Source organism: Aquamicrobium sp. YD-1-mutant5, from assembly GCF_059509755.1.
In genome coordinates, this window is sequence record NZ_JCAKKP010000001.1 from 226,824 (window position 1) to 282,026 (window position 55,203).

At 60.8% G+C, this 55,203-nt stretch carries 58 protein-coding genes (2 of these 58 running past the window's edge); 42 read left to right on the top strand and 16 right to left on the bottom strand.

Annotation, left to right across the window (positions count from 1 at the left end):
- The 11 genes from eno to AC5XE7_RS01095 all read left to right on the top strand — a co-directional run.
- Positions 1-767, top strand: partial view of a phosphopyruvate hydratase gene (eno, locus tag AC5XE7_RS01045; RefSeq protein ID WP_495364501.1) — the 3' portion only. It extends 508 nt beyond the left edge of the window; the window shows 767 of its 1,275 coding nt (coding positions 509-1,275); its start codon lies off the left edge, out of view; it ends in the stop codon at positions 765-767.
- A gap of 147 nt (positions 768-914) precedes the next feature.
- Positions 915-1,226 carry an FtsB family cell division protein gene (locus AC5XE7_RS01050; protein ID WP_495364500.1) on the top strand — a complete coding sequence of 104 codons (312 nt, stop codon included), beginning with the start codon at positions 915-917 and terminating at the stop codon, positions 1,224-1,226.
- 182 nt (positions 1,227-1,408) lie between these two features.
- The gene (gene pdhA / locus AC5XE7_RS01055; RefSeq protein ID WP_287945197.1) at positions 1,409-2,449 is read left to right on the top strand and encodes a pyruvate dehydrogenase (acetyl-transferring) E1 component subunit alpha; all 1,041 of its coding nucleotides are present in this window, start codon (positions 1,409-1,411) and stop codon (positions 2,447-2,449) included.
- A 12-nt stretch (positions 2,450-2,461) separates the two neighbouring features.
- Positions 2,462-3,865: a pyruvate dehydrogenase complex E1 component subunit beta gene (locus AC5XE7_RS01060; RefSeq protein WP_495364498.1), complete on the top strand. Its 1,404-nt coding sequence runs from the start codon at positions 2,462-2,464 to the stop codon at positions 3,863-3,865.
- 18 nt (positions 3,866-3,883) lie between these two features.
- Positions 3,884-5,260, top strand: a complete 1,377-nt coding sequence (locus AC5XE7_RS01065) for a pyruvate dehydrogenase complex dihydrolipoamide acetyltransferase (RefSeq protein WP_495364497.1) — start codon at positions 3,884-3,886, stop codon at positions 5,258-5,260.
- Positions 5,261-5,266: 6 nt separating this feature from the next.
- Entirely contained in the window at positions 5,267-5,869 is a 603-nt protein-coding gene (locus AC5XE7_RS01070; protein WP_495364496.1) for an SGNH/GDSL hydrolase family protein, read from the top strand.
- 2 nt (positions 5,870-5,871) lie between these two features.
- Positions 5,872-6,453 carry a GNAT family N-acetyltransferase gene (locus tag AC5XE7_RS01075; RefSeq protein ID WP_495364495.1) on the top strand — a complete coding sequence of 194 codons (582 nt, stop codon included), beginning with the start codon at positions 5,872-5,874 and terminating at the stop codon, positions 6,451-6,453.
- Positions 6,454-6,469: 16 nt separating this feature from the next.
- Positions 6,470-7,915, top strand: coding sequence for a dihydrolipoyl dehydrogenase (lpdA, locus tag AC5XE7_RS01080; RefSeq protein WP_495364494.1), 1,446 nt, complete (start codon positions 6,470-6,472; stop codon positions 7,913-7,915).
- A 127-nt stretch (positions 7,916-8,042) separates the two neighbouring features.
- Positions 8,043-8,300: a GlsB/YeaQ/YmgE family stress response membrane protein gene (locus AC5XE7_RS01085; protein ID WP_495364493.1), complete on the top strand. Its 258-nt coding sequence runs from the start codon at positions 8,043-8,045 to the stop codon at positions 8,298-8,300.
- Between the two features lie 134 nt (positions 8,301-8,434).
- Positions 8,435-9,406, top strand: a complete 972-nt coding sequence (lipA, locus tag AC5XE7_RS01090; protein WP_183830520.1) for a lipoyl synthase — start codon at positions 8,435-8,437, stop codon at positions 9,404-9,406.
- A 12-nt stretch (positions 9,407-9,418) separates the two neighbouring features.
- Entirely contained in the window at positions 9,419-9,880 is a 462-nt protein-coding gene (locus tag AC5XE7_RS01095; protein WP_495364492.1) for a type II toxin-antitoxin system RatA family toxin, read from the top strand.
- Here the strand turns inward: AC5XE7_RS01095 and AC5XE7_RS01100 are convergent.
- On the bottom strand, positions 9,853-10,398 hold the full coding sequence (locus AC5XE7_RS01100) for a CinA family protein (RefSeq protein WP_495364491.1): 546 nt from the start codon (positions 10,396-10,398) through the stop codon (positions 9,853-9,855). The two genes, AC5XE7_RS01095 and AC5XE7_RS01100, sit on opposite strands and share 28 nt — an antisense overlap.
- Positions 10,395-11,624, bottom strand: a complete 1,230-nt coding sequence (locus AC5XE7_RS01105; RefSeq protein WP_495364490.1) for a bifunctional 2-C-methyl-D-erythritol 4-phosphate cytidylyltransferase/2-C-methyl-D-erythritol 2,4-cyclodiphosphate synthase — start codon at positions 11,622-11,624, stop codon at positions 10,395-10,397. Before AC5XE7_RS01105 ends, AC5XE7_RS01100 begins: the two co-directional genes overlap by 4 nt.
- A 139-nt stretch (positions 11,625-11,763) precedes the next feature.
- On the opposite strand from AC5XE7_RS01105, the gene dusB reads away from it, so the two are divergent.
- From dusB to AC5XE7_RS01135, 6 genes are all read left to right on the top strand, one after another.
- Complete coding sequence (gene dusB, locus AC5XE7_RS01110) at positions 11,764-12,783, top strand: tRNA dihydrouridine synthase DusB (RefSeq protein WP_495364489.1); 1,020 nt, start codon at positions 11,764-11,766, stop codon at positions 12,781-12,783.
- Positions 12,780-13,922, top strand: a complete 1,143-nt coding sequence (locus tag AC5XE7_RS01115; protein WP_495364488.1) for a two-component system sensor histidine kinase NtrB — start codon at positions 12,780-12,782, stop codon at positions 13,920-13,922. The genes dusB and AC5XE7_RS01115 overlap by 4 nt, the downstream gene beginning before the upstream one ends.
- Positions 13,919-15,373: a nitrogen regulation protein NR(I) gene (ntrC, locus tag AC5XE7_RS01120; RefSeq protein WP_239798891.1), complete on the top strand. Its 1,455-nt coding sequence runs from the start codon at positions 13,919-13,921 to the stop codon at positions 15,371-15,373. Before AC5XE7_RS01115 ends, ntrC begins: the two co-directional genes overlap by 4 nt.
- Before the next feature lie 113 nt (positions 15,374-15,486).
- Complete coding sequence (locus tag AC5XE7_RS01125) at positions 15,487-17,769, top strand: sensor histidine kinase NtrY-like (protein ID WP_239798890.1); 2,283 nt, start codon at positions 15,487-15,489, stop codon at positions 17,767-17,769.
- Positions 17,759-19,120 (top strand): nitrogen assimilation response regulator NtrX, encoded by a 1,362-nt coding sequence (ntrX, locus tag AC5XE7_RS01130; RefSeq protein ID WP_183830497.1) that lies wholly within the window; start codon positions 17,759-17,761, stop codon positions 19,118-19,120. Before AC5XE7_RS01125 ends, ntrX begins: the two co-directional genes overlap by 11 nt.
- 270 nt (positions 19,121-19,390) lie before the next feature.
- Positions 19,391-19,726 (top strand): septal ring lytic transglycosylase RlpA family protein, encoded by a 336-nt coding sequence (locus AC5XE7_RS01135; protein WP_495364487.1) that lies wholly within the window; start codon positions 19,391-19,393, stop codon positions 19,724-19,726.
- A 56-nt stretch (positions 19,727-19,782) separates the two neighbouring features.
- Here the strand turns inward: AC5XE7_RS01135 and gloA are convergent, their stop codons facing one another.
- Positions 19,783-20,223, bottom strand: coding sequence for a lactoylglutathione lyase (gene gloA / locus AC5XE7_RS01140; protein WP_495364486.1), 441 nt, complete (start codon positions 20,221-20,223; stop codon positions 19,783-19,785).
- A gap of 184 nt (positions 20,224-20,407) precedes the next feature.
- Here gloA and AC5XE7_RS01145 point away from each other — a divergent pair, with 184 nt between their 5' ends.
- From AC5XE7_RS01145 to AC5XE7_RS01155, 3 genes are all read left to right on the top strand, one after another.
- Positions 20,408-21,004 (top strand): cold-shock protein, encoded by a 597-nt coding sequence (locus AC5XE7_RS01145; RefSeq protein WP_239798888.1) that lies wholly within the window; start codon positions 20,408-20,410, stop codon positions 21,002-21,004.
- 163 nt (positions 21,005-21,167) lie between these two features.
- A complete protein-coding gene (locus AC5XE7_RS01150; protein WP_495364485.1) occupies positions 21,168-21,707 on the top strand; it encodes a DUF192 domain-containing protein in 540 nt (179 codons plus the stop codon).
- A 112-nt stretch (positions 21,708-21,819) separates the two neighbouring features.
- Positions 21,820-22,587 (top strand): alpha/beta fold hydrolase, encoded by a 768-nt coding sequence (locus AC5XE7_RS01155; protein WP_495364484.1) that lies wholly within the window; start codon positions 21,820-21,822, stop codon positions 22,585-22,587.
- Positions 22,588-22,632: 45 nt separating this feature from the next.
- Here AC5XE7_RS01155 and AC5XE7_RS01160 read toward each other — a convergent pair whose 3' ends face one another.
- Together AC5XE7_RS01160 and AC5XE7_RS01165 are read right to left on the bottom strand one after the other, a co-directional pair.
- Positions 22,633-23,286, bottom strand: coding sequence for a hypothetical protein (locus tag AC5XE7_RS01160; RefSeq protein WP_183830480.1), 654 nt, complete (start codon positions 23,284-23,286; stop codon positions 22,633-22,635).
- A complete protein-coding gene (locus AC5XE7_RS01165; protein WP_239798885.1) occupies positions 23,283-23,582 on the bottom strand; it encodes a DUF3572 domain-containing protein in 300 nt (99 codons plus the stop codon). The genes AC5XE7_RS01160 and AC5XE7_RS01165 overlap by 4 nt, the downstream gene beginning before the upstream one ends.
- Positions 23,583-23,835: 253 nt before the next feature.
- On the opposite strand from AC5XE7_RS01165, the gene AC5XE7_RS01170 reads away from it, so the two are divergent.
- Complete coding sequence (locus AC5XE7_RS01170; protein WP_275592389.1) at positions 23,836-24,192, top strand: response regulator; 357 nt, start codon at positions 23,836-23,838, stop codon at positions 24,190-24,192.
- Entirely contained in the window at positions 24,189-25,562 is a 1,374-nt protein-coding gene (locus tag AC5XE7_RS01175; protein WP_495364483.1) for a PleD family two-component system response regulator, read from the top strand. The genes AC5XE7_RS01170 and AC5XE7_RS01175 overlap by 4 nt, the downstream gene beginning before the upstream one ends.
- Before the next feature lie 309 nt (positions 25,563-25,871).
- Here the strand turns inward: AC5XE7_RS01175 and AC5XE7_RS01180 are convergent, their stop codons facing one another.
- The 3 genes from AC5XE7_RS01180 to AC5XE7_RS01190 form a co-directional block, all read right to left on the bottom strand.
- A complete protein-coding gene (locus AC5XE7_RS01180) occupies positions 25,872-26,195 on the bottom strand; it encodes a BLUF domain-containing protein (protein ID WP_495364482.1) in 324 nt (107 codons plus the stop codon).
- A 157-nt stretch (positions 26,196-26,352) separates the two neighbouring features.
- Complete coding sequence (rpmG, locus tag AC5XE7_RS01185) at positions 26,353-26,520, bottom strand: 50S ribosomal protein L33 (RefSeq protein ID WP_035033210.1); 168 nt, start codon at positions 26,518-26,520, stop codon at positions 26,353-26,355.
- Positions 26,521-26,673: 153 nt separating this feature from the next.
- Positions 26,674-28,485, bottom strand: a complete 1,812-nt coding sequence (locus AC5XE7_RS01190; protein ID WP_495364659.1) for an LTA synthase family protein — start codon at positions 28,483-28,485, stop codon at positions 26,674-26,676.
- Positions 28,486-28,846: 361 nt separating this feature from the next.
- Between AC5XE7_RS01190 and fabD the strand changes: the two genes are divergently transcribed.
- The 7 genes from fabD (at position 28,847) to gmk (ending at position 35,230) form a co-directional block, all read left to right on the top strand.
- Positions 28,847-29,788, top strand: a complete 942-nt coding sequence (gene fabD, locus AC5XE7_RS01195; protein ID WP_495364481.1) for an ACP S-malonyltransferase — start codon at positions 28,847-28,849, stop codon at positions 29,786-29,788.
- Between the two features lie 41 nt (positions 29,789-29,829).
- Complete coding sequence (fabG, locus tag AC5XE7_RS01200) at positions 29,830-30,567, top strand: 3-oxoacyl-[acyl-carrier-protein] reductase (RefSeq protein ID WP_495364480.1); 738 nt, start codon at positions 29,830-29,832, stop codon at positions 30,565-30,567.
- A 180-nt stretch (positions 30,568-30,747) separates the two neighbouring features.
- On the top strand, positions 30,748-30,984 hold the full coding sequence (locus AC5XE7_RS01205) for an acyl carrier protein (RefSeq protein ID WP_035033204.1): 237 nt from the start codon (positions 30,748-30,750) through the stop codon (positions 30,982-30,984).
- 28 nt (positions 30,985-31,012) lie between these two features.
- Positions 31,013-32,275: a beta-ketoacyl-ACP synthase II gene (gene fabF, locus AC5XE7_RS01210; protein ID WP_280197509.1), complete on the top strand. Its 1,263-nt coding sequence runs from the start codon at positions 31,013-31,015 to the stop codon at positions 32,273-32,275.
- Between the two features lie 105 nt (positions 32,276-32,380).
- The gene (gene mltG, locus AC5XE7_RS01215) at positions 32,381-33,598 is read left to right on the top strand and encodes an endolytic transglycosylase MltG (RefSeq protein ID WP_495364479.1); all 1,218 of its coding nucleotides are present in this window, start codon (positions 32,381-32,383) and stop codon (positions 33,596-33,598) included.
- An 81-nt stretch (positions 33,599-33,679) separates the two neighbouring features.
- A complete protein-coding gene (locus AC5XE7_RS01220; RefSeq protein ID WP_495364478.1) occupies positions 33,680-34,570 on the top strand; it encodes a YicC/YloC family endoribonuclease in 891 nt (296 codons plus the stop codon).
- 3 nt (positions 34,571-34,573) lie between these two features.
- Positions 34,574-35,230: a guanylate kinase gene (gmk, locus tag AC5XE7_RS01225; protein ID WP_183830456.1), complete on the top strand. Its 657-nt coding sequence runs from the start codon at positions 34,574-34,576 to the stop codon at positions 35,228-35,230.
- Positions 35,231-35,364: 134 nt separating this feature from the next.
- Here the strand turns inward: gmk and rsmA are convergent, their stop codons facing one another.
- The 6 genes from rsmA to lptF all read right to left on the bottom strand — a co-directional run bounded on the left by rsmA (position 35,365) and on the right by lptF (position 42,954).
- Positions 35,365-36,192, bottom strand: a complete 828-nt coding sequence (gene rsmA, locus AC5XE7_RS01230; RefSeq protein ID WP_495364477.1) for a 16S rRNA (adenine(1518)-N(6)/adenine(1519)-N(6))-dimethyltransferase RsmA — start codon at positions 36,190-36,192, stop codon at positions 35,365-35,367.
- Complete coding sequence (gene pdxA, locus AC5XE7_RS01235; protein ID WP_495364476.1) at positions 36,189-37,217, bottom strand: 4-hydroxythreonine-4-phosphate dehydrogenase PdxA; 1,029 nt, start codon at positions 37,215-37,217, stop codon at positions 36,189-36,191. Before pdxA ends, rsmA begins: the two co-directional genes overlap by 4 nt.
- A 2-nt stretch (positions 37,218-37,219) precedes the next feature.
- Positions 37,220-38,146 carry a peptidylprolyl isomerase gene (locus AC5XE7_RS01240; protein ID WP_495364475.1) on the bottom strand — a complete coding sequence of 309 codons (927 nt, stop codon included), beginning with the start codon at positions 38,144-38,146 and terminating at the stop codon, positions 37,220-37,222.
- An 88-nt stretch (positions 38,147-38,234) separates the two neighbouring features.
- Complete coding sequence (locus AC5XE7_RS01245) at positions 38,235-40,511, bottom strand: LPS-assembly protein LptD (protein WP_495364474.1); 2,277 nt, start codon at positions 40,509-40,511, stop codon at positions 38,235-38,237.
- 158 nt (positions 40,512-40,669) lie between these two features.
- Positions 40,670-41,758 (bottom strand): LPS export ABC transporter permease LptG, encoded by a 1,089-nt coding sequence (gene lptG, locus AC5XE7_RS01250; protein ID WP_287948794.1) that lies wholly within the window; start codon positions 41,756-41,758, stop codon positions 40,670-40,672.
- Positions 41,755-42,954 (bottom strand): LPS export ABC transporter permease LptF, encoded by a 1,200-nt coding sequence (gene lptF, locus AC5XE7_RS01255; RefSeq protein WP_495364473.1) that lies wholly within the window; start codon positions 42,952-42,954, stop codon positions 41,755-41,757. Before lptF ends, lptG begins: the two co-directional genes overlap by 4 nt.
- A gap of 317 nt (positions 42,955-43,271) precedes the next feature.
- Between lptF and AC5XE7_RS01260 the strand changes: the two genes are divergently transcribed.
- The 6 genes from AC5XE7_RS01260 (at position 43,272) to AC5XE7_RS01285 (ending at position 47,945) form a co-directional block, all read left to right on the top strand.
- The gene (locus AC5XE7_RS01260; RefSeq protein ID WP_495364472.1) at positions 43,272-44,777 is read left to right on the top strand and encodes a leucyl aminopeptidase; all 1,506 of its coding nucleotides are present in this window, start codon (positions 43,272-43,274) and stop codon (positions 44,775-44,777) included.
- A gap of 39 nt (positions 44,778-44,816) precedes the next feature.
- Positions 44,817-45,266 carry a DNA polymerase III subunit chi gene (locus tag AC5XE7_RS01265; protein ID WP_495364471.1) on the top strand — a complete coding sequence of 150 codons (450 nt, stop codon included), beginning with the start codon at positions 44,817-44,819 and terminating at the stop codon, positions 45,264-45,266.
- A 40-nt stretch (positions 45,267-45,306) separates the two neighbouring features.
- On the top strand, positions 45,307-45,915 hold the full coding sequence (locus AC5XE7_RS01270) for a hypothetical protein (protein WP_495364470.1): 609 nt from the start codon (positions 45,307-45,309) through the stop codon (positions 45,913-45,915).
- Entirely contained in the window at positions 45,912-46,772 is an 861-nt protein-coding gene (locus AC5XE7_RS01275; RefSeq protein WP_495364469.1) for a 23S rRNA (adenine(2030)-N(6))-methyltransferase RlmJ, read from the top strand. The genes AC5XE7_RS01270 and AC5XE7_RS01275 overlap by 4 nt, the downstream gene beginning before the upstream one ends.
- Positions 46,773-46,824: 52 nt before the next feature.
- Positions 46,825-47,268 carry a hypothetical protein gene (locus AC5XE7_RS01280; protein WP_495364658.1) on the top strand — a complete coding sequence of 148 codons (444 nt, stop codon included), beginning with the start codon at positions 46,825-46,827 and terminating at the stop codon, positions 47,266-47,268.
- 80 nt (positions 47,269-47,348) lie between these two features.
- The gene (locus AC5XE7_RS01285; protein ID WP_495364468.1) at positions 47,349-47,945 is read left to right on the top strand and encodes a glutathione S-transferase; all 597 of its coding nucleotides are present in this window, start codon (positions 47,349-47,351) and stop codon (positions 47,943-47,945) included.
- An 86-nt stretch (positions 47,946-48,031) separates the two neighbouring features.
- Here the strand turns inward: AC5XE7_RS01285 and AC5XE7_RS01290 are convergent, their stop codons facing one another.
- Complete coding sequence (locus tag AC5XE7_RS01290; RefSeq protein WP_495364467.1) at positions 48,032-48,697, bottom strand: outer membrane protein; 666 nt, start codon at positions 48,695-48,697, stop codon at positions 48,032-48,034.
- A gap of 414 nt (positions 48,698-49,111) precedes the next feature.
- On the opposite strand from AC5XE7_RS01290, the gene AC5XE7_RS01295 reads away from it, so the two are divergent.
- The 6 genes from AC5XE7_RS01295 (at position 49,112) to AC5XE7_RS01320 (ending at position 54,165) form a co-directional block, all read left to right on the top strand.
- A complete protein-coding gene (locus tag AC5XE7_RS01295) occupies positions 49,112-49,876 on the top strand; it encodes an SDR family oxidoreductase (protein ID WP_495364466.1) in 765 nt (254 codons plus the stop codon).
- Positions 49,873-51,885: an excinuclease ABC subunit UvrC gene (gene uvrC / locus AC5XE7_RS01300; protein ID WP_495364465.1), complete on the top strand. Its 2,013-nt coding sequence runs from the start codon at positions 49,873-49,875 to the stop codon at positions 51,883-51,885. Before AC5XE7_RS01295 ends, uvrC begins: the two co-directional genes overlap by 4 nt.
- Positions 51,886-52,008: 123 nt before the next feature.
- A complete protein-coding gene (gene pgsA / locus AC5XE7_RS01305; RefSeq protein WP_183830413.1) occupies positions 52,009-52,605 on the top strand; it encodes a CDP-diacylglycerol--glycerol-3-phosphate 3-phosphatidyltransferase in 597 nt (198 codons plus the stop codon).
- Between the two features lie 3 nt (positions 52,606-52,608).
- Entirely contained in the window at positions 52,609-52,860 is a 252-nt protein-coding gene (moaD, locus tag AC5XE7_RS01310; protein ID WP_495364464.1) for a molybdopterin converting factor subunit 1, read from the top strand.
- 5 nt (positions 52,861-52,865) lie between these two features.
- A complete protein-coding gene (locus tag AC5XE7_RS01315) occupies positions 52,866-53,333 on the top strand; it encodes a molybdenum cofactor biosynthesis protein MoaE (protein ID WP_495364657.1) in 468 nt (155 codons plus the stop codon).
- A gap of 85 nt (positions 53,334-53,418) precedes the next feature.
- Complete coding sequence (locus AC5XE7_RS01320) at positions 53,419-54,165, top strand: YbaY family lipoprotein (protein WP_495364463.1); 747 nt, start codon at positions 53,419-53,421, stop codon at positions 54,163-54,165.
- Positions 54,166-54,225: 60 nt separating this feature from the next.
- On the opposite strand, the gene ndk is transcribed toward AC5XE7_RS01320, so the two are convergent.
- Positions 54,226-54,648 (bottom strand): nucleoside-diphosphate kinase, encoded by a 423-nt coding sequence (gene ndk / locus AC5XE7_RS01325; RefSeq protein WP_239798860.1) that lies wholly within the window; start codon positions 54,646-54,648, stop codon positions 54,226-54,228.
- A 144-nt stretch (positions 54,649-54,792) separates the two neighbouring features.
- On the opposite strand from ndk, the gene AC5XE7_RS01330 reads away from it, so the two are divergent.
- Positions 54,793-55,203, top strand: partial view of a DinB family protein gene (locus AC5XE7_RS01330; protein ID WP_495364462.1) — the 5' portion only. Its footprint extends 102 nt past the window's final position; 411 of the gene's 513 nt are visible here — the first part of the coding sequence; it begins with the start codon at positions 54,793-54,795; its stop codon lies off the right edge, out of view.

Consider the following 55,203-nt stretch of genomic DNA (forward strand, 5'->3'; position numbering starts at 1 on the left):
GCGCGTCCTCGGTGCGCGAGGCCGTCCGCTGGGGTTCGGAAGTCTTCCACACGCTCAAGAAAGGTCTGAAGGACGCCGGTCACAACACCAATGTCGGTGACGAAGGCGGCTTCGCGCCGAACCTGAAGAGCGCGCAGGCCGCACTCGATTTCGTCATGGCTTCCATCGAGAAGGCCGGCTTCAAGCCCGGCGAGGAAATCGCGCTGGCGCTCGACTGCGCTTCGACCGAATTCTTCAGGGACGGCAACTACGTCTACGAAGGCGAGAAGAAGACCCGCGATCCCAGGGCGCAGGCCAAGTATCTGGCCAAGCTTGCGGCCGACTATCCGATCATCTCGATCGAGGACGGCATGGCCGAGGACGACTGGGAAGGCTGGAAGTACCTCACGGAACTGACGGGCAAGAAGGTTCAGCTCGTTGGTGACGACCTGTTCGTGACCAATTCCGCCCGCCTGCGCGACGGCATCCGCATGGGTGTCGGCAATTCGATCCTCGTGAAGGTCAACCAGATCGGCACGCTGTCGGAGACGCTGGACGCGGTCGAGACCGCGCACAAGGCAGCCTACACCGCCGTCATGTCGCACCGTTCGGGCGAGACCGAGGATTCCACCATTTCCGATCTCGCCGTCGCCACCAATTGCGGGCAGATCAAGACCGGCTCGCTGGCGCGCTCGGACCGCACGGCCAAGTACAACCAGCTCATCCGCATCGAGGAGCAGCTCGGCCGTCAGGCACGTTACGCAGGCACGTCGATCCTCAAGGGCTGATCGGCCTCCTCAGTATCCATTGCCGAATTGAAAGGGCGGGGGAGACCCCGCCCTTTTTGCATCTGATGGCCTGTCGACCCGGCTGGCTGTAACTGTCCATTAAGCACAATCGGCGACAAGGGAGGGAAAGGAATTCCGGGCCAAACCATGTGGACGCGTCAGTACAAGCAGAGAAAGACCGGACGGCTGATCATTCCCGCCCTGTGCGCGGCGTGCGTCGCCTATTTCGGTTTCCACACCTATCATGGTCAGTATGGCATCAACTCGCGCGAGCGCATCGAGGTGCAGACCGCGCGCCTGCAGGAGCAGCTCGACAAATTGCGGGCTGAACGCAGCGAGCTTGAGAAGCGTGTGCGCCTGTTGCATGATGGCACACTGGAAAAAGACATGCTGGACGAGCTGGCCAGAAAGACACTCAATATGTCCGGTCCGGACGAAGTGATTATCATGCTGCGCTGAAAAGCCGGTTAACCGAATTCGGGTTAATCACTATAAATTTCAATGAAAATAACCGCTTAGCTGCATGTCAGTCATGCGTTTTCTGCATGGCGCAATGCAAATATGCATGATAGCTTCCTGAAGATCAGTGGGGAGGCAAGTCTCCCACATGTCCGACAAGAGACGCCTACAGGGAGAGATGCATGGCCACCGCAGCCAGAAAAGCGCCTGCCAGATCGAAGGCCGACAACAAGTCGCCTACCATAGCCGCGCCCAAGCCCGCGGAATTCAGCAAGGAAGATGAACTCGCCGCCTACCGCGAAATGCTGCTTATCCGGCGCTTCGAAGAGAAGGCCGGCCAGCTTTACGGCATGGGTTTCATCGGCGGTTTCTGCCACCTCTATATCGGTCAGGAAGCTGTCGTCACCGGCATGAAAATGGCCCTAATCGAGGGCGACCAGATGATCACCGCCTATCGTGACCATGGCCATATGCTGGCCATGGAGATGTCGCCGCGCGGGGTGATGGCCGAGCTGACCGGTCGTCAGGGCGGCTATTCCAAGGGCAAGGGTGGCTCCATGCACATGTTCTCCAAGGAGAAGCAGTTCTATGGCGGCCACGGCATCGTCGGTGCGCAGGTGCCGCTCGGCACCGGGCTTGCCTTCGCCAACCGTTATCGCGGCAACAAGAATGTGTCGCTGACCTTCTTCGGTGATGGCGCCTCCAACCAGGGCCAGGTCTATGAGAGCTTCAACATGGCCTCTCTCTGGAAGCTGCCGGTCGTCTACATCATCGAGAACAACCGCTACGCCATGGGCACCTCGGTAACGCGCTCTTCGGCCGAGACGGATTTCTCGCATCGTGGCGCATCGTTCAAGATCCCCGGCGTGAAGGTGGACGGCATGGACGTGCGCGCCGTCAAGTCGGCTTCCGACATGGCGGTCGAGTGGTGCCGCAGCGGCAACGGTCCGATCATCCTCGAAATGAACACCTACCGCTATCGCGGTCACTCCATGTCCGATCCGGCCAAGTACCGCTCGAAGGAAGAAGTGCAGAAGATGCGCTCCGAGCATGACCCGATCGAACAGGTGAAAGCGCGTCTGCTTGAGAAGAAGTGGGCGAGCGAGGAAGAGCTGAAGGCCATCGACAAGGACGTGCGCGACATTGTCGCCGACGCCGCCGAGTTTGCGCAAAACGATCCCGAGCCGGATGCATCCGAGCTCTGGACAGATATCGTACTTTAAGGGAGGGGGCAGATGCCGATCGAAATTCTCATGCCGGCGCTCTCGCCGACGATGGAAGAGGGCAACCTCTCCAAATGGCTGAAGAACGAAGGCGACAAGATCGTCGCCGGTGACGTGATTGCCGAAATCGAGACCGACAAGGCCACCATGGAAGTCGAAGCCGTCGATGAAGGTACGCTGGGCAAAATTCTTGTTCCCGCCGGCACCGAAGGCGTCAAGGTGAACGCGCCGATCGCTGTTCTGCTGCAGGATGGCGAAAGCGCCGACGACATCGGCAAGGCCGCCGCTCCTGCTCCTGCTCCTGCTCCCGCGGCCAAGGCCGAAGCGGCGAAGGCTGAGGAAAAGCCTGCGCCGGAGGCTGCAAAGCCTGCTCCGGTCGCCGCAGCGCCGAAGATCGAAGTCGCGGCCGACCCCGATATTCCCGCCGGCACCGAAATGGTGTCGATGACCGTGCGCGAAGCTTTGCGCGACGCCATGGCCGAAGAAATGCGCCGCGACGAGGATGTCTTCGTCATGGGTGAGGAAGTCGCCGAGTATCAGGGCGCCTACAAGATCACACAGGGGCTGTTGCAGGAATTCGGCGACCGCCGCGTCGTCGATACCCCGATCACCGAGCATGGCTTTGCCGGCGTCGGCGTGGGTGCGGCCTTTGCAGGTCTCAAGCCGATCGTCGAATTCATGACTTTCAACTTCGCCATGCAGGCGATCGACCAGATCGTCAATTCGGCGGCCAAGACGCTTTACATGTCGGGCGGCCAGATGGGTGCGCCGATCGTGTTCCGCGGCCCGAATGGAGCGGCGGCGCGCGTGGCGGCCCAGCACTCGCAGTGCTACGCGGCCTGGTACAGCCATATTCCCGGCCTCAAGGTGGTGATGCCCTACACGGCGGCTGATGCCAAGGGTCTGCTCAAGGCGGCGATCCGCGATCCCAATCCGGTAATCTTCCTTGAAAACGAAATCCTCTACGGCCACCATTTCGATGTGCCGAAGCTGGATGATTTCGTGCTGCCCATCGGCAAGGCGCGCATCCACAAGAAGGGCAGGGATGTCACGCTGGTGTCCTTCGGCATCGGCATGACCTATGCGATCAAGGCGGAAGAAGAACTGGCGGCGATGGGCATCGATGCCGAGATCATCGATCTGCGCACCATCCGTCCGCTCGATCTCGATACGATCATCGAGTCGGTGAGGAAGACCAACCGGCTGGTCGTGGTCGAGGAAGGGTTCCCGCAGAGCTCGGTCGGCGATCATATCGCCAATCAGGTTTCGCAGCGCGCCTTCGACTACCTTGATGCTCCGGTGATCACCATCGCCGGCAAGGATGTGCCGATGCCCTATGCGGCCAATCTGGAAAAGCTGGCCTTGCCGAATGTCGGCGAAGTCGTCGAGGCGGTGAAAGCCGTCACCTATCGCTAGGCTCCGGGGGAGGACGATATGCCGATCAATATCACCATGCCGGCGCTCTCTCCGACCATGGAAGAGGGCAATCTGAGCAAGTGGCTGGTCAAGGAAGGCGACAGGGTTTCGCCCGGTGACGTGATCGCCGAGATCGAGACCGACAAGGCCACCATGGAAGTCGAGGCTGTCGATGAAGGCACCGTCGCGAAGATCGTCGTGCCGGCAGGCACCGAGGGCGTCAAGGTCAACACGCTGATCGCCGTTCTTGCCGAAGATGGCGAGGATGTCGCGGCGGCGGCCAAGGCGTCCGGGGATGCGCCGGCCAAGGCCGAGGCGCCGAAGGCGGAAGCAAAAACGGAAAGCGCTGCGGCGCCCGCCGAAGCGCCGCAAGCTGCGGCTCCTGCCGCGCCGGAAGTGAAGGCTGCTCCAGCTACGGCTGCTGTAGAAAAGGACACGGATCGTGTCTTCGCATCGCCGCTCGCCCGTCGCATCGCCAAGGATGCCGGTCTCGACCTGTCCGGCGTGTCCGGCTCCGGTCCGCAGGGGCGGGTGGTGAAGGCCGACGTGGAAGCCGCGATTGCCGGGGGCGGGGCGAAGGCTGCCGCCGTGGCACCTGCGGTTGAGGCGGCAGCACCTGCCGCTGCCGCGCCGGCGGTAAAACCGATGTCGGACGACGCGGTGCTGAAACTGTTCGAGGAAGGCTCCTACGAGCTGATCCCGCACGACAATATGCGCAAGACTATCGCAAGGCGTCTGGTGGAAGCGAAGTCGACCGTGCCGCATTTCTACCTTACGGTGGATTGCGAACTGGATGCTTTGCTTGGCCTGCGCAAGCAGCTCAACGACGCCGCACCGGTGAAGAAGACGGAAAAGGGCGAGGAGCCGGCCTACAAGCTCTCCGTCAACGACCTGATCATCAAGGCGCTGGCGCTGGCCCTGAAGGAGGTGCCCGACGCCAACGTGTCGTGGACCGAGGGTGCGATGGTGAAGCACCGTCACGCCGATGTCGGCGTTGCCGTCTCCATTCCCGGCGGGCTGATCACGCCCATCGTGCGCAAGGCCGAGGAAAAGAGCCTGTCTTCGATCTCCAACGAGATGAAGGATCTGGCGGCACGCGCCCGGACCCGCAAGCTGAAGCCGGAAGAGTATCAGGGCGGCACCACGGCGGTTTCGAACCTCGGCATGTTCGGGATCAGGGACTTCGCCGCCGTCATCAACCCGCCGCATGCGACGATCCTTGCGATTGGCGCGGGCGAGCAGCGGGCGGTGGTGAAGGATGGCGAGGTGAAGGTGGCGACGGTGATGTCGGTGACGCTGTCGACCGACCACCGGGCGGTGGACGGCGCGCTGGGTGCTGAACTCATCGGCGCCTTCAAGCGTCTTGTCGAAAACCCGATGGGTCTGGTGGTCTGACGACGCATGCGGACGGTGCTCTGCTACGGTGACTCGCTGACCTGGGGCTATGATGCCTCGGGTCCGCGTCGCCATGCGCTGGAGGATCGCTGGCCGAGCGCTCTTCAGCGCGAACTCGGTGACGGCGTTCATGTCGTCGCCGAGGGCCTGAACGGGCGCACCACCGCCTTCGATGACAATCTCGTGGGCGCCGACCGCAACGGAGCCCGTTTTCTTCCCACGCTTCTGTCCTCGCATGCGCCGCTTGATCTGGTGATCATCATGCTGGGATCCAATGACATGAAGTCGTGGATTCATGGCGATCCCTTCGTCGCTCGGCAGGGCATGCGGCGCCTCATCGCCATCGTGCGCGGTCATGACGATCCGCTCGGCCATCCCGAGCCGAAAGTGCTGATCGTCGCCCCTCCGGTGGCTTCTCCCGGCAAGAAGGGAGCGGGTGAACTCGCCGGTTACTACGAGCAGCTCGCGGATGAGGTGGGGTGCGGGTTTTTCGATGCTTCCGGTGTCTGCGAGGTTTGCCAGATCGACGGCGTTCATATGGATGCGGAAAATTCGCGCAGGCTGGGTGAGGCGCTCGCACCGGTGGTGCGCGTGATGTTGGAGCTTTGACCGTGCCGGATGCCATCGCCATCAGGCCCGCGCAGAAGAATGACGCGGCGGAACTGGCCATTCTGGTCGATATTTCGTCGCACGGTTTTGCGTCGTGGTTCTGGCACGGCGCGGTGCTGAACGGCTCGAAGGAGACAGCCTTCGAGGAAGGCCGGTCCTTCATGCGCTCCGATACGCAACCAGCTGCGTGGCGGGATGCCAACATCGCTGTGGTTGGTGAAGAGATCGCCGGCGTCATCATCGGCCATCCGATCCTGCCTTCGATCGCTGATGAAACGGCGCCGCATCCCGTTGTGGAGCCGATCCTCGAACTGCAGAAGACGATCGTGGACCACTGGTTCGTCGACAGCCTCGGCGTTTACCGCCATCATCGCGGCAAGGGGCTGGGAAAACGGCTGCTTGCGCATGAGATCGTTCGCGCCGGCAACCGGCCGGTGAGCCTGATCACCGAAAGTGACAACGACACCGCGCTTGGACTTTACAAATCGCATGGATTCGCCGAGGTGACGCGACGGCAGGCTGTCCCGCTCACCGGAGATGGCAAGCAACATGACTGGGTGCTGCTGACGCGCAGCGCCGCTTGAGGAAAGGCAAGGATTTATGGCCGAGGCTTACGACGTCATCATCATCGGTTCCGGTCCGGGCGGCTATGTGACGGCCGTTCGCTCCGCGCAGCTTGGTTTCAGGACCGCGATCGTGGAGCGCGAGCATCTGGGCGGCATCTGCCTCAACTGGGGCTGCATTCCCACCAAGGCGTTGCTGCGCTCGGCCGAGATCAAGCATTACGCCGAAAATCCCGGAGCCTATGGCCTGAAGATCGACGGCAAGGTCAGCGCCGACATTGATGCCGTGGTGGAGCGCTCGCGCGGTGTTTCGCGCCGGCTGAACGGCGGCGTCGCCTTCCTGATGAAGAAGAACAAGGTCGACGTGATCTGGGGCGAGGCGAAGCTTTCCAAACCCGGTGAGATCGTCGTTTCCAAAAGCTCGAAGAAGCCGATGGAGCCGCAGAACCCGGTGCCGAAGGGCGTGAAGGGCGAGGGCACCTATACGGCGAAGCACATCATCGTCGCCACCGGCGCGCGGCCGCGCGCGCTGCCCGGCATCGAGCCGGACGGTAAGCTGATCTGGAGCTATTTCGAGGCCATGGTGCCGAAGGAAATGCCGAAGTCTCTGCTCGTCATGGGCTCGGGCGCCATCGGCATCGAATTCGCCTCATTCTACCGCACTATGGGCGCCGAGGTGACCGTGGTCGAGGTGATGCCGCAGGTTATGCCGGTCGAGGATGCGGAAATCTCCAAATTCGCCCAGAAGCAGTTCGAAAAGCAGGGCATGAAGATCCTGCTCGAAGCCAAGGTGACGAAGGTCGAAAAGGGCGCGAACTCGATCACAGCCCATGTCGAGACCAAGGACGGCAAGGTGGAGAAGATCACCGCCGACCGCATGATTTCGGCCGTTGGCGTTGTCGGCAACATCGAAAATCTCGGGCTGGAGGGGCTTGGCGTGAAGACCGACCGCGGCTGCGTGGTGGTGGATGGCTACGGCAACACCAATGTGTCGGGCATCTATGCCATCGGCGACGTCGCCGGCCCGCCCATGCTGGCGCACAAGGCCGAGCATGAAGGCGTGATCTGCGTGGAGAAGATCGCCGGCGTGCCGGGCGTGCATGGTCTCGACAAGTCGAAGATTCCCGGCTGCACCTATTGCAGCCCGCAGGTGGCATCCGTCGGCCTCACCGAAGCGAAGGCCAGGGCGGAAGGCCGCGACATCCGGGTCGGCCGCTTCCAGTTCGCGGCCAATGGCAAGGCCATCGCGCTTGGCGAGGATCAGGGTCTGATCAAGACCATCTTCGACAAGAAGACCGGCGAGCTGCTCGGCGCGCATATGGTTGGCGCGGAAGTGACCGAGCTGATCCAGGGTTTTGTCGTGGCGATGAACCTCGAAACCACCGAGGAAGAGCTGATGCACACGGTGTTCCCGCATCCGACCCTTTCGGAGATGATGAAGGAAAGCGTGCTCGACGCCTATGGGCGCGCGCTGAACGCCTGAGCCAGCCATTTCTGGGATGGGGGGAGGCGATCATGCGCCTCGCCCCGGCTCCGGGCCAGCCGTGGAACCAGATGTGAGGTTCGGACGTTGCATGTGAATTCTAATCCTTTCTGGAGGGACCATTCATATGGGCGTCAACGGTGTGGGCTGGATCGCGGCTATTTTGGTTGGCGGCGTTGCCGGCTGGCTTGCCGAAATGGTGATGAAGAGCAACATGGGCATCCTCATGAACGTGGTTCTGGGGATCGTCGGCGCAGTGGTGCTGAACGCCATCTTGCAGGCTCTCAATATCGGTTCCTTCGGGGTGGGCTGGCTCGCCTATCTGATCACGGGCTTTATCGGCGCCTGTATTCTGATCTTCGTCGGGCGGATGGTGCGCCAGTAGCGTCTCGTTCCGATCCGTATTTCGTAAAGGCCGCGGGGGCTTGTGCCTCCGCGGCCTTTCTTATTCCGGCAAAACGTCCTAGATGACAGGGAGTGCGCGGGTCCGTCCCGCGCCAGTGAAGTATTGGATCGGATATGGTCACCGTTCTCGACAATATCGCAAACCCGCCACGGGTGAGGCACCCTGAAAAGGCGCATCGCCCCGACCAGGAGGTGTTGCGCAAGCCCGAATGGATTCGCGTCAAGGCGCCGGTGTCGAAGGGCTATGCCGAGACCCGCGAGATCGTGAAGACGAACAAGCTGGTGACCGTTTGCGAGGAGGCCGGCTGCCCCAATATCGGCGAATGCTGGGAAAAGAAGCACGCCACTTTCATGATCATGGGCGAGATCTGCACGCGTGCCTGCGCTTTCTGCAATGTCGCGACCGGCATTCCGACACCGCTGGACACCAATGAGCCCGATCGCGTGGCCCATGCGGTGCGACAGATGGGACTTACCCATGTCGTGATCACCTCGGTGGATCGTGACGATCTCGCCGATGGCGGCGCGCAGCATTTTGCCGATGTCATCTACGCCATCCGTGCGGCAGCGCCTTCCACGACCATCGAAATCCTGACGCCGGATTTCCTGCGCAAGGACGGGGCGAAGGCGCTTGAGATCGTGGTCGAGGCAAGGCCGGATGTCTTCAATCACAATCTGGAGACGGTGCCGTCGAATTATCTGACGGTGCGCCCCGGCGCCCGCTATTTCCACTCGATCCGCCTGCTGCAGCGGGTGAAGGAACTCGACCCCTCCATTTTCACCAAGTCCGGCATCATGGTGGGGCTGGGCGAGGAGCGCAACGAGGTGCTGCAGCTCATGGACGACCTGCGCACCGCCAATGTCGACTTCATGACCATCGGCCAGTATCTCCAGCCGACCCGCAAGCACCATCCGGTCAGGCGTTTCGTGACACCGGAGGAATTCCAGTCCTATGCCACCATCGGCAAGACCAAGGGTTTTCTGCTTGTGGCTTCCAGCCCGCTGACGCGTTCGTCCCACCATGCTGGTGAGGATTTCGCGCGGTTGAAAGCGGCCCGCGAATCCTCTTTGCGGAAATCGGCGTAGTTTTCTCGTTTCATGCCAAAGTTCGAGGCCACCCGCCAAGTCGCCCACTCGCCGGATCAAATGTTCGCGCTGGTGGCCGATGTCGAGCGCTATCCGGAGTTCCTGCCGCTGTGCGAGGCGCTGACCGTGCAGTCACGCCGCGAGCGCGACGGCAAGACGCTGCTCGTCGCCTCCATGAGCGTGGGCTACAAGGCCATTCGCGAGACCTTCATCACGCAGGTGCTTCTGAAGCCGCAGGAGCGGGCAATCGATGTCAAATACATCGACGGGCCGTTCAAATATCTCAGCAATGTCTGGGAGTTCGAGGAGCACGAAGCGGGCTGCCTCGTGCGCTTCTTCATCGATTATGAATTCAAGAGCCGCCTGCTCAGCGCGGTGATGGGAACCATGTTCGACCGCGCCTTCCGCATGTTCGCGGAAGCCTTTGAAAAGCGCGCCGATGCGATCTACGGACGTTCGGCTGAAACGGCCTGATCGTCGCCAAGGGCTTTGAGGCCCATGCGTAGCGCATGCTTGACCGTTTCGCGCCGGATGAAATCGCGGCCGCGATTGTCGAAGATGCGGTTTTCGACGTGCACGGGCTTGCCCGTTACGGCCAGACCGAACCAGACAAGACCGACGGGCTTTTCAGCGCTGCCGCCGTCAGGGCCGGCGATGCCGGTGACGGCAAGCGCGATGCCTGCGTGGGCGTTTCTCAGCGCGCCTTCGGCCATCTCTGCGGCTGTCTGGGATGATACGGCGCCATGAGCGTCCAGTGTCTGTGCGGAGACGCCCAGCATCTCCATCTTGGCTTCGTTGGAATAGGTGACGAAGCCCCGGTCGACCATGGAAGAGGAACCCGGAATGTCGGTCATGGCGGCGATGATGAGGCCGCCGGTGCAGCTTTCGGCAGTGGTTGCCAATATGCCGCTGCGCTTGCAGGCCTTCAGGAAGCGATCCGCCAGGTCTCCGACATCCTGATCCCTGATCTCTCCGACGCCTGCTTCCGTCATGCGGGAACCTCTCCGGGGTAGATGACGCTGGCCGTTACGATGGCCGCAATGCCTTCCTCGCGTCCGACGAAGCCAAGCCTTTCATTGGTGGTGGCCTTGATCGAAATACGCTCTGCCGAAATGCCGAGCATCGAAGATAGTTCCGCCACCATCGCTTCACGATGAGGGCCAATTTTGGGGGCTTCACAGATCAAGGTCACGTCGGCATTGGCGATGCGCCCGCCGCGCTCGCGCACGATCGCCACGGCATGTTCCACAAACAGGCGCGATGCAGCCCCCTTCCACTGCGGATCGGAAGGCGGGAAATGAGTGCCGATATCGCCGGCGCCGCAGGTGGCGAGTAGGGCGTCGGTGAGGGCGTGAAGGCCGACATCGGCATCGGAATGGCCGGATAGCTTGCGCGTGTGCGGAATGCTGATGCCGCACAGCACCACATGGTCGCCGGCTTCAAAGGAATGGACGTCATAGCCATTGCCGGTACGTACATCGGGAAAGCTTGACGCTGTCCCTTTAAGCCTCTGGTCTGCCATGGAAATATCCCTTGCCCATGTGAGCTTTACATTGTCCGGTGAGCCGGGCACCAGCATGACCGGGATGCCGGCCCATTCGGCGATCGCCGCATCGTCGGTGAAATCGTGGCGGCCGAGCGCATGCGCCCGGTCATGCGCCTGCAGAATTGGCCTGAACGGAAAACCCTGCGGCGTTTGCGCGCCATGGAGCCCGGCACGCGGCACCGTCTCGCCGACCATGCCGCCAAAGGCTTCCCGCTTCAGCGTGTCGGCGACCGGCAGGGCAGGCAGCGCACCTTGCGCTTCGGTGATCGTGTCGATGGTGCGGGTGATCAGTTCGGTGTCGCAAAAAGGGCGGACCGCGTCATGAATCAGCACCTTGTCAGGTGCTTTCTCATGCAGGGCGAGAAGACCCAGCCGCACCGATTCCTGCCGTGTCGGACCGCCGATGACGATGGTGACGCGGTCATGATGGTCTTCCGCTGCCTTGCGCAGCAATTCGCGGTCGTCGGCGTGGATGGCGACGACGACGGTATCCACCTGCGGATGCGACAGGAAGGTTTCCAGCGTATGCGCAATGACGGCCCGGCCGCCGATATGTCGATACTGCTTGGGGCCGTCAGCCTGGCCCGCGCGCTCGCCGCGCCCGGCGGCCACGATCACGGCCGCGATCCGGCACGTTCCCTCGCTAACAGAAATGTCGGTTCGCTCAGCCATGGCGGAGGCTTAGTCGCGCGGAACCGGGAAGGCCAGCATTTTCAGCAGGGGAGCGTGAATGTGACATGATTGTGCATTGCATCATTTCCGGAGATTGTTTAAACAATGTGCATCAATAATATCTGCATGGTTTTTGTGCATGTCCGATCAGGCCATCCTGTCCAAGCCTTTGGATATAGGCGGCGTCGAAATTCGCAATCGCGTTTTTCTGGCGCCGATGTCGGGCGTCACCGATGAGCCTTTTCGCCAGCGCGCTTATGCCCATGGCGCCGGCCTCGTCATTTCGGAAATGGTGGCCAGTGGCGAACTGGCGAAGGGACGCGCGGGCTTCGACCTGCGCATCCGTCATTCGGGCCTGCCGGTGCACATGGTTCAGCTTGCGGGGCGCGAGGCCTCGCACATGGCCGAAGCCGCGCGCATCGCTGTGGGCGAGGGCGCCGATATTATCGACATCAATATGGGCTGTCCGGCCAAGAAGGTGACGGGCGGTTATGCCGGGTCGGCCCTGATGCTGGATCTCGACCATGCGCTGACGCTGATCGAGGCCGTGGTCGGCGCGGTGGACGTTCCCGTCACCGTCAAGATGCGGCTCGGCTGGGATGAAAACGTGCTGAACGCGCCGGTTCTGGCGCAGCGCGCGGAACAAGCTGGCGTGAAGATGGTGACGGTGCATGGGCGCACGCGCTGCCAGTTCTACAAGGGCAGGGCTGACTGGAAGGCGATTGCCGGGGTCAAGGCTGCCGTTACGGTTCCGGTGGTCGCCAATGGCGATGTCGGATCTCTGGCGGATGCGGGGGCGATCCTGAGGGAGTCAGGGGCAGACGCCGTCATGGTCGGTCGCGCGCATTATGGCGCGCCCTGGACGGCCGGCGAGATCGCTTCTGCTGTCGGCGGTGTTCCCGCGCCGGAAATTCCATCAGTGGGAAGAGAACTGGCCTCCTATGTCACCGCGCACTACGAGGACATGCTGTCGCTTTATGGCAGGGAAAGCGGTCTGCGGCAGGCGCGCAAGCATCTTGGCTGGTATCTCGACCGACATGCGCCGTCCGTTGGCGCAGGCCAGCGCAAGGCGCTGCTGACCTGCGGCGATCCTCGGCAGGTGATTTCGCTGGTGAACGAGATTTTCAGCCAACCCGCCAATGCGAGGGACGCGGCATGAGTTCGATACCGATCAGAACCGCGGATGCGGGCGATGCCGCGCAGATCCTTCTCAACACGATCAGGCGGCCCGTCATCATGGTCGATCCTGAAGGCTATATCTCCTTCGCCAATGCGGATGCCGAGGACTTCTTCCGCTCCAGCGCCCCGGTTCTGAGACGCAGCACCTTGTCGAAGCTCATTCCCTTCGGCAGTCCGCTGCTGGCCCTTGTCGATCAGGTGCGCGAACGCCGCGCGCCGGTGAACGAATATCGCGTCGACATTTCCTCGCCCCGTCTTGGCATTGAGAAGATGGTCGATCTCTATGCCGCGCCCGTTCCGGAGTTCCCGGGTTCCGTGGTGGTCATGTTTCAGGAAAGGTCAATGGCGGACAAGATCGACCGTCAGATGACCCATCGCGGCGCGGCCCGCTCGGTGACGGGCCTTGCCGCCATGCTGGCGCACGAGATCAAGAACCCGCTTTCGGGCATAAGGGGTGCCGCACAACTCCTCGAACAGTCGGCATCCGACGAAGACCGGGCTCTGACACGCCTGATCACCGAAGAGACCGACCGCATCGTGGCGCTGGTGGATCGCATGGAGGTGTTTTCGGACGAGCGGCCGATTGACCGTTATCCGGTTAATATTCACGTGGTGCTCGATCGCGTGAAGGCGATTGCGAAAAACGGGTTCGCGCGTGGCATCACCATCATCGAGGATTATGATCCCTCCTTGCCGCCGGTTTACGGAAATCGCGACCAGCTCATTCAGGTGTTCCTCAACCTGATCAAGAACGCCGCCGAGGCGGTGGGCAGCGATCCGCTGGGGGAAATCATGCTGACCACCGCTTTCCGCCCCGGCATCCGCATGTCGGTGCCGGGCACGCAGGAGCGCGTCTCGCTGCCGCTGGAATTCTGTGTGCGCGACAACGGTCCGGGCGTGGCCGAGGATCTGTTGCCGATCCTGTTCGACCCCTTCATCACGACCAAGACCAATGGGTCGGGGCTGGGGCTGCCGCTGGTCGCGAAGATCGTGGGCGAGCATGGCGGCATTGTCGAATGCGATTCCAATTCGCGTGGAACCACCTTCCGCGTGCTGATGCCGGCATGGAAGGAGACAGTGCCGGATGAACCGATTCCAGATCAGGGAAATGCCCGATGAGCGTGCATGGACAGATACTTGTTGCGGATGACGATGCGGCTATCCGCACCGTTCTAACTCAGGCGCTGTCGCGGGCCGGCCATGAGGTGCGCGTGACCTCAAATGCCGGCACGCTGTGGCGCTGGGTGGCGGCGGGCGAGGGCGATCTGGTGATCACCGACGTTGTCATGCCCGACGAGAACGCCTTCGACATGCTGCCGCGCATCCGCAAGGCGCGGCCCGAATTGCCTGTGGTGGTGATGAGTGCGCAGAACACTTTCATCACCGCAATCCGCGCCTCGGAGGCCGGTGCCTATGAATATCTTCCCAAGCCGTTCGACCTGACGGAGTTGCTTGGCATCGTGCAGCGGGCGCTTGCCGAGCCGCGCAAGGCGAAGGCCGATCACAGGCCGGAGGATCAGTCCGATTCCCTGCCACTGGTTGGGCGCTCCGCCGCCATGCAGGACATCTACCGCATGCTGGCGCGGATGATGCAGACTGACCTCACCGTGATGATCACCGGCGAATCCGGCACCGGCAAGGAACTGGTGGCGCGGGCGCTGCATGAATATGGCCGCCGCCGCAACGGTCCGTTCGTGGCCATCAACATGGCCGCCATCCCGCGCGATCTGATCGAATCCGAGCTTTTCGGCCACGAAAAGGGCGCTTTTACCGGGGCGCAAAATCGCTCCACCGGCCGTTTCGAGCAGGCTGAGGGCGGCACACTCTTCCTTGACGAGATCGGCGACATGCCGATGGAGGCGCAGACCCGGCTGCTGCGCGTCCTTCAGCAGGGCGAGTACACGACCGTCGGCGGGCGTACGCCGATCCGCACCGACGTGCGCATCGTCGCCGCCACCAACAAGGATCTGCGCGGCCTCATCCATCAGGGCCTGTTCCGCGAAGATCTCTTTTATCGCCTGAACGTGGTGCCGTTGCGGCTGCCGGCGCTGCGCGAGCGTTCGGAAGATATTCCCGATCTGGTGCGCCATTTCTTCAAGCAGGGCGAAAAGGAGGGTCTGCAGGCCAAGCGCATTGCCGCCGCCGGCGTCGACCTGATGAAGCGCTACCCGTGGCCGGGCAATGTGCGGGAGCTTGAGAATCTCGTGCGCCGGCTGGCCGCACTTTATCCACAGGACGAAATCTCGGCCGACATCATCGATGCCGAACTGAACTCGGGCGAAAGGCCGGATCCGGTTGCCGTCGGCACGCTGATTCCGGAAAATCTCTCGATAGGGCAGGCGATGGAGCATTATCTCCAGCGTCATTTCGCGTCCTATGGGCCGGGACTGCCGCCGCCGGGGCTCTATCAGCGCATCCTTGCCGAAGTCGAGCATCCGCTGGTGCTTGCGGCCATGACGGCGACGCGCGGCAACCAGATCAAGGCCGCGGAAATGCTGGGTCTTAATCGCAACACTTTGCGCAAGAAGATCCGCGAGCTGGGCATCAACATCTACAAGTCTGCGGGCTGATGCCTCGGTCCTGAGCCGGCTTTGCAGGGGGAGGCCATATTCTCGCCCGTTTTGTTGCATAATCGCCACAATGTTGCATACATGTAACGCAATTCATGGTGTCACAGGGCGGAATGGCGACTCAAATTCTCAGCACCGGTCAGGTGCGACTGCCCAGAAGCCGCGCGCAGGAAGGCAGGCGTCTGCTCGCCCTGCCGGGCATTCTGGCGATACTGGGCGCCCTTTTTACGGCAGGCGCATCCTTCGCGATTCTCGTTGGCGCCACGCCCATCGCGCCGGACGGCACCATCACGCTCGTTCTCATCGCGGCGAACGCCCTTTTCATTCTGATGCTGATGGCGCTCATCGGCCGTGAGATTCATCGCATCCTGCTGGCGCGGCGCATCGGCAAGGCGGCTTCGCGTTTGCATGTGCGCATCGTGACCATGTTCGCGCTGGTGGCGGCCATCCCCGCAATCATGGTGGCAATCGTCGCCTCCATAACGCTGAATGTCGGGCTCGACAGATGGTTCGAGATCAGAACCAAGACGATCATCAACTCGTCTCTTTCGATTGCCGACGCCTATGTGCAGGAGAATGCCCGTAACCTTCAGGGCACGACCCTGTCGATGGCTTATGATCTGGACAGCGCGCGTACGCTCTACGGGCTCGACCGTACCGGTTTTCTCGATCTCCTGAACAAGGAGGCGGTGGGACGAGGGCTTGCCCACGCCGCGCTGGTGAGGTCGGACGGCTCATTCGTGATGAGCGCGCAAACCTCGGCTGATTTCGCCATGCCGGAGCCGCCGGAAGGCGCCATCCAGGAGGCAGAGAGCGGGCCGCCGCTGCTGATCGAGCCGCGCACGCGCAACATCATGGGCGCCATCGTCAAGCTGCGCGAGCTTGAGGGGCTGTTTCTCTACACGATCCGGGTGATCGATCCGGAAGTGATCAAGGCCCGCGAGATCGTGCGTGCCAACGTCGATGAATATCGCGGGCTGGAATCGAACCGGCGCCCTTCGCAGATCGCCTTTGCGCTGCCCTATCTGTCGATGACGCTGATCATCATTCTCTCTGCCGTCTGGACCGGCATCGCCGTTGCCGACCGTCTTGTGCGGCCGATCCGCCAGCTGATCGGCGCGGCTGACGAGGTGGCCACGGGCAATCTCGACGTGTCGGTGCCGGTGCGTCCATCCGACGGCGACGTCGCCTCGCTGGGCGCGACCTTCAACAACATGCTGCTGGAGCTGAAGTCGCAACGCAACGAGTTGCTGACGGCAAAGGACCAGATAGACGAGCGCCGCCGCTTCTCCGAAGCGGTTCTGGAAGGCGTGACGGCGGGGGTTATCGGCGTCGACGCGGAAGGCATCGTCACCATCGTCAACCGCTCGGCGGAGATCATGCTGGCAATCGATGCGGAGACAGCCACGGGACAGAACCTCTCCGTGCTGCTGCCGCTGGTCGGCCGGGCTTTCGAGATCGGGCGCAAGTCGGAAAAGCCGGTCTATCGCGAGCAGGTGACGTTCTATCGCTCGGGTGCGGAGCGCACCTTCAACATCCAGGTCACCATGGAGGAAGAGGACAACGAGGATGCCTCGAAATCCTATGTGGTGACGGTGGACGACATCACCGATCTCGTCACCGCCCAGCGTTCGTCCGCCTGGGCCGACGTTGCCCGGCGCATCGCCCATGAGATCAAGAACCCGCTGACCCCGATCCAGCTTTCGGCGGAGCGCATCAAGCGGCGCTACGGCAAGGTGATCACCGAGGATCGCGAAGTGTTCGACCAGTGCACCGACACGATCATCCGGCAGGTGGGCGATATCGGCCGCATGGTGGACGAATTCTCGTCCTTCGCCCGCATGCCGAAGCCGGACATGAAGCAGCTGGATCTGCGCGAACCTTTGCGCGAGGCTTCGTTCCTCGTCGAGGTCAGCCGCCCCGATATCCGTTTCGAGCGCCAGTTCGGCAATGAGCCGCTGCCCGGCACATTCGACACGAGGCTTTTGTCGCAGGCTTTCGGCAACGTCATCAAGAATGCGTCGGAAGCGATGGAGGGCGTGGAGCGCGAGGATGGCTCGTCGAGCGTCATCATGATCCGCGCCGGCCGCGAGGGAGACAGCATCCGTGTCGACGTCATCGATAATGGCAAGGGCCTGCCGCGCGAGCATCGCCAGCGGCTTCTGGAGCCCTATATGACGACGCGTGACAAAGGCACGGGCCTCGGCCTCGCTATCGTCAAGAAGATCGTCGAAGACCATGGCGGTCGCCTGGAGCTTCACGATGCACCGCAAGAATTCCATGGCGGAAGAGGCGCCATGGTTACGATCATCCTTCCTGCTGCCGGAGGCTCTGCCCCCACCTCCGCCGGCTCATCGTCTGAAAAAGAAACTGTAAAGGTCGAAAATGGCGTCTGATATTCTTATCGTCGATGACGAAGAAGACATTCGCGAACTCGTCGCGGGGATTTTGAGCGATGAAGGTCATGAAACGCGCACGGCCCATGATGCCGACAGCGCGCTGGCGGCGATCGCGGAGCGCGCGCCGCGCCTGATCTTTCTCGACATCTGGCTGCAGGGGTCGCGGCTGGATGGTCTGGCATTGCTGGACGAGATCAAGACGATGCATCCGAACCTTCCGGTGGTGATGATCTCGGGCCACGGCAATATCGAGACGGCCGTGTCGGCGATCCGCCGCGGCGCCTATGATTTCATCGAGAAGCCGTTCAAGGCCGATCGGCTCATCCTCGTCGCGGAAAGGGCGCTGGAAACCTCCAAGCTGAAACGCGAGGTTTCCGATCTCAGGCAGCGCAGCGGAGAGACCTTCGACCTCATCGGCATGTCGTCAGCCATGAGCCAGTTGCGCCAGACGATCGAGCGCGTGGCGCCCACCAACAGCCGCGTCATGATCATCGGTCCCTCTGGTTCCGGCAAGGAACTGACGGCGCGCGCCATCCATGCCATGTCGTCGCGCAAGAGCGGGCCGTTCGTGACGCTGAGTGCTGCGACGATCACGCCGGAGCGCATGGAGATCGAGCTGTTCGGCACGGAATCCAACGGCACCGAGCGCAAGGTCGGTGCACTGGAGGAGGCGCATCGCGGCATTCTCTACATCGATGAAGTGGCCGACATGCCGCGCGAGACGCAGAACAAGATTTTGCGCGTTCTGGTCGACCAGCAATTCGAGCGCGTCGGCGGCACCAAGCGGGTGAAGGTCGACGTCCGCATCATTTCGTCGACCGCTCAGAACCTTGAGGCGATGATCGCGGACGGACGTTTTCGCGAAGACCTGTATCACCGTCTGGCGGTGGTGCCGGTCATGGTGCCGGGGCTTGCCGAGCGCCGCGAGGACATTCCCTATCTGGTCGACCACTTCATGAAGCAGGTGGCCCGGCAGGTGGGCATGAAGCCCCGCCGTGTGGGCGATGATGCGATGGCCGTGCTGCAGGCTCACAACTGGCCGGGGAACATCCGCCAGTTGCGCAACAACATCGAGCGCCTGATGATCCTCGTTCGCGGCGATGACGTGGAAGCGCCGATCACGGCGGATCTGCTGCCGGGGGAAATCGGCGATGTGATGCCCCGCACACCCGGCCAGTCAGATCAGCACATCATGGCGCTGCCGCTGCGCGAAGCGCGCGAGCAGTTCGAGAAGGATTACCTCATCGCGCAGATCAACCGCTTTGGCGGCAATATTTCACGCACAGCCGAATTCATCGGCATGGAGCGTTCCGCTCTGCACAGAAAGCTTAAGTCTCTGGGAGTGTGAGATAATCCATGATTGAATCCCGGCTGTTCAAAGTAACGCCGGGATTCTTTCCAATTGCTGTTTCCTAATTATTTATGAATCCGGCGCGGCCTTCGTATCCGAATATGTGCGACCTGCCCTGACAAACTGTTTCCACAGTTTTTCAAACGTGTTCCATGGCGGCGAATCAGGTGGTTGATCACCTCATTTGCCGCCTCATTTCTTGTCTAGTGGCTCCGCACGACCAACGGAGCAGATTTAATGACGAAAAGGAACGGGCGGGCCGTAATCATGGCCGCCGTTGCAGCAGGCGTGATGACGGGTGCCTTTACGACCGACGCTTCTGCAACCATTCAGTGTGGACGTGCATCCTGGTATGCGCTGCATTCCAAGACAGCATCCGGCGAGAAGATGAATCCCTCCGCCATGACCGCTGCACATCGCACACTGCCTTTCGGCACACGCGTGAAAGTCACCAACAAGAAAAACGGCAAGAGCATCGTTGTGCGTATCAACGACCGCGGACCCTTCGTGAAGGGAAGGGTTCTCGACCTTTCCAAGGCCGCGGCCAATCAGCTCGGCTTCATTAGCTCGGGCCACACATCGGTCTGCATGGCAAAAGCCTGAGATCGCGAAGACCGGTCAAAGCCGCCCCTTGTGAATTACAGGGGGCGGCTTTTTTCTTACCAGCTTCCCGTATTCGGCATGGAAGCCCAGGGCTCGGCTTTTTCCCTGGCGTTCCCCTTTTGCAGCAGCTCGATGGAGATGCCGTCAGGGGATTTGATGAACGCCATATAGCCGTCGCGCGGTGGGCGGTTGATGGTGACGCCCTTGTCCATCAGTGACTGGCAGGTTTCATAGATGTCATCGACCTCATAGGCGAGATGGCCGAAATTCCTGCCGCCGGAATAGGTTTCGGGGTCCCAGTTGTAGGTGAGTTCGAGCAGGGGCGCGCTCGCCTCGCGTCCGCTTTTCTCGTCCTGATCTGCGGCAAGAAATATCAGGGTGAAGCGACCCTGTTCGTTTTCCTGCCTGCGCACTTCGCTCATGCCCAGCTTGTTGCAGTAGAAGTCGAGCGCGGCGTCGACATCGGCGACCCGAACCATGGTGTGTAGATAACGCATGAAAACCTCCTGAGCGGAGCCTGCAACATAGGGTCGGCGTTCGCCGGCGGCAACCGAGGGTTCCGTCAATACAACTGAATGATACGTGCAAAATGTATCTCTGCTCTTGCACAACTGCGAACCCGGAATGCTATCCTGCAGTTGAAGAATCAGTTGTGTGTTGATGCCAGATGGGGGCGTTCTGATGGGGGAAAAAGCCTCTTTTACGGGGCGGGAAGCGGACCGGACCGACACAGTCGCTCGTCAGGAACATGCTGACAGTGCCGATCTCACCGAAGTTTCCGGTGCGATCAAGTGGTTCGACGTCGCCAAGGGGTATGGGTTCATCCTGCCGGATGAGCCGCATCTCGGCGATATTCTCCTGCATGTCACCTGCCTGCGCCGTGACGGTTTTCAGACCGCTCAGGAAGGCGCGCGCATCGTTTGCCTGGTCAAGCAGGGGGAACGCGGCCTGCAGGCATTCCGCGTCCTGTCCATCGACATGTCGACGGCAACGCATCCCACGGAGCTTCCCGAGCAGCGCACCCATGTGGTTGTCACGCCGGAAAGCGGGCTGGAGCGGGCTCTGGTGAAGTGGTTCAACCGCACCAAGGGCTTTGGTTTCCTGACCCGCGGCGAGGGCACCGAGGACATTTTCGTTCACATGGAAACGCTGCGCCGCTTCGGCGTCACCGAATTGCGGCCCGGACAGGTCGTTCTGGTCCGCTTCGGGCGGGGCGAAAAGGGCCTGATGGCTGCGGAAATTCACCCCGACGTTGGAACCCTGCCGGTTTCGCACTGACCGCGGATGCCACATTTCTGGGGCTGCCCGTCTATTTCTGTGGCTGATCGCCTCGCGCCACGGCGGTCAGGCAGTGCGTTTCTTTTTCAATCATCTTCGATCTTGCCCGGAAAACCTCCTTGCCAATAAGGTGCCGGCGGAAACTGGCTGAAAGAGTGGCGCAATGGTCGTGAAACGCTGGAGTTGGATGGCGGGAGTGTTTGCCTGCCTCGCGCTGGTAATAGCTGTTTCTGCGCCGTCTCTTTCGCAGGGAACGGAAACAGCGGCCGGCCAGCCGATGCTTCTGCCCGTCGACGCGGATCCGCTGGAAATCGCCACCACCGCCGGCCCGCGCTTTTTTGCCATCGAGGTGGCTGATAACGGCGCTAATCGTTCGGCGGGCCTGATGTATCGCCAGACAATGCCGGACGATCGCGGCATGCTGTTTATTTTCGAGGAAACCCGGCCGGTGAGCTTCTGGATGAAGAACACGCCGATGGCGCTCGACCTCGTGTTCATTGCGGAGCAGGGCCGCATCGAGGCTATTCTGCCGGGCGAGCCTTATTCCATCGCCCCCATCTCGCCGGAAAAACCTGTTCGCTATGTGCTTGAACTGAAGGCTGGAACGACCGGCAGGGAAGGCATATCTGTAGGCGATATGGTACGGCATCCGAGGCTGAACGAAGCCGGGGCCACGCAGATGGCGCCCGCGAACGGCGGCTGAGGTTTGGCTTTTGCGGGCAGGCAGCGGTTTGAGATAGGCGTGCCTTCAGTTTTGCCCGGTGGTCCCCCGATGGTCCATGCGATCGCGATGCAATTCAGGACAGTGAGTTCACATGCAATTCTTTACCCATGACGGTTTCGATCTCGCTTTTCTCGACCGTGAGCCGGCAAGGGGGAAGGGCGACCCGGTGCTGCTCATTCATGGCTTCGCTTCCAGCCATTATGTGAACTGGGTATCGCCCGGCTGGTTCAAGACGCTCAACGATGCGGGTTACCGGGCCATTGCGCTGGACAATCGCGGTCATGGCAACTCCACCAAGAGTTATGATGAAGCCGATTATACGCCGACCAAGATGGCGTCGGATGCGGTGGCTCTGCTGGATCATCTCGGCATCGAAAAAGCGCATGTCATGGGCTATTCGATGGGCGCGCGGGTTTCCGCGTTCCTCGCGCTGGAATCCCCACAAAGAGTGGCGACGCTTGTGTTCGGCGGTCTGGGGATCGGCATGGTGGACGGTGTGGGCGACTGGGACCCGATCGCCGATGCCTTGCTTGCGGAAGATCCGGCGAAGACCACGCATCCGCGCGGGCGGGCGTTTCGCGCCTTTGCCGATCAGACGCGCAGTGACCGCAGGGCGCTAGCGGCCTGTATCTCGACCTCACGCGAAGTGCTGACCGAGGACGACATGTCCCGCATTACCCAGCCGGCGCTCGTCGCCGTGGGTACCAAAGACGACATCGGCGGTTCTCCGGAAGAGCTGGCTGCGCTGATGCCCAACGCCGTGCCATTCGCCATCGAGGGCCGCGACCACATGCTCGCGGTCGGCGACAAGAGCTTCAAGCAGCGGGTGATCGGGTTCTACGCAGAGCATCCGCTGTAGAATTTTGCATCATCGCCCGCCGCGCTTGCCGGCGAATACGCTTTTTCAGAAACCCAGAGCGGCGGCTATCTTGGGCCTTGCGTCGTGCCAGTCATGCACGATCGTGATGTCCTGTGGCAGTGGCGGCAGGAATTCGCGCAGGCTGTTATCGGCCATCAGGTGGAAAAGATTGGCGTCTGAGACGGATTCGCGAGCCGAAATCAGGTTCGGCGGCTGGTCGTCGACGAAAGCGACGGGCCGGTTGCCCGGACCGCGCAGGCGCGCCACTGCAGGTCCCTTGGCCATTTCCGTGGTGAGCAGAGGATAGGGAAGGCCGAGCGCGTCGAGATGCGCGCGGCGCGTTTCGCGGTGCCGGTGCGGCATTGCCGTCAGCAGAACGATTTCCGCGCGGCCCTCGAAGCTTGCAAGCGCTTCGGGCGCGCCATCGGTGATGCTTTGCCAGTCGGCCTGCCCGGCGAAGAAATCGTCCAGCAGGGCCGTGACTTCGGGCTGCTCGACCAGCCTGCCGGTTCCCGTTTCGGCGATGTTGCCGGTCAGGCGAAACGAGGCCATCGTCAACTGAAGTCCGCGCTGTTCCAGAAAACGGGGAAACGGGCGGATGAACTCAAGCAGGACGTCGTCCACGTCGAGGATCAGGAGCGGCCTGTCGTCCGAGGAGAGTTCTTCAATCTGTCGCAGGGTTTCGGGATCGGCACTCATATCGAACTTTCATAGCTTGTATCGCCTGACGGCAGATGGCGCAGGGCCTGACCGATAGCAGCAGGCGGTGTTCCCGTTGCCTCGCAAAAGCGCAGAAGGGTAGGTTCATGCGCCAGAATGAACTGGAGAACACCCGCCAGAAAGCCGGGTTCGCGCGCTGCCTGCCGGATCGAACCGGCGTCGATGCCGGTGATTGCAAGGAAACGTGGCAAAAGTTCGGGGTCCGATGCTACGAAACCGAGGGCGCTGATGGACAAAGCCTCGGCGTGCTCGCGCATTGACGCTGCATCTGTCATTGTTACCCTTCAGTCCTGAGCGAGAATTATTCGAATCGTTCTGGCAAGGTATGTGAATTGCCACACAGGGCAAGTTCTGGAAGCCGTCTGTGGATACCCGACGCAAGATACGCTTTGTTGACGGTTGATTTCCATTTCATCAATCATCTTGCGCTAGCGTGCATTCGGGTTGGTGCGGCCTGACTGAGTGTAGGGGGACGATGTCATTCTGGAGAATGGCCATCGGGACGGAAAGTCTATGCCGAAGAAAGTAATGATCGTCGAAGATAACGAGCTCAATATGAAGCTCTTTCGCGACCTCATCGAGGCCAGCGGTTACGAGACCGTGCGCACCCGCAATGGTCTGGAAGCGCTCGAACTGGCGCGCACCCACAGGCCCGATCTGATCCTGATGGATATTCAGCTGCCTGAAGTCTCGGGGCTTGAGGTGACAAAATGGCTCAAGGCGGATGATGAACTCCACGTCATCCCGGTCATAGCGGTCACCGCCTTTGCCATGAAAGGCGACGAGGAGCGCATCCGCAAGGGAGGATGCGAGGCCTATATTTCCAAGCCGATTTCCGTTCCGCGCTTTATCGAAACGATCAAATCCTATCTGGGGGATGCATGACCGCGCGCATCCTCGTCGTTGACGACATTCCGGCCAATGTGCGCCTTCTTGAGGTGCGACTGCTGGCCGAGTACTTTGAGGTTATCACCGCCAGCTCCGGAGCTGAGGCGCTCGATATATGCGAGACCACCAAGGTCGACGTCGTTCTTCTCGACGTGATGATGCCGGAGATGGACGGGTTCGAGGTTTGCCGCAGGCTCAAGAGCGATCCGGCGACCGCGCATCTGCCGGTCATCATGATCACGGCTCTCGGACAGGTCTCGGACCGTATCCGCGGACTTGAAGCCGGGGCAGACGATTTTCTGACCAAGCCCGTTAATGATCTGCAGCTCATGACGCGGGTGAAGAGCCTCGTTCGGCTCAAGATGCTGACCGACGAATTGCGGCTGCGTACCGCCACGGCGACCAGCATAGGGCTCGCGAACATTCTCAGCCGTGGCGATAATGGGTCGGACCTGCCTGCCAAGGTGCTGCTGATAGACAGCCGCGCCGAAGTCTTCGAGCGTATTCGCTCGAAGATAAGGGGTGAGATGGAGCTGGAGTTCGCCTCCGATCCCAATGCCGGTTTCTTCCAGGCTGCGGAAGGCAATTACGAATGCGTGATCCTGTCGACGGTTTTGCCGAATGTCGATCCGCTGCGGCTATGCTCGCAGTTGCGGTCTCTGGATCGCACGCGCTTCCTGCCGATCATATTGCTGGCCGAACAGGATGATGACCCCCGCATCATCCGGGGGCTGGAGCTTGGCGTCAACGACTATCTGGTGCGGCCGGTCGATCCCCACGAGCTGACAGCGCGGCTTTATACGCAGATCAGGCGCAAACGTTATAATGATCAGCTGCGCGCCAGCGTCACCCAGTCGATAGAGATGGCGGTGACGGATTCCCTTACCGGGCTTCATAACAGACGCTATCTCGACAGCCACCTTCAGACCTTGTTCGACAGGGCCGTGGCGCGCAGGCGCCCGCTGTCGATCATGATCGTGGATCTCGACCGGTTCAAATCGATCAACGACACTTATGGTCATGACGGCGGCGACGATGTGCTGCGCGAGTTTGCACGTCGCCTGAGGCAGAACATGCGCGGAATCGATCTGATCTGCCGGTTTGGCGGTGAGGAGTTCGTTATTGTCATGCCCGATACGGAAGGCGCCGTAGCTGCCAAGGTGGCCGAACGCATACGTGCGGAAATCGCAAGAACACCTTTCTCGGTCGGCAGGCAGGGCAACCCGGTCGAGATCACCATCAGCGTTGGCGTTTCGTCGGTCAAAAGGCAGGACGACAGCGTTGCGGCGCTTCTGAAGCGGGCTGATCTTGCTCTCTATGAAGCAAAGAAGAACGGCCGCAACCGTGTCGTCGCCAAGGCGGCGTGAGCGTCTCTGCGGAGGGATTCGTCAAGGCGGCGACAGCTGAGAGTTTACCTTAATCCAGCGCTTTCGATTCTCTGGGTTAAGAAATGGTTGATTTTCGCGGTTTCGTGCGCGACGTTGCGGAAATGGTGTAGCAGGCAGTTTCCGGTTACGCCTCAGAGATACCCCATGTTTCTCAGGTCCGCCGCATCTCCTGGGTTCCGTGGGGTTGGCCGGTCGGCCTTGGTAATAGTGGCCTCCTCGTACCGCTGCCATAGTCGACCGGCCCCCGGTTTCCCGGCACAGTCCCTTTCGGCAAGGCAGCTTGTTCGTCTACAGTGAAAATGCCAGCGTAACGATGTCCACAATCGGACGGCGCGCCATGCCCCATGCCTCAAAGTGAGGCTGGTCTATCTCGCTCACGTCGAGCTCGACGATGCCGGAATGGCGCGGGTCGCGCCGGATGGATTCAAACAGGCTTTGAACCTCATGACGCGGGCCTTCCAGTATCTGGCAAACCCGCTCGCCTTCCACCGCCAGAATGCCGCTGATGCCGTGTTGCTTGTTGAACTCTGCCGCCTTCCCGGTCAGTTCGTCTATGTCGGCCTCGGTGATGTTGGGATTGAAGGTCGATATATAGGTGAGGCGGATCAGCATTGCGGCAATACCCCCGGCAAAAGAATAAAAAGATCAGTCAGAATCTGATGCTTTTTATCTGCTCGCAAGGATGAAATACAAGGCCACGCAACGAAAGGGCAGCCAACAAAAAAGCCGCCCATCGGGCGGCATTTTTCTGTTCGCAGGAATCAGAAGATTACTTGATCTTCGTTTCCTTGAATTCAACGTGCTTCTTGACGACCGGATCGTACTTGCGGAACGAGAGCTTGTCCGTCTTGGTACGGCTGTTCTTGCTGGTCACATAGAAGAAGCCGGTGTCGGCGGTCGAAAGAAGCTTGATCTTGATGTTCGCGGCTTTTGCCATGTTGCTCGTCCGTTTATGTTCCTGGGGTTAAGCCGCAACAATACGGGGCGGCGCCCGGAAGCGGAAACTTGGCGCGACACATACCGGATGTGCCCGGAATGTCAAGTCTCCGCTCGTTTTTCGATCATGCAGCCGTCAGCCGGCCCGCAGCGATCAGCTCGCATGCGCCACGACATCTCCGATCGTTTCGGGGAAGAAGTCCGGCGCCGCGCGGTGCTTTCCGAACATCATGTCATACTGAAGGTAGCGGAAATCGCGGATCGAGGGATCGATCTGCTTCTGCTGCGCCCAGTCGGGTGTCGGCTCTCCATCTGCGCTGAGCAGCAGCGAGCGCTCCACCACGCTGTAGCGCTGATGCAGATCGCCCAGAAAGCCGGTGTAGTAGGGATGGCTTATCCCGGCTGTCCTGAATACGTGCAGGGGCAGAAAGGCGGGGCTGACGCCACCGACATCTTCAACGCTGCCGCTGCGATTCGACCAGATGACCAGAGGAGTCGAGCGGTGGAGGCGCATGTTCTCGGGCGCATCCCGGCGCGGCGCGACATTGGTCTTCAGGAACCCGGTTTCCACGTAAACGGGCCCGAGAGGCGGCAGATGGTCGCCGAAGAAGGCGATCACCGTCGGACGGTCGCGCTTGCGGGCCCAGTCGATCAGGCGCTGCAACTCGCGGTCGGAATCGGCCGCGCCTTCCGCAAAGCTCGCCAGTGACGCGCGGGCCCAGTCGCTTGTTTCAGCCTGAACGCTGTGGGTGGCGTTGCCGTAGCGATTCGGCTCGTAGGGGCCGTGATTCTGGAGGCTCACGGAAAACAGGAAGAGAGGCCTTTCGGCTGCATCTGCCGCGGCGATGATCTCGTCCGTCATCGATTCGTCGGAAACAAGCGGGCCGCGCTTCGCTATGGTCGCCATCGTCTTTTCGGAGCGAAATTCGTCGAAGCCGAACGCCTTGTAGACATTGGAGCGGTTCCAGAACCAGTCCGTGCCGGGATGGATGGCCAGTGTCTGATAGCCTTCCGAGCGCAGGAAGGTTGCCATGGAAGGCAGCGGCTTGCGCACATATTGCTGGTAGGGGATGCTGCCTGCCGGCAGGAAGGCGTTGGAAAATCCTGTCAGCGCCTCGAATTCCACATTGGCGGTCATGCCGCCGAATTCCGGCGAAAACATTTCGCCCGATTGCAGCGCGCGGGTGGAAGCAATCGGATCGGGCGTGATGGTGACGCCGGGCAGTTTGCCGGCATCCCAGAACGATTCGCTCATCACCATGATGATGTCTGGCTGTTCCGTGGGCAGTGTGGTGTCGACCGCAGGCTTTGGCAGCGAATCGATCGCCTTGTCGGAGAATCCGGCCGGAGTTGAGACGTGGGCCATCGGCACATTGAGCGCGAAGGCGAGGGTAAAGCCGTTGTTGGCGTAATTTTCCTTCTGGTCCCACATCATCGGGATGATCCTGAGACGGTCACGGGTCCAGGAGAACGTCGCGTAGTCCATCAGCGAGACGAAGAAGGCGAGCGCCGGCAGAGCCAGTAAGAGGCGCGCGGCGCGGCCCCTGTAGCTCATGCGCGGTATGCGACGTTGCACATAACGCCACGTATAGAGCAGGGCGGTTATCGTCAGAACAAGCCCCAGCGCCAGCGCCACGCCGGTCCATGGCCGTTCACCGACCAGAAGGGGCAGCAACTCGAAGATCTGGCGGGCAAAGAGAATATCCGTCGGAAACAGCGGATCGCCCAGATAGAGCGACTTCTGGTAGCCGATGAAGGCAAGGGTGAGCGTTATCGGCGCAACGGTCAGCAATCCGAGCCAGGCACGGCCAAGAATGGCGTCCAGTCCGAGCAGAAGGAGCGCAAACACCAGAACCGTGGTCCAGCCGGGCTTGTATGGTTGCGTAAAGAAGGCAACCGCACCTGCGAAATCGCCACGGAAAATCCATTCGATGGCAAAAACAAGCAGGGCTGAAGCAAGGACCATCAGCACCGCATGACGGGCACTTGCGTTCAGCGCCGAACGGTTGCTGCCGGACGCCGTGGCATCCATGCGTGCTGCCTGTTCAGCAAATTCTGGTTTGCGTTTCACCAACTCACAACTTTCCCATTGAATGCCAGCGTCATAGAACTGTCATGCATATGTCACGAAAAGCTATTGCGTGTGGCAAAAATGGGAATAGCCGACGAAAGAATCGTGTTCGTTTTTAACGATATGTGATCCTTTTTCCGTTCCGTCGGATAAAGAGCCATTCCTGCTTCAAAAGCCCGGTAAAAGGGGTGCGGGCTTGACTTGCCTTGCTTCAATGCGTCACACGCGGGATTAAGAGCACAAACCGAGGCTGATCATGGCAATAGCATTCACGTTCCCGGGGCAGGGCAGTCAGACCGTGGGCATGGGCAAGGAACTTGCCGACGCTTACCCCGAAGCGCGCAGGGTGTTCGAGGAAGTGGACGAGGCGCTCGGTGAGAAGCTTTCGGCGCTGATCTTCGAGGGACCCGAAGAAACGCTGACCCTGACAGCCAATGCCCAGCCGGCCCTGATGGCCGTGTCGCTTGCCGCCATGCGGGCTCTGGAATCAAAAGGCTTTTCGCTGAAGGAAAAGGTCGCCTATGTGGCCGGCCATTCCCTTGGCGAGTATTCGGCGCTTGCCGCCGCCGGCTTCGTTTCCATCGCCGATGCGGCGCGCCTGCTGCGCATTCGCGGCAATGCCATGCAGGCAGCCGTGCCGGCAGGCGAAGGCGCCATGGCTGCCATCATCGGACTGGAGCAGGCAGATGTGGAAGCGGCCTGCACGGAAGCCGCGCAAGGTGAGGTCTGCCAGATCGCCAATGACAATGGTGGCGGCCAGCTTGTGATTTCGGGCAGCAAGGCGGCCGTGGAGCGCGGAGCGGCACTGTGCACGGCCAAGGGCGCCAAGCGCGCGCTGATGCTGCAGGTTTCCGCGCCGTTCCACAGCGCATTGATGGGCCCGGCTGCGGATGCGATGCGCGAAGCGCTGGCGGCTGTCGCGCGACATGCCCCGGTGGTTCCGGTGGTGTCGAACGTCTCCGTGGAGCCCGCCACCGACACTGATCTTATCACTGCGCGCCTCATCGAGCAGGTGACGGGCAGGGTGCGCTGGCGCGAAACGGTAGAGTGGTTTGGCGCGAATGGCGTCACCACGCTTTATGAAATTGGCGCTGGAAAGGTGCTTTCCGGGCTTGCGCGCCGTATAAATCGCGATATCGCTGTCAGTTCCGTCGGGACGCCGGCCGATATCGAGGCGGCGCTTGCCGCTCTCGGCTGATCACGGACTGATCGCTGCTGGCGACGTTTATGGAGGCAGGAATGTTTGATCTGACAGGCCGCAAGGCGCTGGTAACGGGTGCGACGGGCGGAATCGGCGAGGCGATCGCCCGCGTGCTTCACGCGCAGGGCGCCGTTGTCGGCCTGCATGGCACGCGCGTCGAAAAACTTGAAACGCTGGCCGGTGAGCTTGGCGAGCGCGTAAAGCTCTTTCCGGCTAACCTGTCCGATGCCAGCGAGGTCAAGGAACTCGGCCAGAAAGCTGAAGTAGAACTCGAAGGCGTGGATATCCTCGTCAACAATGCCGGCATCACCCGCGACGGCCTGTTCGTGCGCATGAGCGATGCCGACTGGGATGACGTTATCAACGTCAATCTCTCTGCCGTTTTCCGCCTCACCCGAGAGCTGACCCATCCGATGATGCGCCGCCGCCATGGCCGCATCATCAACATCAGCTCCGTCGTCGGCGTGACCGGAAATCCGGGCCAGGCCAACTATTGCGCCTCGAAGGCGGGCATCATCGGCTTCTCCAAGTCGCTGGCGCAGGAGATCGCAACCCGCAACATCACGGTCAACTGCGTTGCGCCGGGTTTCATCGAATCGGCGATGACCGACAAGCTCAACGACAAGCAGAAAGAGACCATCATGTCGGCCATCCCCGCCCGGCGTATGGGAACGGGCGACGAAGTCGCCTCCGCAGTTGCTTATCTCGCCTCGAATGAGGCCGCCTACGTCACCGGCCAGACGATTCATGTGAATGGCGGCATGGCGATGATCTAGGGACAGCTGGCTTTTCGCCTTGGATATGCGGGGAATTTCGTGTAATGCGGCCCGCAATTCCAAGGCTCTTGCCGGAATTGGCCTGCTTCACTGTGTTTCTTGCAGGACCATCTTTCAACTTGATTAGCGTCATGACGACCGCTAACGAAGACAGACCAACCTGAAGACGAGGATGCCCAAATGAGTGACACCGCAGAGCGCGTCAAGAAGATCGTTATCGAGCATCTCGGCGTTGACGCCGACAAGGTGACGGAGCAGGCCAGCTTCATCGACGATCTGGGCGCAGACAGCCTCGACACGGTCGAGCTCGTCATGGCATTCGAGGAAGAGTTCGGGGTCGAAATCCCGGATGACGCCGCCGAGACGATCCTGACCGTCGGCGATGCCGTCAAGTTTATCGACAAGGCCTCTGCCTGATCCTTTCAGGCGGATATTGATTACAGACATGCGGCGCGTTGTCGTTACGGGTCTTGGCCTGCTTTCGCCTTTCGGAATGGGTTACGAGCACGGATGGAAGGAACTTCTCTCCGCCCGCAGTGCAGCCCGCCGTGTGACCGAATTTGAAGTGGACGATCTTGCCTGCAAGATCGCCCACATCATTCCCCGTGGTGACGGGACGAACGGTACCTTCAATCCGGAATCCGTTCTCGAAGCCAAGGAACTGCGCAAGATCGGTGAGTTCATCCTTTACGGGATCGCGGCTGCCGACGAAGCGCTGAAGGATTCCGGCTGGGAGCCGAAGACCGAGGAGGAGCGCTGCGCCTCAGGCGTCATGATCGGCTCCGGCATCGGCGGCATCGAAGGCATTGCCGAGAACTCCATCATATTGAAGGAGCGCGGTCCGCGCCGTATCAGCCCCTTCTTCATTCCCGGACAGATCATCAATCTGGTGTCCGGGCAGGTTTCCATCCGGCATGGCTTCAAGGGCCCCAACCACGCAGTGGTGACGGCATGCTCGACCGGCGCACACGCCATTGGCGACGCCGCACGGCTGATCATGTTCGGCGATGCGGATGTGATGCTGGCCGGTGGCGCCGAAGCGCCGGTTAATCGCCTTTCTCTGGCGGGTTTCGCGGCTTGCCGTGCCCTTTCCACCGAACGCAATGACACGCCTGAACAGGCATCGCGTCCGTATGATCGCGACCGTGACGGTTTCGTCATGGGCGAGGGCGCCGGCGTCGTGGTTCTGGAAGAGCTGGAACACGCCAAGGCGCGCGGCGCGCGGATCTACGCCGAAGTGGTCGGCTACGGTCTCACCGGCGATGCCTATCACATCACGGCTCCTGCCGAGGATGGCGACGGCGCGTTCCGCTGCATGACGGCTGCGCTGAAGCGTGCGAACCTCAGGCCTTCCGACATCGATTACATCAACGCCCATGGCACATCGACCATGGCGGATACGATCGAGCTTGGCGCTGTCGAGCGGCTGGTCGGCGATGCCGCCCCGAAGATTTCCATGTCCTCGACGAAATCGTCGATCGGCCATCTGCTCGGTGCGGCGGGTGCAGCCGAGGCGATCTTCTCGATTCTGGCAATTCGCGACAATATCGCCCCGGCGACCATCAATCTGGACAACCCGGAACGCGAGACGGCGATCGATCTTGTGCCGAACAAACCGCGTCAGCGGCAGATCGACGTTGCGCTGTCCAACTCCTTCGGGTTCGGCGGTACCAATGCTTCGCTGGTCTTCCAGCGCTATAATGGCTGAACAGCCCGCGTAAACGGCATCCGACAGGGTCGGATGCCGTGAATTTTGCCATATTCGCTCCTATTTTTCAGGAGGGGTATCGATTCCACAAAAGACCGGGGTGCCATGAACACCAATTCTGGAGGCAATGAATTCGGGCAGAGCCCGACGCCGCAGAACTCAGCGCCTGCGGGCACGCCGATCGTGCCGAAAACGGCGAATGAAGCTCTGCGGCCGGAAAAGGGAACTCCCCCGCCGGCGAAGCGCTCGCGCCGCTCCCGCAGCCAGATCGTGGTTTTTCTCAACTTCGTGCTTTCCCTGATCCTTCTGGTGATGGTGGGTGGCGGCCTTGCCGTCTATTTCGGCAAGAAGGCGTTCATCGAGCCGGGGCCTTCCGCCATCGGCGACACCTTCCTGGTCAAGCCGAATACGGGTGTCTCGCAGATTGCAGAGCAGCTGGAGCGTCGCGGACTGATCAGCGATGCCCGCGTTTTCCGCGTTGGTGTGCGCGTCCATAACAATGATCAGGCGCTGAAAGCGGGCGAATACGAGATCAAGCCGCATGCGTCGATGCGCGAGATCATGGAGCTTCTGAAGAGCGGCAAGTCGGTCACCTACGCGCTGACCATTCCGGAAGGTCTGACGGTTCATCAGGCGTTCGAGCGCATCGCGGCCCATGAGGCTCTTACCGGCGATATGCCATCGCAGCTTCCTCCTGAAGGCAGCATCGCGACCGATACGCTGCGGTTTACGCGTGGTGCCACGCGCCAGCAGATGATCGACAAGCTTCTTTCCGATCAGAAGGCTTTGGTGTCCTCCATTTGGGCGAGGCGTGATTCCGATCTGCCGCTCGCCGACGAGAACGAATTTTTGACGCTGGCATCGATCGTCGAAAAGGAAACCTCGCGTGGCGATGAGCGCTCGCGCATTGCCGGGGTGTTCCTCAACCGCCTGCGCAAGGGCATGCGGCTGCAGTCGGACCCGACGATCATCTATGGTCTGTTCGGAGGTCAGGGCAAGCCGGCGGACCGTCCGATCTATCGATCGGATATCGACAAGCCGACACCATACAACACCTACACGATCAATGGCCTGCCGCCGACACCGATCGCCAATCCGGGCAGGGCTTCGCTGGAAGCGGTGGCCAATCCGTCCAAGACGGAAGATCTGTACTTTGTCGCTGATGGCACGGGTGGCCATGTGTTCTCGCCGACGCTCAAGGAGCACAACGAGAATGTTGCGCGCTACCGCGCCTGGCAACGCAAGCAGGCTGCGGAAGCTGCCGGGAGCGGGCAGGCTGGCGAGAATGCCGACGATCCCGCAGAAACCAACCCCACCCAGTAGAGGCGGAAAGCCGATCCGGCATTCCGGCCAGACCATGGCTTTGCTGTTTGGGATTTCAATCAGCCGGCCGGAGAGGATCGCATGACCTTGCAGAGCATGACCGGTTTCGCCCGTGCAAACGCCGAGCATGATGGCGTTGCCATCGCCTGGGAGGTGAAGTCCGTCAATGGCAAGAGCGCCGAGGTGCGGATGCGTTTGCCTCCCGGCTTCGACCGGCTGGAACTGCCGGCTCGTCAGGCGATCCAGAAACGATTTGCACGCGGGAACTTTCAGGCCAACCTGACTATAACACGGCCAGCGGGGGCTGGCGTACAGCCCTCGATCAATGAAGCTTTTCTCCGCGATCTCGCTGTCCTCGCCAAACGGCTGCAGGACGATTTCGGAGCGGCGCCGCCGAGTGTTGACGGCCTTCTCGCCCTGCGTGGCGTTCTGGAGCTTCCGGAAACGGTGGAAACGCCCGAGGCGCGCGCAGCTCTGGACGCGACCATTCAGCAGACGCTTGAAATGGCACTTTCGCAGCTTCAGCAGGCCCGATGCGAAGAAGGCGAGGCATTGCGCAAGGTTCTGGGCGGTCATCTTGACCGGATTGAAGAGCTGACCCTGCAAGCCGAAACAGACCCCTCAAGGGAGGTGGATGTCATCCGCGCGCGCCTTGCCGATCAGGTGAGCTTGCTGCTTAATTCTGCCGCAGGCTTCGATGAGGCTCGCCTTCATCAGGAAGCGGCCCTGCTTGCCACCAAAGCCGATATCCGCGAAGAGATCGACAGACTGAAGACGCATGTGGCCTCCGGGCGATCCCTTCTCGTCTCAGGCGGCGCCATTGGCCGGAAGCTCGATTTCCTGGCGCAGGAATTCAATCGCGAATCGAATACCTTGTGCTCTAAATCGAATGCAGCTTCGATCACTACCATAGGGCTCGAACTCAAGGCAGTCATCGATCAGTTCCGCGAACAGGTTCAAAATCTGGAGTAACAGATGCCGTCAAATAATGTCGGATCCCTCATCCGTCGGCGGGGGCTGATGCTCGTGCTGTCTTCGCCTTCTGGTGCAGGCAAGTCCACCATTGCGCGGAACCTGCTGGAAAGCGACAATCAGTTCGAGCTTTCGGTCAGCGTCACCACGCGTCCGCGGCGCGGCAGTGAGATCGATGGCCGCCACTATCATTTCCGCAGCCGGCGGGAATTCGAGATCCTGCGCGACAATGACGAATTGCTGGAGTGGGCCGAAGTGCACGGCAATTTCTACGCCACCCCGCGTGGGCCAGCCGAGAAGGCGATGGCCGAGGGGCGCGACATGCTGTTCGACATCGACTGGCAGGGCGCCCAGCAGCTGCGGGAGAAGATGCGGGGCGACATCGTTTCCATCTTCATTCTGCCGCCGTCCATGCGCGAACTGAAGGACCGCCTGAAGCGGCGTGCCGAGGATCAGGAAGCGGTGATCGAGACGCGTCTCAAAAACGCGCGTGACGAGATCGAACACTGGACCGAGTATGATTTTGTCGTCGTCAACGACGATCTCGACCGGGCTTTCACGGAAGTCGTGTCCATCGTCACCGCTGAGCGGCTGCGCCGCGACCGCCGGCCCGGACTGTTCGATTTCGTTTCCGGGCTGATGGACGAGGATCTGGGCTGAGAAAGCCGGATCGCAGGGCGGGGCGATATGATCCCGCCGTTCCTTCTTTCAAACCTTACCGGGCTTAGGGCCGTCATAATTTTGATAAGAAGGCTCCAGCGGCGTTCCCGTGCAGGCTGCTTGCTGCCGTGCGCTCAGATGGCGTTGGCGAGGCGCACGAACTCTTCCACGCTCAGCGTCTCTGCCCGGCGCGTGGGGTCGATGCCCACGCTCTCCAGCAGGCTCTCTCCGCCCAGTGATTTAAGGCTCTGACGCAGCATCTTGCGGCGCTGGCCGAAGGCAGCTTCGGTGAGGCGGCCAAGCCTGCGGACGTCTGCTGGAAGCGGTTCTGCACGAGGTTCCAGATGGACGACCGATGAGGTTACCTTCGGTGGTGGCGTAAAAGCCTGCGGCGGCAGATCGAAGGCGATGCGCGCCCGGGTGCGCCATCCGGCCAGAACGCCCAGCCGGCCGTAAGCCTCGCTGCCCGGTTCCGCCACGATGCGCATGGCCACCTCGCGCTGGAACATCAGCGTCATCGACTGATAAAAAGGCGGCCATTGCGGCACTGTCAGCCAGCGAACCAGCAGCTCGGTGCCGACATTGTAGGGCAGGTTGGCCACGATCCTGACAGGGGAGCCGGGTTCGGCAAGCGTAGCGAAATCCGTCTTCAGGGCATCGCCCGGAACCACATGCAGGCGGCCTGGATAATGCTTCGAGATTTCGTCCAGCGCAGCCAGGCAGCGCTCGTCCTTTTCGATGGCGACTACGCGCTTCGCGCCGTGAGCGAGGAGCGCACGGGTCAGTCCGCCGGGCCCGGGCCCGACCTCGATGACGGTCACATCACTCAGATCACCGGCGACGCGCGCAATCTTGCCGGTAATATTCAGGTCGAGAAGAAAATTCTGCCCAAGCGCCTTCTTCGCCCGCAACTCGTAGCGGTCGATCACGTCTCGCAAGGGAGGGAGGCCATCGAAGCTCAAGCGGGTTCCGCCATCTTTCCGCTGCGTGCCATCTGGCCGGCCAGCCTGAGTGCCGCAATGAAACTGTCGGGCCGGGCCACGCCTTTTCCGGCGATGGCGAACGCGGTGCCATGATCCGGCGAGGTGCGGATGAAGGGCAAGCCAAGCGTGACGTTCACTGCCTCGTCGAAGGCAAGGGCCTTGGCGGGTATCAGGGCCTGGTCGTGATACATGCAGATCGCCACATCATAGCCTGCTCGGGCGCTGGCGTGGAACATGGTGTCGGCAGGCAGGGGGCCGAAAGTATTTATGCCTCTGGCCTTCAAGGCTGCGATGGCAGGCGCTACGATGTCGCGATCTTCCGTTCCCATCGCGCCATCCTCACCCGCATGCGGGTTGAGCCCTGAAATCGCGAGGCGCGGGTTGCTCAGCCCAAAGCGGCTCTGCAGATCCCGGGCGGTGATGAGTGCCGTTTCCACGATGAGTTCCGTAGTCAGCGCTTTGGGCACGTCCGACAGCGCGATGTGGATGGTGACCGGCACCGTTCGCAGTTCCGGTCCTGCCAGCATCATCACCGGCTTGACGGGCGTTCCGGTCCGCTGGGAAGCCAGATGCGCCAGATACTCGGTGTGGCCGGGAAAGGCAAAGCCGGCGTCATAGAGCGGCTTCTTGGCTATCGGGCAGGTTACCACCGCGGCCGCCTTGCCGGAGAAGCAATCTTCAACCGCACGGTCTATCGCCTCGATGATGCCGGATGCATTGGCGGCATCCGGTTGTCCCGGGCGGTCGACCAATCGATTCTCAAGCGCAACGATGGGCAGGCCATGCGCGAAAGCTTCGGTCGATTTTTCGGGAGAGGTTTCGGCCAACTGAACATCGCTGCCCATCCGCTTGCTGCGCGCGGCAACCAGAGCCGGGTCGGCCAGCAGGTAGAAAGGAGGAAGGCGAAGCTCGTTGCGCCGTTGCCATGCCTGAATGGCGATCTCCGGACCTATGCCGGAGGGATCGCCAATGCTGACGGCAAGGGGAAGAGGCAGGCGTTGCACGATCAGCGCCGGACGATCTTGGCCGTCTTCTTCAGCTCTTCCATATATTTCTGGCCGAGCTTATCCGCGTCGGCGTCGGTATTCTCATTCTGAAGCACCAGTTCGGCAACCCGGTCGTCGGAAACCTCGCGCGCGCTGCACACGCCGATGAACTCGACCCCCCGTTCCGTTTCGCGAACCCCGGTCGCGCCGCCAGCCTTGGTCTTCTTGATCTGATCTGCCCATTCCGGTGGCAGTTGCGGTGCGATAATGCGACCCAGATCGCGCACAGTCACATCGATCAGGCCTTTGGCAAATTGCTGTGTGTTGGCGCAGCCGTTGAAGCGCGCTCGCAGCGCCTCTGCTTCACGCTTACGCTTGCCCATCGTCGACTTGCGCTCCGCCGGCGGGATGACGAAAATCACCTGCTGCAGCATGTATTCAGTCGCCGAAGGCTTGTTTCCGCCCTTTTTCAGCATGTTGCGCACGGCTTCCTGCTGGCTGGTCAGTCCACTTCCCGATTGCTCGGCCCGGTAGCGCGCGCCGATTGCCTGGTTCCAGGCCATCTGGGAGCGGATGAAATCCTTGAAATGCTGCTTGGTGACCCCCGATTGCGCCATGACCGAATCGAGCTGCGCCAGCGGCATGTTGTTGCTGGAAGCAAAGCGGGCGTAAGCGTCGTTGACCTGCTTGTCGCTGATGCGGATGCCGATGCGCTGCGCTTCGGCGAGGCGCAGGGTCTGCTCGATCATCTCATTCGCCGCATCGCCCTTGCGCCGTTGCAGACGGAAAAAGGCGTTACGGTGCTGAATATCGGTGGTCGTGATCGGCATATTGTTGACGATATACTTGATCTCGCTTGCCACCGCCGGCGTGGTCACGCCAGTCGCCGCAACAGCCGTCACACCGACGAAAAGGGCAAGGCTTGCAGAGAGAAGATATTTCCGCATTCCGGCATCCAGCTTTCAGTTCACGTCAAAGCACAAATTGAATCGGGCTTTTGCCCGCTTTATACGGCAAAACCGTGTCAGCTACCATTTACTGAACGAAGTTGCTGGTGGCCGAACCGAAATCACCCAGCGTACGGAAGGTGATGTTGAAGCCGATGCTTTGCGAGACTTCCTTATTGATACGGTCACGCGTCTGAGAATAGGTCATCAGATAGGTGAAGCACTCATCGGCATAGCCAAAGCCTATGCCGTTTTTCACCATCACGTTCTTCTCAAGATCGTAGGTACCGGAGCCGAACACGCGCCAGTTCTCGGCGAACTGAGCAGAACCGCCAAATCCCACTTCATGGCGATCTTCACTGAAACCGTAGTCAGGCTGAGCCTGAATGAAGGCATAACGTGCCGAGAGTGCCAGAGGGCCGCCATTGTACCCGAGCTTCACTTCGGACCGACGGACTTCCCACGTCTGTTCATCGAAACGCCCGCTCAGAGAAGCGGAAATGCCACTCGGGCCGCTCAAACCGACAAGACCGACATAGTCTGAGCGATCGCTCTCAAGGCCCGAATTGGCGCCGACATTGACCAGATCAGGCGCCGCGAACGAGTTCTCCCCATTCAGATGGTAAGACTGGCCGAACATGGCATTGGTGGTCCAGCCGCTGTCGAAGGTTCCGACATAACGGAAGCCAAGATTGGCGCGCGTACCGCCTTCAATGCGATCGTAGCCAGAGAACTTGTCCCGCTCAAACAGCGTGGAGGCATCGAACACGAAGCTCTGCGCGTCTTCATTAGGCACGGAAAGACCGCCGACATAGTCTTCGTTGGGTCGAACGAAGAGCTGCGCCGTCGGCTCAAGCACATGCGAGGAAGCGGTTGCCGAAAACAGGATCGGCCAGCGCCATTCGAGGCCAAGCGTCGCCATCGAACGGAAGAAGGACGAGCGCATGTCAGCGGTGGTGCCGCTGTTGCGGGCCATGTTGTCGATGGCTGTAAGAGATTCAGAAGAAGCATTCAGGTAACTGCCGTCGGCCTGGAAAGCCAACAACGGTGTGAACACCATGCCGCCGTCAGTGATGAAGGAGCGCTTCCATTCCGCCTCTGCGGTCAATCGTCCGCTGTTGCCATCGATGCCGCGAACACGCTGATAGATCGGATCGTTGGTTCCGGGTTCACGAATGATGGCGTTTGTCTTAGAATCCCGCAGGTATGACCCATCAAATACGCTACGGTCGAGCGCACGCGCATTCACATTGAACGATAGCTGCCCACCGGCTAGCGATGTGTCAGGGATGTAAGCGTAATCGAAAGAAGGCAGGACCCAAGCCTGCTTGTCGTTACGTGCGCTTATATTGCTGTCCAGAATATCTTCCTGAATCTGGAACTTCATGCCACGCAGGTCGAAGTAGTTCCGGTCGTTGAGACCAGTCAGATAAACCTCGGAACGATGAGCATATTGCTCATAATTGTCGATTCCATAGGTTCTGGAGAAATTCTTGTCCGTCTGGAGCAGGACATTCCAGCCGAAATCCCAGCGCGAATTGATGGCGAACTGGCCTTGTGTGCCCATCATTGCGCGGGTTCGGTTCAGATCGCCGGCCGCACCTCTGTTTTCAGTACCTGCCTTAAAGGCCTCCGGATCCTGCTGGCGGATGCCGGCAATCTTCACGCTGTACTGGCCATTGTTGAAGCGCTGGCGCCACTCGGCTTCGCCAAGGAATCCTTGTTTGGAGTAGTAATTGCCTTTGACCGTCAGATCGTAAGTAGGCGACAGGGCAAAATAATAGGGGATCCCAACTCCGACACCGAGCTCGGACTTGTAGGAAATCGACGGGAACAGGAAGCCGCTCTTGCGCTTCACCGTCGGGTCGGCAATCTCGAAAACCGGCAGATAGGCGATCGGCATTCCGAAGAACTCGAAGTTGGAGTTCTGGAAGCGAATCGTCTTTTTCTGGCTGTTCCAGATGATCTTCTGCGATTTCACACGCCAGATGGCGGGCTTGTCGGGCTTATCTTCGCAAGGCTCGCATGCTGTGTAGACACCGTTGTGGAAGGTGGTCAGCACGCCACCCATGCGCTCGGCGCTTTCCGCAGCGAAATAGGTCTTGTCAACTGTCTCGACCCTTAGCGCGTTGGTAAAACCGTCCGCGAAGTCGTCGGTGATGTCGATATGTTCGGAATGAACCTTGGTGCCGTCGCTGTGAACGATTTCGACGCTGCCGCTGGCGATCAGCCGCTGGGTCTTGCGATCATATTCGACGCGCTGGGCGACGAGGCGATTGCCGGCATAATCGATCTGCACGCCGCCAACTGCGGTCACTGTCTGCGAATCATTATCATAGACGAGCGTGTCGGACTCCAGCAGCATCTGGGCATCCGAAGGGATATTGGAGGTCAGGGAGTCTGGCACCTGCGCAGCGGCAGGAGTCGACGCAAAGCCGTACGCCATAAGGCAGGCAAGGCCACTGACTCCACACAGGAGCGACAATCGGCTGAACCGACCGTTTTTCACAACCGCCCCCCTCACTAGCCATCTTCCTTGTACAAAAGGAATGTTACCCCGAAAAACATGGCCACGACAACCGGGAACCACGCGGCCACAACAGTGGGCACGAACCCGGCCACGCCGAACGCCTTGACCAGAACCGAGACGACATAAAGCAGAAAGCCGGCGACAATGCCACCCAGAATCATCGTCACCGATTGCCCCATCCGGGCAAATCGCATCGACACGGTTGCCGCGATCAGCGTCATCGCCACCAGAAGGAAGGGAAGGGCAATCAGCGAGTCGAACTGCATGGCGAAAGCGTTGGCCCCGAGACCGAAGGACCGCGCAACTTCGATCTTCTGCGGCAGCTCAAAAAATGGAATCGTTTCCGGCTGAGCCAGTCTCTCCTGCACGAATTCCGGCTTCAGATCGGTTGGTACCCGATCAACGTCCTTCTTCTCACCCGGACCGCCGGATGGTCGCACCACGACATTGTGCAATTCCCAGAAACCGTCACGCAGGTACACTCTGCGCGCGTCGCGGCGCTCGAAGATATTGCCGTCGCGATCGAGCATGAAGAAGGTTGCATCAGCCATCTCCAGACCCTGGGAAAGGACGGCGCGCGCGCCGATTATGGTATCCCCGGAGGATGTCTTCTGGCGCAGCCACGGCACCGTGTTGCTGTCGACCGTATTCGAGTTACCCGAGCGCAGCAGGCTTTCGACCTGCTGCGAGCGCACCAGCCCATGGGCAGCAAGCGGGTTGAGAATTGTGACGGCCAGCACGCCGAACAGAAAAGCGCCAAGGCATACCGGCAGCAGGAACTGCCATGCTGAGATGCCGGCCGCGCGGGCAACGACCAGCTCATATTTGCGGTTCAGCGATACCAGCGTCGCCATTGCTGCGAACAGGCCGACGAACGGCACTGTCTGAAGCACGAGCATGGGCACACGCAGCCCTGAGATGGCTGCGCCGGTCCAGTAGGTAAAGCCTGCTATGCGGCTGGTACGGCTCGTCAGCTCGGTAAAGTCGATCAGGAAAACGAGAGCGAAGATGCCAAGGAAAAACCAGATGGCGATCACTGTGTAGCGCAGGAAAAAATAGCGCCCGAGGGTCCAGCCCATCACGCAGATCCCTTGTGTGCACCGGCCCCGGTGAGCTTCATTCTCAAAGCCAATGCCTTGTCGGATATGCGCTTATAGATGCCGTTCAGGGCATCTATCCAGCCGATCGGCAGCTCCATGGTTCTCTGGGTGGCGATGCACCACACTGAAATCGCCGAAAATGCGACAGGCACGGCATACAGCGCGTAGTTGAACAGGGGCTGGGTCTTGGTCTGGCCCTCTGCAAAATATCCCATCCAGCGAACGAACAGCGCAATGCAGATGGTGGTCACCAGCGGGTGTATGCGCGCCTCGCGGTGGGACTTCGCATCTCCGGCAACCGCCAGCGCGATAAGCGCGAAGGTTATGGGGAACAGCCATTCGGAAAACCGCTTGTGCAGTTCGTTGCGATAGAGCTGCGGCGATTTTTTATAGATATCGTCGTTGCGGTTCGGATTCAGAAGATAGGCTGTCGTCTGGTCCTTCGGCATCCGGGTGCCGGTTCCGGTGTCGGAATCAAAAGCGGAAAGATCGAATGCGTAGGAGGTAAAGTGCACGAGCGAGATGTCGCCGCCGACCGCCTTGCGGTGAATGACGCCATCGTTCATGAGCAGGGCCTTGGTGTCCTCATGATCGATCACAGCACCGGTCTTGGCATAGTAAACCAGATCGACACCCTCTTCGCGGCTGTCGGCGACGAAAATACCGGCCAGCCGGTTGCCCGGAAGGCGCTCGCCTATCTGCACGAACAGCCCATCCTCGATCTTGCGGAATGTGCCTTCCTGAATGACGAGCGAGAGAAAGTCGGCCCGCGCGCCGGCTACGAGGTCGCGATTGCGCTGGCGGGCATAGGGTTCCACGAAATTCTGGATGAGCAGACAGAACACGCTGGCTGCAATTGCCAGAATCAGCACCGGCCGCGCGACGGTCATCCGGGATGCGCCGGCAGCGTTCACGACCACCAGCTCCGAGTCGGCATTCATGGCTGAAAGGGTCTGCGCTACCGCGCCAGCCAGAGCGAATGGTACGACAATAGGAATGACGGTCGGAATAATAAGAGCGGCCACCTCGAAGAAGGTGAGGGCGGACTGGCCGCCATCGGTCACCAGATCGATGCGTGCCAGAACCTGCGTGGTCCAAACGATAGCCAGCGTCCATGCCAGCGCTCCAAGGAAGAGCAGCAGCATGCGGCGCATTATGTAGCGTTCGATGACCTTCATGCGTACGGTTTCTCTGCCGGTTCAGGCCACATCAGGGCCTTGCAAAGCGTCTTTATCCCGGTGCCGCCCGCACAACAGGTGCTCTCCGGAGCCGATATCCGGATCTCATTTTCCATCGATGCAATCTGTGTCGGAATGGATAAAAAAGCGCGAAAAAGCATGGTTAACAACCGGTTCCGGACGGAGAGTGCTTAAATTTCTGACTGAAGCAGGCTGGCGAATCGAACAATCTGCTATTCCCTGTGGCACCATAGCTTGCCAAGACACGTAAAACGACCAACTCTCGACACCTTCCGCGGAACCGAAAGTACAGGCTGATGACATCGACACCTTCTGTGAGCTTTGCCAAATTTTCCGTACCGGCAAAGGGCAGCGTTTGCCTGCTCTACGCCGAAAAAGCCGGCTTTGGCGAAACCGCTGCCAGCGTTGATCCGGCCGGTGTTCTCGCACGAGCCGTGAAAATCTCCGGATTTTCAGGCAAATTCGGGGCGAAGATCGATCTCATCGCGCCTGAAGGCACGCAGTTGGACAAGATCGTCGTCCTGGGTGCCGGTGACGTGGCCGGTCTCAGGGAGCATGCGTGGCTTCGGCTCGGCGGCTCCATCCTTGCCGCGGCGGGAAAAGAGAAGGAGTTGACCATTCTTCTCGATCTGCCCGGTGATGTTGAAGCCGGTGCCGATGAGGCCGCAAGTGTGGCAGCGGGGTTGCTGCTTCGCGCCTACGCTTTTGATAAATACAAGACGCGCAGGAACGAAGGCGAAGATGACAAGGCGGGGCGGGCAAAGCCGCCCCGGATCACGATCATGTGCGCGGACCCTGCGGGTGCGCGCAAGGCTTTCGCCGGGCTGAATGCCGTTGTCGATGGTGTGAATCTGGCCCGCGATCTGGTCAATGAACCCGCCAATGTCCTTGGGCCTGTCGAATTCGCGGCCCGAGCCAAGGAGCTCGAAGGACTGGGCGTTCAGGTTGAAATTCTCACCGAGAAAGAAATGAAGAAGGCTGGCATGGGCGCGCTGCTGGGAGTGGCGCAGGGCTCGCCGCGCGGGGCGCGACTGGCCGTGATGCGCTGGGAAGGCGGGCGCAAGGGCCGGAAGCCGCTTGCCGTCGTCGGCAAGGGCGTGACCTTCGATACCGGCGGCAACTCGATGAAGTCGCCCGCGGGCATGGAAGACATGAAGGGGGATATGGGCGGTGCCGCTGCGGTCACCGGTCTCATGCATGCGCTGGCCGCCCGCAAGGCGAAAGCCAATGTGGTCGGCATTATCGGTCTGGTCGAGAATTCGGTCGATGGCTACGCGCAGCGCCCCGGCGACATCGTGACCTCCATGTCCGGGCAGACGATCGAAGTGCTCAATACGGATGCGGAAGGCCGTCTCGTTCTGGCGGACGCACTTTGGTATTGCTGCGAGCGGTTCCAGCCTGAGGCCGTCATCGACCTTGCGACGCTGACCGGCGCGATCATGGTGGCGCTTGGCCTTCATCATGCGGGACTGTTCTCCAATGACGATGAACTGGCGGGGCGGCTGACGCAGGCCGGGCTTTCCACGCAGGAATTGCTGTGGCGCATGCCGCTCGGACCCGAATACGACAAGCTCATCGATTCGAAGAACGCCGACATGAAGAACACCGGCGGACGTTATGGCGGTTCGATTGCCGCTGCCCAGTTCCTGCAGCGTTTCATCAAGGACGATAAGCCATGGGCGCACCTCGATATTGCCGGAACGGCAATGGGCGCGCCTTCGAACGAGGTAAACCAGTCATGGGGCTCGGGTTTCGGCGTGAGGCTGCTCGACCGTCTGGTGCGCGATCATTATGAGAAGTAACGGAAGCTCGCGGTTCGCGCGGCCGGAAACTTCAGGGTCATGACCGAAATACTGTTCTACCATCTGACCGAATCGACGCTGGAGGACGCTCTGCCGGGCTTGCTGGAGCGCAGCCTTCAGCGCGGCTGGCGGGTGGTGGTACAGACCGGCTCCGAAGACAGGCGCGACGCTCTCGACCAGCATCTGTGGATTTTTCGCGACGATTCGTTTCTCGCGCACGGAACCGACCGCGAGGCCTTTCCGGCCGAGCAGCCGGTTCTGCTGACGACGGGAACGGACAATGCGAACAGTGCCCAGATCAGGTTTCTCGTCGATGGCGCCGAACCGCCGGATCTGGCCGTCTACGAGCGGGCGGTGTTTCTGTTCGACGGGCACGATGCCGCGCAGCTTGAGGCCGCACGCCGTCACTGGAAGGTGATGAAGGCGCAGGGGCACGAGGTCACGTACTGGCAGCAGACGTCCGACCGGCGCTGGGAGCGCAAGGCATGATCCGCCACGCCAGCCTTGCAGCCACCGGACAGGATTGAAAATGCGGGTTCTGTTTCTGCTCGTTCTTCTTGCGGGCGCTGCGCTGGGGCTCTGGCCATGGGCCGTGCAGAATTTTTCCGGCTCCGAGATCGGAACGTGGAGCGTCTACAGGGACGGGCGCTTTCTTGCCGCAGAGGTTGGCTTGTCGGCATCCGACGCGCCTGTTCGCGTGCTGGTGGACCTTACCATGTGGAGACCGCACGCCACCCAGAGTGGCATGGCGCTGCTCGCGATAACCGGCACATACAATGATCGCGTGATTCTGGATGAAGGCCTGACCTTCCGTGCGAATCCGACACCCCGGCAAAAAAGCCCGCAGATCACCGAACGCATTTTCCGCGACGATGCAGGTGTCATCGATCCGGTGCAGTCCGGAAACTACCGGTTCGTTCTGCGGCCGGGCGACAAGGTGGACGCCGACATCAAGGCGGTCGATGTGGTTTTGCGGCGCGAGAGCGGCAATGCGGACCCGCGTATGCTGCCGGCAGGGCTCTCGCTGATGGGGATTGGCTTCATCGGGCTGATAGTCGCCTTCCGGCGCTCCGGAAAACGCGATGAGAAAAAGAATTCCGCTCCGCCGCCGCGCTGGGGCAGGGACGGGGGCTCATGAATTACCGGCACGCCTATCATGCGGGCAATTTTGCGGATGTGGTCAAGCATACGGTGCTGGCGCGCATCGTTGAGTATCTGAAGCGCAAGGAAAAGCCGTTTCGGGTGATCGATACCCATGCAGGCATCGGTCTGTACGATCTGGCTTCCGATGAGGCCGGCAGGACCGGGGAGTGGCTGGGCGGTATCGGCCGTATCATGCAGGCGAAGATGAGCGCCGAAGCCGAAGCGCTTCTCGCGCCCTATCTCGATGCGGTCCGCGCCGTGAACGAAGGGGAGGAGCTCGCGCATTATCCGGGCTCGCCGAAAATCGTGCGCCACCTGCTGCGCCGGCAGGACAGGCTGACGGCGATCGAACTGCATCCGCAGGATGCGGCAAGGCTGAAGGCGCGGTTTGAGGGCGATATACAGACGCGCGTGATCGAACTGGACGGCTGGCTGGCGCTTGGAGCGCATCTGCCTCCGAAGGAAAAGCGCGGTCTGGTTCTGGTCGATCCTCCTTTCGAGGAAGGAGGCGAATTTGGCCGCCTTGTGGACGGACTTGCGAAAGCCCACCGCCGCTGGCCGGGCGGCATCTATGCGCTGTGGTATCCGATCAAGGATCGCGGGGCGGTGGAAGTCTTTCATTCTCAGCTGGCGCAGGCCGGAATTCCGCGTGTGCTCGATATCGGTTTCGACATCAGGCCTTCCGGCAAGGTGCCACGGCTGGACGGCAGCGGAATGGTGGTGGTCAATCCCCCGTTCATGCTTGAAGCTGAGCTGAAAGCGATGTTGCCTGAACTGCACCGGCTGCTTTCGCTGGAGCAAGGCGCAAAATGGTCCGTCAACTGGCTGGCCGGGGAGCAGGCAGGTGCTTGACCGCGTGGCGGGAAATCCTCAAAGTGCCGCCAAATCACCTTATGAGGCTGAAATGATCCGCGCCGCCAAGTCCGCTCTTCTCGCTCTTGCAGGCATCTGCGCTTCGGTGCTGATGCAGCCTGCCGCCCATGCTGCCGATCTGTCTTCCTATGTGGAGGAGAGCGCGGCGAGCGTTTGCAATGTTCCTTCGGTGCTCAATCGCATCAGCAGCAAATTCGCCCATCAGGTGCGGAACGTTCCCAACCTGCCGCAGGTGGCGATTTCCGATTTCCACCGTATCCATCTGCGCCGCAGCGAGCCGGCAAGCGAAAGATGGCCGATCGCCCGCCATTATTGCGGAGCGAAGGTAACGCTGTCCGATGGTTATGACCGCGACATCTGGTATCTGATCGAGGAAGGTCAGGGGTACGCGTCGGTCGGCGACAATGTCGAGTTCTGCGTCTCAGGCTTCGACCGCTGGCTCGTCTACAACGCGCAGTGCCGCGTGCTGCAGTAACATTTTGAGGCTTTACCGACCCTCTGCCGAAAAACGCAGGGGCGGAAGCCGTTTGCCTGAAAACATGAAGGAATTCGACATTGCCTAAGCTGCTCTACGCACCAGCGTCACCCTACAGCGCCAAGGTGCGTATGTCGGCTGCATATGCGGGCATCGATCTGGAGGCAGTCGTTACCAATACGGGGCAGCAGCCTGAGGAACTGGTTTCGGCAAATCCGCTTGGCAAGATACCGACTCTGGTGCTCGATGACGGCCGTGTCGTTTTCGACAGCCGGGCCATTACCCAGTATCTTAACCGTGAATCGAAGAATGCATTGTTTCCACGCAATGCGGACAAGCGCACGGAAGCGGAAGTGCTGGAGGCGCTGGCGGATGGAATATGCGATTGCGCGCTTGCGATCGTGTATGAGCGCCGCATGCGTCCCGAAGAGAAGGTGCATCAGGATTGGATCGACGGGCAGTGGCGCAAGATTGTCCGCGCGCTCGACCATCTCAACGCCAATCCGCCGAAGCTGCCGAAGAAGATCACCACAGGCCACATCGCTGTGCGCGCCATGCTCGGTTATCTGTCCCTGCGCTTCGCCGGCGAATGGGAGCGCGGTCGCAGCCGCCTCACGCGCTGGGCAACGCGGTTCGACGAAAAATTCCCGGAGCTGAAGGCAAACATTCCTTCCTGATCCATTGGATCGAAGCGATTTCAGGCCTTTCAAATAAAAAAAGCCGGAGCATTGCTCCGGCTCTTTTTGTCCAATCCGGTTTCGGATCAGAACTTCATACCAACACCGAAGTTGACGCGATGGTCACGCGAGTCGATGCTGTGCGTGCCATTGTTCAGGTTGAAGTTCTCCTTGCCGTAATCGGTGTAGCGGTATTCGACGCGACCGAACACGGAATCGGTGAACTTGATGTCGGTGCCGGCACCGGCGGTCCAGCCGAGCATGGTGTTGCGATCACTGCCGCCGGCGAAGTTATCCGTAACCTTCAGGCTCTGTGCGGCGCCACCAGCCGTACCATAAAGCAGGATGTCGGGGCTGATCGCGTAGCCGAGACGGGCGCGGATCGAGCCTTCGACGCCGGACTTGGCTTCGTAGCCCGAGTTGGAGCCCTTCACACCGCTGTAGCCGATGTCGCCTTCAGCGCCGATCACGAAGTCGTCGATCTGATGGTTGTAGCCGACGAAGGCACCGCCGAGGAAGCCGTCCGTGCTGATCGAGTTGTCGATGGTCTTGTCCTTGGCGCGGCCGCTGAAGCCGTAGCCGAGGTTCACACCGGCATAAGGACCAGCCCACGAGGCCACCGGAAGCTCTGCAATCGGAGCCGGTGCAGGGGGCTCTTCCATCACCACGTCTGCGGCGAATGCCGGAGCCGAGACGGCGAAGGCGATAAGGGCTGCCGCTGCCGGCGTTGCGAATTTGAGTTTGGTCGTCATGGTCATTACTCCTTCAGCCACACACACTGGCTTTCCTGACGTGAGGGCGCGGTCTGTCTTGGGAGGAAATGATCCCGCCGCTCATCGGTTCCGAAATTTCCTTCCCAAATGCGGCGGAAGAGAACCTGAAATTAGGTGATTCCCCGGCGCAAATGAGGCCGAAAGGGGGCGTTGCAATCGTGCAACAGAATTTGTCAGGAGAAGGCTGCTTATCCGGTGAAACGCACTTGGTTCAAGGCGTTGGCGGACCTATATTAGGCTGCGGAAAGGTTTGCCGGCCCGCAATTCGACAGCACTGCGAGCGTTTCTGCCACAATCCCGCCCAAGGCGCAAACAGAGTCTGAACGCCGACCGGAGATTACGGTGGGCGGCTGACGGTGGCGACCGCACTGAAAAGAACGGGAATCGATGTACATGGCCAAGCCAGCCATAACAGCTCTGGTAACGGGCGGCGCAAAACGAATCGGCCGGGCTATCGTGGAAGACCTGGCCGCCCACGGCTTTGCCGTTGCCATCCATGGCCACAGTTCCTCCGGGGAAGCCAGCGAAATGGCTGCGCAGATCAGTGCGCGCGGCGGCAAGGCCGCTGTTTTCGATACGGACCTCACGGATCCGGTGCAGGCGGGCGAGTTGTTCGACAAGGTTCGGCAGACGCTCGGTCCTGTGCGGCTTCTCGTCAACAATGCCTCGCTGTTCGAAAATGATTCCGTTCTCGATTTTGACTGGCAGCTCTGGGACGATCATTTTTCAATTCACCTCAAGACCCCTGTTCTGCTGTCGCGGAAGATGGCCGAAAGCCTTCCGGAAAACGAGGATGGGCTGGTGGTGAACATCATCGATCAGCGGGTCTGGCGGCTGTCGCCGCGCTATTTCTCCTACACGCTTTCCAAGTCGGCCCTGTGGACCGCGACGCGCACCATGGCGCAGGCGCTTGCGCCGCGTGTTCGCGTCAATGCGATCGGTCCCGGCCCGACGCTGCGCAATGCCCGGCAGGAGGAAGCCGATTTTCGCCAGCAGGTCGATGCCCTTCTTCTGGGGCGGGGACCGGAGCTTGCCGAATTTGGCGCAACGATCCGCTATCTGTGGGAGGCCCGTTCGGTGACCGGCCAGATGATCGCGCTCGATGGCGGCCAGCATCTGGCCTGGCAGACGCCGGATATCGCGGACGGCGTGGAATGAGTGCAGCGCGCAAGGGTGGCGCGGCGCTGGACATGCCGGACGCCGAACTGGATGACGATATCGTCGAGCAGCCGGCGGGGCCCGTTCCGGACGTTTCGTTCACCGGGATCGATCTCGAAACCGACGACAACGAGGGCAGGACCGGTGCCGAAGTCATACAGGAACTGGTTAAGCGTCTGCCCAATGCGCCCGGCGTCTACCGCATGATGAATGCGGCAGGCGATGTGCTTTATGTCGGCAAGGCCCGCAGCCTGAGGAAGCGCGTGACGCAATATGCGCAAGGCCGCTTCCACACCAACCGCATCGGCCGCATGGTGCGCGAAACGGCGCGCATGGAATTCGTCGTCACCCGCACGGAGACGGAAGCTCTTCTTCTTGAAGCCAATCTTATCAAGAGGTTGCGACCAAGATTTAACGTCCTGATGCGGGACGACAAATCGTTTCCATACATTCTTTTGACGTCCGATCATCCGTCTCCGGGAATTTACAAGCACCGTGGCGCGCGCTCGCGCAAGGGCGATTATTACGGTCCCTTCGCATCGGCGCAGGCCGTTGGCCGCACCATTAATTCGCTGCAGCGCGCTTTTCTGCTCAGGAGCTGCACCGATTCCTTCTACGAGAACCGCACACGCCCATGTCTGCTGTTCCAGATCAAGCGGTGCGCTGCGCCCTGCACCGGCGAGATTTCGGCGGAAGATTATGCGGTGCTGGTATCGGAAACCCAAAATTTTCTTTCCGGCCGCAGCCAGAAGGTGAAGGCCGAGATTGCGGCGGCCATGCAGCGCGCCTCGGACAATCTCGATTTCGAGCATGCCGCCATCTACCGGGATCGCCTCGCGGCATTGTCGCATGTCCAGAGCCATCAGGGCATCAATCCGCAATCGGTGGAGGAGGCGGATGTCTTCGCCATCCATCAGGAGGGCGGGCAGAACTGCATTCAGGTGTTTTTCTTCCGCACCGGCCAGAACTGGGGCAACCGCGCCTATTTCCCCAAGGCGGACCCCGCGCTTGAGGCGGGAGAGGTGCTTGGCTCGTTCCTCGCGCAGTTCTACGACGACAAGCCGACGCCCCGCGCCATTCTTCTCTCGCACGCGATCGAGGAAGCTGAGCTTCTGGCGGAGGCGCTTACCGCACGGGCAGGACGGAAGGTGTCGGTTTCCGTGCCAGTGCGTGGCGAGAAGAAGGATCTGACCGACCATGCCCTGCAGAATGCGCGCGAGGCGCTGGGGCGGCGTCTGGCTGAGACCTCCACGCAGGCACGCCTGCTGGAGGGGTTCGCGGCGACCTTCGGTCTGGAGAAGGCTCCGACTCGCATCGAGGTCTATGACAACTCGCACATCATGGGCACCAATGCGGTCGGCGCGATGATCGTCGCGGGACCGGAAGGTTTCGTGAAGAACCAGTACCGCAAGTTCAACATCCGCTCGACGACCATCACGCCGGGCGACGATTTCGGCATGATGCGCGAGGTGATGGAGCGGCGCTTTTCGAGGCTGCTCAAGGATCATGCCGACGAGGATTCCGATGCGGTCGAGGATGCGCAAGGGTTCCCGGTATGGCCGGATGTCATCCTGATCGATGGCGGGCAGGGGCAGATGACGGCGGTGCGCCAGATTCTGGCCGATCTCGGCGTGGAGGATCGCGTCGTCGCCATCGGTGTTGCCAAGGGGCAGGACCGCGAGGCCGGGCGCGAACGCTTCTTCGCTCTGGGCAAAGCGCCGTTCACGCTGCCGGTGCGCGATCCGGTTCTCTATTTCGTGCAGCGGCTGCGCGACGAGGCGCACCGCTTCGCCATCGGATCACACCGCGCACGCCGCAAGAAGGAAATGGTGGCGAGCCCGCTGGATGAGATCGCGGGAATCGGACCGACCCGAAAGCGCGCGCTGCTGCATCACTTCGGCACTGCGAAAGCGGTCGGCCGCGCGGCAATGGAGGACCTCATGGAAGTGGAGGGAATTTCGGAGCGTGTCGCGCAACTGGTCTATGACCACTTCCATGACAATGGCTAGGCCAGATCATGGAAAGGTCATGGTTTTGCCGTGCTGAGGGCTTTCGATGGTTGCCCATATGACTGCGTTCTGATTTGACTATGCGTCAATCCATCCGATTTGCTTGTGACGAGTGCGCTTAACATGGCCAGCCCAGCCTTCAATCTGCCGAATATGCTGACCTACGCCCGCATCCTGGCGGTGCCGCTGATCGCATTGTGTTTTTATCTGGAGGGGCATCTCAAATCGAGCGACTTTGCCCGATGGTCGGCTCTGGCGATTTTCGTGGCGGCCAGCATAACGGATTATTTCGACGGCTATTTCGCCCGCGCATGGAAGCAGACCTCCAATATCGGCCGCATGCTCGATCCGATCGCCGACAAGCTGCTGGTGGCCACCTGCCTGCTGCTTCTGGCGGCCGACACCGATCATCGTGGCGGCATTGCCGGCTGGTCGCTGTGGGCCGCGATCATCATCCTGTGCCGCGAAATCCTCGTCTCCGGCCTCAGGGAATATCTTGCGGCGCTCAAGGTCAGCGTGCCGGTGACGCAGCTGGCGAAATGGAAGACCACAATCCAGATGGTGTCGATCGCGTTCCTGTTGGCCGGTCCGGCCGGAGACAAGATCTTTCCCTACACCACGCAAACGGGTCTGGCGCTGCTGTGGATTGCCGCCATCGTCACCCTTTACACTGGCTATGACTATTTCAGGGCTGGTCTGAAGCACATCGTGGACGAATAGGCGATGAAGCTCATCTATTTCGCATGGGTTCGCGAGCGCATCGGCAAGGCGGAGGAGGTCGTCGATCTTCCGGCCGGGCTGGAAACCGTGTCGGACCTGCTGGGCTGGCTGAGAGAGCGCGGCGAGGAGTATGAGAACGCCCTCCAGCATCCTGAAGTGATCCGCGTGGCGATCAATCAGGAGCACGTCGCTCATAACGAGAAGATCGGCGGTGCACGGGAAATCGCCCTGTTTCCGCCCATGACCGGCGGCTGATGGCGATGCCTGCCGTCACACCCCATATCCGCATCCAGACCGCGGATTTCGATGTGGGCGAAGAGATTGCCGGGTTGTCCAGCGGCCGCAAGGACATCGGCGCGGTCGTGACCTTTACCGGCTTGTGCCGCGATGAGGCGGGCAAGCTGTCGGCGCTGGAACTCGAACACTATCCCGGCATGGCGGAGGCCGAGATGCAGCGCATCGCCGGCGAGGCCTGCGCGCGCTGGCCGCTTCAGGGTGTCACGGTCATCCACCGTTACGGCAGGATGGAGCCAGGCGACAACATCGTGCTGGTAGCCACCGCTTCCACGCATCGGCAGGCGGCCTTCGCGGCTGCGGCATTCATCATGGATTTCCTGAAATCACGGGCGCCGTTCTGGAAGAAGGAACATAGCGCGGATGGTTCGCAGGGCGACTGGGTAGAGGCCAGAGAAACCGACGAAGCAGCACTTTCCGCGTGGAACAAGTGACCTTTGGTCAACCACAGGTTTTATGAGGCGCCATGCTTTTTCCTCATTCCTGCGGCCCCTTGGTATCCCGAAACGAGGACATGAAATGCTGAAGAAACTGATTTTGCTGGGACTGGTGCCCGTGGCCGGGCTCGTTGCTGTTTCAAATCCCGCATTGGCTGCCGAAAAGGTGTTGTCGGGCGAGGTTCTTTACCGTGAGCGCATTGCTCTTCCGGAGAATGCGGTCGTGTCGGTTCAGCTGGCGGATGTGTCGCGAATGGATGCACCGGCGGACGTGATCGGTGAGCAAGAGATTTCTCCTGCCGGGCAGGTGCCGGTGAAGTTCGAAATCAGGTTCGACGATTCGAAGATCACAAAGAACATGACCTATGCGCTTCAGGCGCGCATCACGGTCGATGGCGAACTCTGGTTCATCAACGACACGCACCATGGGGTGGAGCCGCTGACCAGCGAAGCGCAGACCATACTCGTGAAGAGGGTCGCACAGGACAGCACGGACGCGCTTCGCGGCGTGGAATGGACGCTGGTGTCGATCGAAGGGTTCGGGGAACTGCCAGACAACCCTGTGACATTTTCCGTCGATAATGAGGGACGCGCGGGCGGGCGTGGGCCTTGCAACGGCTATTTTGGCAGCGCGAAAATCGATGGGGAAGCAGTTTCTCTCAGCCAGATAGGCGCCACCCAGATGGCTTGCGAACCGGCACGGATGAAGGCCGAGCGGGCGTACTTCGATGCACTGGGAGAAGTGAAGGCCTACGCCATCGATGACGGGCAACTGGTCCTGACGGATTCCGGCGGCAAGGAAGTGCTGCGTTTCAAAAAGGGTGCGTAACCTCTGTCCGAAACTAAAAAAGCCGGGGCATGCCCCGGCTTTTTTTGCGGCTGGCTGCAATCAGCCAACGATCTCGGTGTCGGAGAACCAGTACCTGATTTCCTGCGCAGCGGTCTCGGGCGCATCCGAGCCATGCACGGAGTTTTCGCCGATCGAAAGGGCGAAGGTCTTGCGGATGGTGCCCTCGGCAGCGTCAGCCGGATTGGTGGCGCCCATCACTTCGCGGTTGCGGGCGATGGCGTTCTCGCCTTCCAGCACCTGAACGATGGTCGGGCCGGCGGTCATGGAGTCGACCAGCTCGCCGAAGAAGGGGCGTTCCTTGTGCACGGCATAGAAGCCCTCGGCTTCGCGGCGGCTCATCCACACGCGGCGGGACGCGACGACGCGCAGGCCGGCTTCTTCAAGTGCCTTGGTGATGGCGCCGGTCAGGTTGCGGCGGGTGGCATCCGGCTTGATCATGGAGAAAGTGCGTTCGAGCGCCATGGGTCTTCCTTGTAAATTGGGATTGAAGTGTGGCGCGCTCTATACAGGTCAGCCTGCCTATTGCCAAGTGTGTGAGATGCGAGAGCTTGGCGGCAAGCCGCGCCGGCGTTAGTGGTCTAAGAGCAAATTGGCGGGAGAAGTTCCATGAAGCAGCATTTCATGATGTTTGCGGCCTATAACCGGTGGGCCAACGCCCGCATCTACGATGCCGCCAGCGAGCTGAGCGAAGATGAATTCCAGCGCGATGTCGGTGCTGCATTCGGCTCGCTCATGGGCACGCTCAACCATATTCTGGTCGCCGACCGGATCTGGATGAAACGCTTTACAGGCGAGGGCGACGCACCGGCAAAGCTGGACACCATTCTGCACAGGGAGCTTTCCTCACTGCGGGAAGCCCGGCAGGCCGAGGATGCACGGATTGTCGACTGGATCGGCGCCATGACGCCTGAAGGGCTGGGCGGCCGCTTTACTTACATCACCGTCACCGATGTGCGCACCATCTCGCAGCGACTGTCGCCGGCGCTCGGGCATGTCTTCAACCACCAGACCCATCAT

Bases quoted from the DNA above. Each gene is read 5' to 3' on its own strand.
- AC5XE7_RS01050 (WP_495364500.1), top strand. From the start codon at position 915: ATGTGGACGCGTCAGTACAAGCAGAGAAAGACCGGACGGCTGATCATT.
- pdhA (WP_287945197.1), top strand. From the start codon at position 1,409: ATGGCCACCGCAGCCAGAAAAGCGCCTGCCAGATCGAAGGCCGACAAC.
- AC5XE7_RS01060 (WP_495364498.1), top strand. From the start codon at position 2,462: ATGCCGATCGAAATTCTCATGCCGGCGCTCTCGCCGACGATGGAAGAG.
- AC5XE7_RS01065 (WP_495364497.1), top strand. From the start codon at position 3,884: ATGCCGATCAATATCACCATGCCGGCGCTCTCTCCGACCATGGAAGAG.
- AC5XE7_RS01070 (WP_495364496.1), top strand. From the start codon at position 5,267: ATGCGGACGGTGCTCTGCTACGGTGACTCGCTGACCTGGGGCTATGAT.
- lpdA (WP_495364494.1), top strand. From the start codon at position 6,470: ATGGCCGAGGCTTACGACGTCATCATCATCGGTTCCGGTCCGGGCGGC.
- AC5XE7_RS01085 (WP_495364493.1), top strand. From the start codon at position 8,043: ATGGGCGTCAACGGTGTGGGCTGGATCGCGGCTATTTTGGTTGGCGGC.
- lipA (WP_183830520.1), top strand. From the start codon at position 8,435: ATGGTCACCGTTCTCGACAATATCGCAAACCCGCCACGGGTGAGGCAC.
- AC5XE7_RS01095 (WP_495364492.1), top strand. From the start codon at position 9,419: ATGCCAAAGTTCGAGGCCACCCGCCAAGTCGCCCACTCGCCGGATCAA.
- AC5XE7_RS01100 (WP_495364491.1), bottom strand. From the start codon at position 10,398: ATGACGGAAGCAGGCGTCGGAGAGATCAGGGATCAGGATGTCGGAGAC.
- AC5XE7_RS01105 (WP_495364490.1), bottom strand. From the start codon at position 11,624: ATGGCTGAGCGAACCGACATTTCTGTTAGCGAGGGAACGTGCCGGATC.
- dusB (WP_495364489.1), top strand. From the start codon at position 11,764: ATGTCCGATCAGGCCATCCTGTCCAAGCCTTTGGATATAGGCGGCGTC.
- AC5XE7_RS01115 (WP_495364488.1), top strand. From the start codon at position 12,780: ATGAGTTCGATACCGATCAGAACCGCGGATGCGGGCGATGCCGCGCAG.
- ntrC (WP_239798891.1), top strand. From the start codon at position 13,919: ATGAGCGTGCATGGACAGATACTTGTTGCGGATGACGATGCGGCTATC.
- AC5XE7_RS01125 (WP_239798890.1), top strand. From the start codon at position 15,487: ATGGCGACTCAAATTCTCAGCACCGGTCAGGTGCGACTGCCCAGAAGC.
- ntrX (WP_183830497.1), top strand. From the start codon at position 17,759: ATGGCGTCTGATATTCTTATCGTCGATGACGAAGAAGACATTCGCGAA.
- AC5XE7_RS01135 (WP_495364487.1), top strand. From the start codon at position 19,391: ATGGCCGCCGTTGCAGCAGGCGTGATGACGGGTGCCTTTACGACCGAC.
- gloA (WP_495364486.1), bottom strand. From the start codon at position 20,223: ATGCGTTATCTACACACCATGGTTCGGGTCGCCGATGTCGACGCCGCG.
- AC5XE7_RS01145 (WP_239798888.1), top strand. From the start codon at position 20,408: ATGGGGGAAAAAGCCTCTTTTACGGGGCGGGAAGCGGACCGGACCGAC.
- AC5XE7_RS01150 (WP_495364485.1), top strand. From the start codon at position 21,168: ATGGTCGTGAAACGCTGGAGTTGGATGGCGGGAGTGTTTGCCTGCCTC.
- AC5XE7_RS01155 (WP_495364484.1), top strand. From the start codon at position 21,820: ATGCAATTCTTTACCCATGACGGTTTCGATCTCGCTTTTCTCGACCGT.
- AC5XE7_RS01160 (WP_183830480.1), bottom strand. From the start codon at position 23,286: ATGAGTGCCGATCCCGAAACCCTGCGACAGATTGAAGAACTCTCCTCG.
- AC5XE7_RS01165 (WP_239798885.1), bottom strand. From the start codon at position 23,582: ATGACAGATGCAGCGTCAATGCGCGAGCACGCCGAGGCTTTGTCCATC.
- AC5XE7_RS01170 (WP_275592389.1), top strand. From the start codon at position 23,836: ATGATCGTCGAAGATAACGAGCTCAATATGAAGCTCTTTCGCGACCTC.
- AC5XE7_RS01175 (WP_495364483.1), top strand. From the start codon at position 24,189: ATGACCGCGCGCATCCTCGTCGTTGACGACATTCCGGCCAATGTGCGC.
- AC5XE7_RS01180 (WP_495364482.1), bottom strand. From the start codon at position 26,195: ATGCTGATCCGCCTCACCTATATATCGACCTTCAATCCCAACATCACC.
- rpmG (WP_035033210.1), bottom strand. From the start codon at position 26,520: ATGGCAAAAGCCGCGAACATCAAGATCAAGCTTCTTTCGACCGCCGAC.
- AC5XE7_RS01190 (WP_495364659.1), bottom strand. From the start codon at position 28,485: ATGGTCCTTGCTTCAGCCCTGCTTGTTTTTGCCATCGAATGGATTTTC.
- fabD (WP_495364481.1), top strand. From the start codon at position 28,847: ATGGCAATAGCATTCACGTTCCCGGGGCAGGGCAGTCAGACCGTGGGC.
- fabG (WP_495364480.1), top strand. From the start codon at position 29,830: ATGTTTGATCTGACAGGCCGCAAGGCGCTGGTAACGGGTGCGACGGGC.
- AC5XE7_RS01205 (WP_035033204.1), top strand. From the start codon at position 30,748: ATGAGTGACACCGCAGAGCGCGTCAAGAAGATCGTTATCGAGCATCTC.
- fabF (WP_280197509.1), top strand. From the start codon at position 31,013: ATGCGGCGCGTTGTCGTTACGGGTCTTGGCCTGCTTTCGCCTTTCGGA.
- mltG (WP_495364479.1), top strand. From the start codon at position 32,381: ATGAACACCAATTCTGGAGGCAATGAATTCGGGCAGAGCCCGACGCCG.
- AC5XE7_RS01220 (WP_495364478.1), top strand. From the start codon at position 33,680: ATGACCTTGCAGAGCATGACCGGTTTCGCCCGTGCAAACGCCGAGCAT.
- gmk (WP_183830456.1), top strand. From the start codon at position 34,574: ATGCCGTCAAATAATGTCGGATCCCTCATCCGTCGGCGGGGGCTGATG.
- AC5XE7_RS01240 (WP_495364475.1), bottom strand. From the start codon at position 38,146: ATGCGGAAATATCTTCTCTCTGCAAGCCTTGCCCTTTTCGTCGGTGTG.
- AC5XE7_RS01245 (WP_495364474.1), bottom strand. From the start codon at position 40,511: ATGCTGCTGGAGTCCGACACGCTCGTCTATGATAATGATTCGCAGACA.
- lptF (WP_495364473.1), bottom strand. From the start codon at position 42,954: ATGAAGGTCATCGAACGCTACATAATGCGCCGCATGCTGCTGCTCTTC.
- AC5XE7_RS01260 (WP_495364472.1), top strand. From the start codon at position 43,272: ATGACATCGACACCTTCTGTGAGCTTTGCCAAATTTTCCGTACCGGCA.
- AC5XE7_RS01265 (WP_495364471.1), top strand. From the start codon at position 44,817: ATGACCGAAATACTGTTCTACCATCTGACCGAATCGACGCTGGAGGAC.
- AC5XE7_RS01270 (WP_495364470.1), top strand. From the start codon at position 45,307: ATGCGGGTTCTGTTTCTGCTCGTTCTTCTTGCGGGCGCTGCGCTGGGG.
- AC5XE7_RS01275 (WP_495364469.1), top strand. From the start codon at position 45,912: ATGAATTACCGGCACGCCTATCATGCGGGCAATTTTGCGGATGTGGTC.
- AC5XE7_RS01280 (WP_495364658.1), top strand. From the start codon at position 46,825: ATGATCCGCGCCGCCAAGTCCGCTCTTCTCGCTCTTGCAGGCATCTGC.
- AC5XE7_RS01290 (WP_495364467.1), bottom strand. From the start codon at position 48,697: ATGACGACCAAACTCAAATTCGCAACGCCGGCAGCGGCAGCCCTTATC.
- AC5XE7_RS01295 (WP_495364466.1), top strand. From the start codon at position 49,112: ATGGCCAAGCCAGCCATAACAGCTCTGGTAACGGGCGGCGCAAAACGA.
- uvrC (WP_495364465.1), top strand. From the start codon at position 49,873: ATGAGTGCAGCGCGCAAGGGTGGCGCGGCGCTGGACATGCCGGACGCC.
- pgsA (WP_183830413.1), top strand. From the start codon at position 52,009: ATGGCCAGCCCAGCCTTCAATCTGCCGAATATGCTGACCTACGCCCGC.
- moaD (WP_495364464.1), top strand. From the start codon at position 52,609: ATGAAGCTCATCTATTTCGCATGGGTTCGCGAGCGCATCGGCAAGGCG.
- AC5XE7_RS01315 (WP_495364657.1), top strand. From the start codon at position 52,866: ATGCCTGCCGTCACACCCCATATCCGCATCCAGACCGCGGATTTCGAT.
- AC5XE7_RS01320 (WP_495364463.1), top strand. From the start codon at position 53,419: ATGCTGAAGAAACTGATTTTGCTGGGACTGGTGCCCGTGGCCGGGCTC.
- ndk (WP_239798860.1), bottom strand. From the start codon at position 54,648: ATGGCGCTCGAACGCACTTTCTCCATGATCAAGCCGGATGCCACCCGC.